We start from the raw sequence: 57671 nt of genomic DNA, 5'->3' as shown, positions 1-57671 counted from the left end.
CTCACCCCAGCCCTTGTGGGCCGCTTCAAGCGCAGTACGCATAACCCCAACATTGCCGGTCGCATCAAACGTATAGTCCGCTCCGCCCTTGGTCAGGTCGACCAGGTAAGGCACGAGATCTCCCTCGACCTCAGTCGGGTTTACGAAATCCGTCATCCCGAAGCGGGTCGCCATCTCAACCTTGGCCGGGTTGAGATCAACACCAACAATCTGATCAGCACCCGCAAGACGCAGGCCCTGGATCACGTTGAGGCCGATGCCGCCGAGACCAAAGACGATCGCGCGAGACCCCTCCTCCACCTTTGCGGTGTTGATCACGGCGCCGATACCGGTCGTCACTCCGCAACCGATGTAACAAACCTTGTCGAAGGGAGCGTCCGGCCGGATCTTCGCGAGTGCGATTTCCGGGACGACCGTGTAGTTGGCAAATGTGGACGTGCCCATGTAGTGCAGGATTGGATCGCCATCCAGCGTGGTGAAACGGGAGGAGCCGTCCGGCATCAGGCCCTGACCCTGCGTAGAGCGGATCGCCTGGCAGAGATTGGTCTTGGGATTGAGGCAATATTCGCAGTTACGGCACTCTGGCGTGTAAAGCGGAATGACATGGTCACCCGGCTTCAGCGTCGTCACACCCGGGCCGACTTCGACAACAACGCCTGCTCCCTCGTGACCGAGAATTGCGGGAAAAAGCCCCTCCGGATCGGCGCCTGACAAGGTGAACTCGTCGGTATGGCAAATACCCGTTGCCTTGACCTCAACCAGAACCTCAAAGGCCCGCGGCCCTTCAAGGTTTACGGTGGTTACTTCAAGTGGTTTTCCGGCACCTACGGCCACGGCTGCACGAACTTCCATGGAAGGCTCTCCCCTATCTGTTGTTTCATGGAGAGTTACCGGCCCTTGTTTCAATTGCAAGAAGCGAAACGACCTCTGATGTAAGGAATGCGTAAATCGTCAATAAAATTGATGTTTTTGCGCAATCGTCAGGATGTAGAACCGGGCGAAAACGCGAAAACCGAGATCAGCGCTTTGAGCGCCCAAACAGAAGCGACACCTATGTCGTATTCTGACAAACAAGCGACTGAAACCTGATACGCAAATGCATGTGCAATCGCGAATATGCGCGGCAATAGACTGGGCCAACCCGCGTCGGTATGGTCCCGTTTTGTGTCATTCAACAAATCAGGCTGAGCTTACGGTGTTTGCGCCCGGAAGTTGTCTGAAACGTGCGGAGCCGCTGCTTCATGAAGCGATATTCCTTTCTGGAACTGGCAAAGAATGCCTTTTCCGCGCACCAGAACTGGGGCCGCCAATGGCGATCGCCGGAGCCCAAGACCGAATATGACGTGGTAATCGTTGGCGCCGGCGGGCACGGTTTGGCAACGGCCTACTATCTCGCCAAGGAACACGGTGTGCGCAACGTTGCGGTGATCGAAAAAGGCTGGCTCGGCGGCGGCAATACCGGCCGGAACACGACGATCGTGCGGTCTAACTATCTTTGGGAAGAAAGCGCAGCACTTTACAACCATGCGATCGGCTTGTGGCAGGGCCTTTCGCAGGAGCTCAACTACAATGTCATGTACTCTGCACGCGGCGTGATGATGCTCGCGCACACGGTACACGACGTACAGGTCGCGCAGCGACACATTCATGCAAACCGCCTGGCTGGCGTGCAGAACGAGTGGCTGACACCGGAGAAGGCAAAGGAATATTGCCCTCCTCTCAACATTTCGAAGAACATCCGGTATCCCGTCATGGGCGCGGCCCTTCAGCGCGTCGGCGGCACTGCGCGGCACGACGCCGTGGCCTGGGGCTATGCACGTGGGGCCGATGATCTTGGCGTCGATATCATCCAGAATTGCGCGGTGACGGGCATTCGGCGCGGACAGGACGGTGCCGTTGAAGGCGTCGAAACGTCCAAAGGCTTTATCAAGGCGAAGAAAATCGGCGTTGTCGCCGCGGGTCACACTTCCACGGTCATGGACATGGCCGGTGTGCGCATGCCGCTGGAATCCTTTCCGCTTCAAGCGCTCGTGTCCGAGCCGGTGAAGCCAGCCTTTCCCTGCGTGGTCATGTCGAACACGATCCACGCCTACATTTCGCAATCCGACAAGGGCGAACTGGTTATCGGCGCCGGCACGGACCAGTTTATTTCCTATTCCCAGACGGGTGGCATCCATATCTCCAATCACACGATTGACGCGATCTGTGAGCTTTTCCCGCATTTCCGGCGCATGCGCATGCTGCGCAACTGGGGCGGTATCGTCGACGTGACCCCAGACCGCTCCCCAATCCTGTCCAAGACACCAGTCGCTGGCCTTTACGTGAATTGCGGCTGGGGAACCGGCGGCTTCAAGGCAACACCGGGCTCCGGACACGTCTTCGCGCACACGATCGCCAAGGACGAGCCGAACCCGATCAACGCCCCTTTCACCATCGACCGGTTCCGGACCGGACGCCTCATCGACGAAGCAGCTGCCGCTGCCGTCGCGCACTAGGAAAGATCTCGTCAGATGTTGCTGGTTTACTGCCCCTATTGCGGCGTCTCACGCCCGGAAACCGAGTTTTCCTGCCGCGGCGAAGCCCATATTGCAAGACCCGCCGACCCGTCGCAGACGAGCGACGAGGATTGGGTCAATTTTCTCTACATGCGGTCCAATAGCAAGGGTGTCTACGTGGAACGCTGGCGTCATATCCATGGATGCGGCCGTTTTTTCAATGCCGTGCGCAATACCGTCAGTGACGAATTCCTGAAATTCTACAAGACCGGCGAACCGATGCCTGATCTTGAAGAGCTCGCCAAGGAGGCCGGCAAATGAGCCAGCCATTTCGGACCGAAAAGGGGGGCCGGATCGATCGGTCCCAACAACTCACCTTCACTTTCGATGGCGAAGAGATGCAGGGCCACCAGGGCGATACGCTCGCCTCGGCACTTCTTGCAAACGGTGTCCATCTCGTTGGAAGGTCATTCAAGTATCATCGCCCGCGCGGGATCCTGACCGCCGGTTCAGAGGAACCGAATGCGCTTGTTGGCGTCTACCGGAACGGTGACCAGACCCCAAACCTGCGCGCGACGCAGGTCGAACTCTATCAGGGGCTGGAAGCGATTTCCCAGAACAGGTTTCCATCGCTCGGGTTCGACGTCGGTGCAGTCAATGACAGGCTGTCCATGTTCTTCCCGGCAGGTTTCTACTACAAGACCTTCATGTGGCCGAAATCCTTCTGGGACAAGGTCTATGAGCCGGTCATTCGTGCAGCTGCAGGTCTCGGGAAACCGCCCAAGAATCCGGATCACGATCACTACGGAAACCTTTACGCCCATTGCGATGTACTGGTTGCAGGTTCCGGTCCAGCCGGACTGGCCGCAGCGCTCGCAGCAGCAGAAACCGGGGCAAAGGTCCTCCTGTGTGACGAGCAGGCGGAATTCGGAGGATCCTTGCTGACAGAGGCGAACGCCACCATCGACGGCAAAGCGCCGGCAGATTGGGTTGCGGATGCTGTCGCCAAACTTCAAGCAATGGACAATGTCACACTGCTGAGCAGAACCACCGCATTCGGCTACTTTGCGCACAATTACATCGCGCTTGTCGAGCGGGTGACGGAGCACCTGCCGACACCCGATCCGAAGCTGCCGCGCGAACGCCTTTGGCAAGTCCGCGCAAAGGAAGTCGTGATCGCTGCCGGCTCGATCGAACGTCCGATGGTGTTCCCGGAAAATGACCGGCCAGGCATCCTGCTTGCCGAAGCCGGCCGCACCTATCTCAATCGATACGGCGTAAAAGTCGGTCACAAGGTCGTGGTCGCAACCGCCTGTGACACGGCATGGCAAGCAGCATTCGACCTGGCCGATCACGGCGTTGAAGTGGCGGCGATTGTCGAAATGCGCGAAACGCCGCCGGAAAGCCTGATGTCGATTGCCAAGGCGCGCGGTATCCGCGTTGAAGCCGGCTGCATCGTCACAGGAACGCTCGGCCGCAAACGGATCAAGTCCGCCCTGCTTGGACGGCTGATGACCTCCGGCCAGGTCGCCTCAGGTGGTCAGGTCGACTGCGATGCGCTCCTTATGTCCGGTGGCTGGACCCCAACCGTCAGCCTGTACTCTCAATCCCGCGGTAAAGTCGTGTGGGATGCGGACAAAGGCGCTTATGTGCCAGGCAAGTCGGTACAAAAGGAACGTTCGGTCGGTGCCGCCAAAGGCCTTTACGGCCTGCAGGCAACCCTTGAAGACGGATATGCCGCCGGTGAAGAAGCTGCAAAAGCGGCAACCGGAAAGTCCGCGACAATCACTTACGCCACGGCAACGGGCGGCGAAGCAGGAGACGGTGGAACGCTCGGCGCCCTGCCCCACGACCGCAACGCTTCACGCGTCAAGGCTTTCGTCGACTACCAGAACGATGTGACGGCCAAGGACGTGAAACTGGCCGTTCGCGAGGGCATGCAGTCGATCGAGCATATCAAGCGTTACACCACGACCGGCATGGCCACCGACCAAGGGCGCCTTTCGAACATGAATGCACTTCAGATTGCATCCGGTGCGCTTGAGCGGCCCATGACAGATGTCGGACTGACAACATTCCGCCTGCCCTATACACCGACAACTTTTGGCGTTTTTGCGGGCGTTGCCCGTGGCGACTTCTTCGACCCGGTACGCAAGACGCCGTCTCACGACTGGGTCGTCGACAACGGCGGTGTCTTTGAGGATGTCGGCCAATGGAAACGGACATGGTACTTCCCGAAAAATGGTGAAGACATGCACGCGGCTGTCGCCCGCGAATGCAAGACTGTCCGCGACAGCGTCGGTCTGTTCGACGCATCGACGCTCGGCAAGATCGAAGTTGTCGGGCCCGATTCGGCCGAGTTCCTGGAACGGATGTACACCAATCCATGGAAGAAGCTCGCCCCGGGCCGGTGCCGGTATGGTCTGCTCCTGAACGATGCCGGTTTCATTACCGATGACGGTGTCATCGGGCGACTTGCAGAAGACCGCTTCCACGTCACGACGACGACGGGCGGCGCGCCAAGCGTCTTTGCCACGATGGAAGACTACCTGCAGACAGAGTGGCCTGATCTCGATGTCTGGATTACCTCAACCACGGAGCAGTACGCCGTCGCCGCGGTTCAGGGTCCGAAGGCCCGAGAGGTGATTGCGCCGTTCATCGAAGGTGTTGATCTGTCCAACGACGCCTTCCCGCATATGAGCGTCAGGGAAGCCACTTTCTGCGGCGTCCCCTGCCGGTTGTTCCGTATCTCCTTTACCGGTGAGCTCGGGTTCGAAATCAACGTTCCACGCCGCCATGGCAAGATGATGTGGGAAACCCTGGCCAAGGAAATCGAAAAGCACAGTGGCACCACCTACGGCACGGAGACCATGCATGTTCTGCGCGCAGAAAAGGGATACATCATCGTCGGGCAGGACACCGACGGCACCGTGACGCCGCAGGATGCGGGCATGACCTGGGCCATCGGTAAGAAGAAGTTCGATTTCGTCGGAAAACGCGGGTTGGAGCGACCAGACCTTGTGGCAGACAACAGGAAGCAGTTTGTCGGCCTTCTTACCAAGGATCCGAAGGTGAAACTTGAGGAAGGTGCGCAAATCACAACTGCTGAAACACCGGCAACCGGAACGCCGGCAGAAGGGCATGTCACATCGTCGTACTATAGCCCCGCTCTTGACCGCTCAATCGCGCTTGCGGTGGTGAAGAACGGTCATGCGCTCGATGGAAAAACCCTCTACGTGCCCATGCCGGAAGGCAGCATACCGGTCGAGGTGACCGGCACGGTGTTCTATGACAAGGAAGGAGCACGGATCAATGTCTGATGGTCTGGCAAGCGATCTGATCACACCTGATGCAGGCGCAAGCCCTCTCCTGAACCAAAACGATCTCTCGATCCTCAAGGCATCCCCCTTGACGAGACTTTCGTTCCGGGCACGGGAAACCGCGCTGAACGATGCAGGGACTGCCTTCGGCGTCCCGCTGCCGGTCAAACCGCTGTCCAGTGAAACCGGTGACAAGCGCGCCGCACTCTGGATGGGTCCGGATGAATGGACGTTACTGGCACCTGAAGACGAGCTCCAGTCGGTCTTTGAGCAGATGGAAAGCGGGCTCGGCGCCCATCCTCATGCGCTCGTCGACATTTCAGAGCGGTCCGACGCGATCATCTTGAGCGGCAAAAAAGCAGTTTGGCTGCTCAACACGGGCATCTTCATCGATTTCTCGCTGGAGGCGTTTCCGGTCGGGACCGTGGCCCGGACAGTCTTTCACAAATCCCCGGTGATGGTCTGGCGCGTGGCAGAGGAAACATTTGTTGTCGAAGCCTGGGTGTCGTTCATGGACTACGTTTCAGGTCTCCTGGTGCAATCGGCACAGGAACTTGAAGCCGCCTGACGAGACTCTCCAATTCGTGACGAAAAACCCTTGTGGAGATGTTCACAAGGGTTTTTCTTTGCCACAGACACTCAATAAGCACGATTAGCCTTGGCGAACGCCAACGGCTTGTGCAGCTATTTCAAACCCTTTACTTGCAAATGAACGATAAAACCCGCCACTCTTAACGACATGCTCAAAATCGGTTCCTACAACATCCAAAAAGCCATCGGTGTCGACGCAAGACGTCGGCCGGAGCGGACGCTCAAGGTCATTGAGGAACTGAATTGCGATATTCTGGCGTTGCAGGAGGCCGACAAGCGGTTCGGGCCGCGCGAGAGCACCTTGGATCGTGACAGTATCCTGTACAAAACCGACTACCGGCCCGTGCCATTTGCCAAGGGAAGCAAAAGTCTCGGCTGGCACGGCAATGCAATCCTTGTGCGCAATTCGATCGGCATTGACGCCTATCGGCGGTTGGATTTGCCGACATTGGAACCACGCGGCGCCGTTGCTGCGGATTTAGACGTCGACGGGCACAAGATCCGGGTCGCAGCAATGCATCTGAGCCTTGTCGGCCACTTTCGGAAAAAGCAGATCGCCTCACTGATGCACCAGCTTCACGAGCATCTCGATTATCTGCCCACAGTGCTCATCGGCGATCTGAACGAATGGCGGGACACGTCCCGCAGCATGAAATTGCTCAAAGAACGCTATGAAGTGACGACGCCCGGCAAGAGTTTTCCAAGTCCCCTGCCCGTCGGGAGCCTCGACAGGATCATCACCAGCCCCGAATTCACCGTTCGCCAGGCGGGTGTGCACAAATCAAAGACGGCTCGCGTCGCGTCCGATCATCTTCCAGTCTGGGCGCACCTGTCACTTGAAGCGTCCGCTCAACTCGCTGCTCAGCCATCGATGTCCTGAGATTGCCGCTGCGCAAAGGGAATTGGGTTCAGGGTACGGACCCAGACCAGCGTGAACGGGTATTGTTATCCGATTTTTGCCCGATGACGGTGCAGGAACCGGCCAAGTGCGGGTTCGTCCACCGAAGCAATCGCCTCTGAAAGAGGCAGCCAAATCTGTTTCCGTTGACCGACTTCGGGAAATTTCTTCAACTGCTTCTCGAACTGCAGTCTGAAGACCAGGACCTTTGTCGGGAGCCTCGAACCATCATCAAGTCCCTTAAAGGACCGAAAAGTGCCTATCGGCCTGGTATCGGCTTTACCGATCACACCCGCTTCTTCGTAAGCTTCGATAACAGCGGTCTCAAAAGCCTGCTTTTTCTTTTCCGGCCAACCCTTCGGCAGAATCAATCGACCGGTGTCACGAGTCGAGACGAGCAAGATCTCGTTTTCCCGTTCACCCGGCCGAACGCACAATGCCGCAATCTGCAAACGGTTCTGCTTTAAAAACAAGCCTTTAATACCGTGCAGCCACGAGGCATCGTGTGCCTTTATTGCCTTGGCGAAACTCATCTCCACACCTTTCATAGGAATGGCACGTATAGTGATTTTTGCTGTGTCCGTCCAGTCGAAAAGTGCACATTGTGCACCATCATTTTATTTGCCGGCTCATATTTTCGTGTTCATCCGGCACGGACCGAAACATGATTGGCGGTCCATGCTCCCGGCCAGACTTCCGCTTTTCCGCTTCTCAACCGGCGAAGCTGTTCAACGGGCACATGTGCAAGCAAAAAGAGGTCATCGCCTTGAGCACCGTCTGTCGGCTCACTTTCGGCGCCGATGCCGCTGAAACCGAACTCCTCTTCACAGGGAAGATAGAGCGCCGCGCCGGAAACGTTCGAGTCGTTTTGTGTCGTGCCCTTTGAGACGCCAACGACACCGCATACTGCGACCGCGCACATCAACTCGACAGCCCTCGCCCGGGAGCATCCGTAGACCCGATGGTAGCCGGACAGTTTTTCGGTCATCGACGGGACCAGGATCAGATCCGGTTCGTGTCTGGCAAGCAGGCTGCTGAGCGCGGGCATTTCAACATCAAGGCAAATCAGGATTGCCATTTTCAGTCCGTCGAGCTCAAAAATCTGAAGATGATCGCCCGGCGTCAGAAACCACGTATCCTTGCATTGTTCGAAAGGGGTCAGGCACAGCTTGTCCTGCCGTATCTGCCGTCCATCCGGGGTGACAACAAACGCTGTATTGCTCAGTCCACCGTTGAAACGGACCGGCATCGTGCCCGCCAGCAACGAGATGCCGTGTTTTTCAGACAGCTTTGACAACAACGGTATGAGCTCGCGCCCAACTTCCCCAAGGAATGCCATTTCCTGGTCAGGACGCAATCCTTCAGGCTTGAAGGCAAGACAGCACTCGATCAGGTATTCCGGGAGCATGAGCAACTTCGCTCCTGCGGCGGCTGCACGCGCCATGCCCTTTTCAATCTCTGCAGCAAAGTCTTCCACCGAAGCCGGCGCACGGCCGAGATTGTAAGACCACATTGCAATTGAATAATCCGTCATGACGCGTCGGTGCTCCGCCTGTTGAAGCGCCGTACATAATGCCGCGTCTGCGGCAATTTCAAGTCAGGAGGGAAGACTTGCCTCAATCCAGAAAGAGGCCAGCGAAGACTGCGAGAACAATGAGAAACCCCGTTCCCGTCAAGGCACCATTGGGCTCTTTAGGCAGGCCCTTGAATTTCGCCGACCGGCGCACTTCACGAATGCCGCGCAACGCGTTGTCAGCACGCTTGTCGATTTCCGCAAAATAGGGCGATAGCTCATTCTGAGCACGCATGGCCGTTCCTCAACGATTCCTTCGTGGATTGAGGCTATGCGAGGACCCTTAGAGTTTGGTTAATGGGCGCTTTCCCAGCGCTCGTTAGTGGCGGCTTTTCTGCGGATCGGCAACATCCAAAATCCTCAACTGAACCTTGGGTGTTCCTTGCCATGTGTCGATCGAAAGACTGCCGGAAACGTGAAGGTTCCGGCCCCGGCCTTCAAGCAGCATTTTGCCGTGCGGTTTGTCATCCGCCTTGAAACAGATAGCCTTCAATGTGGAGCCGTCGCCGGCTGCCAGCGTCGCCCGGACATGCCCCTTGCCGACGACATCAGCGAACGTGACCCGGTGCGCTGGAAAGGCAAATACCGGTTCTGAATGCCCAGCCCCATATGGTCCTGCCTTTTCCAGGAGTTCCATAAGGTCCAAGGTTGCCCCGGTTGCCGTCAATGCGGCATCGACCTTGATTTCCCGATGTGCTGTTGCAGCGTCGACGTCCGCTTGCAATGTCTCGTTGAAAAACGCCTCCAGGTCCGATGCCTTGTCGCGATGGACCGTGAGACCGGCCGCCATTGCATGACCGCCTCCCTTTTCCAGGAGGCCGTCTTCGACCGCTTGCCGCACAGCCTTGCCGAGATCAACACCAGGAATCGACCGACCGGATCCCGTTCCCTTTCCCGTTTCGTCAAAAGAGATCGCGAACGCAGGGCGTCTGTGGGCTTCCTTGAGACGGGACGCGATCAGACCGACAATGCCGGGATGCCAATCCTCAGACCCTGTCAGCAGAACAGAAGGGTCGCGTTGCTCGATCGCGGCAACCGCTTCGGCACCTGCCTGTTCAAGCATCAAGGCTTCCATCGTCTGACGCTCACTGTTCAGCTGATCCAGCCTCTCTGCAAGTGCACGCGCCTCGTGCGGGTCTTCCGTCGTGAGCAATCTTGCTCCCAGTGCCGCGTCACCGATGCGTCCGCCTGCATTGATCCGCGGACCGATCAGAAATCCCAGATGATAGGGCGCCGGGCGGCCACTTACCCGCGCAACATCAGCGAGCGCCGTCAATCCGTAATTGCGCCGCTGATGCATGACCGCGAGCCCACGTGTGACATAGGCCCGGTTCAGCCCGCGAAGCGGAACAACATCGCAAACCGTTCCGAGCGCCACGAGGTCGAGCAAGCTCATCAGGTCGGGTTGTTGCCCGTTTTGAAACGCGCCTCGCCTTCTCAGTTCCCTGTTCAGACCGACCAAAAACAGGAAGGTTACACCGACCGCCGCCAGATGTTCCTGACCTGACAGATCGTCCTGACGGTTCGGGTTGACGAGCGCGACCACTTCGGGAAGGGTCTCGCCGACCTGGTGGTGATCTATGACAACCACATCCAGGTCCAGTTTCCGCGCCGTCTCGAAAGCTTCGAAAGAGGTGCTGCCGCAGTCGAGCGTGACCAAGAGCTCCGCGCCGCTCTGGTGCAAATGTTCGATCGCCGGCCCGTTGGGCCCATAACCTTCGATGATCCGGTCGGGTATATGAATGACCGGATCTTGTCCAAGCCATTGCAGGTATTTGGCAAAAATGGCCGAGGACGTGGCACCGTCGACATCGTAGTCGCCGAAAATCGCGATTTTCCTGTCACCTTGAATTGCGTCAGCAACCCGCATTACGGCGTCATCGAGATCGACAAGCCTGGAAGGATCCGGCATCAGGTTTTTGATGGAAGGCGCCAGAAAGTCCGCCGCCTGATCGGCGACGACGCCCCTGGCGGCCAGAACGCGCGCAAGAACATCCGGCAATCCGTGCATCTGCGCGATTGCCATCGCATTACGGGTATCGGTCGGGCTCAGCCTTTCGCGCCACGCATTGTCGTTCGCCGAACGCGCGACCCCCAATACAAGCCGTCTTTCTTCCTCTCCGGAATTATTGAGCATTCAGAGCCGATCTTGATCCAGGCTTCAATCCAAATGGAACTTTTCCAAATCCGTATGCTGGGCCTTGATGTAACGAACTGTGCCCGTGGAGGAGCGCATGACAACTGTATGTGTCGTGATGTGCTGTCGGCCAAAACGCACGCCTTGAAGGAAGTTTCCGTCGGTAACGCCGGTTGCTGCGAAGAGCACATCCGGCCCTGCCATTTCCTCAAGCGTATATTTCTTCTTGATATCCTCAATACCCATGCGGTGTGCGCGTTCGACCTGCTCGTCGCGCGTGATCACCAGGCGGGACTGCATCTGTCCGCCAATGCAACGAAGGGCGGCAGCAGCAAGGACCCCCTCCGGTGCGCCCCCAATACCCGCGTAAATGTCTATCCCCGTCTCGTCCGGATCCGTGGTGTGAATGACACCAGCGACATCGCCGTCACCAATGAGACGGATGGCGGCACCGGTTGCGCGGATGTCCTCGATCAGTCTGGCGTGACGCGGCCGGTCGAGCACGCAAGCGGTCACTTCATTGACCTTTACACCCTTTTCCTTTGCGACAGCGGCAATGTTGTCTGCAACGGGTGCATCGAGGTCAATCAGATTGGCCGGGTAGCCGGGCCCGATTGCGATCTTGTCCATATAGCTGTCGGGAGCATTCAGAAGATCGCCTTCAGGCGCGAGCGCTATCACCGCAAGAGAATTCGGCAGGTTCTTCGCGCAAATCGTGGTTCCTTCGAGAGGATCGAGCGCGATGTCGACTTTCGGGCCCTGCTTCGTTCCAACGTTTTCGCCGATATAAAGCATCGGGGCTTCGTCGCGCTCGCCTTCGCCAATCACCACAGTGCCATCGATCGGCAGACGGTTGAGTTCGCGCCGCATTGCGTCCACTGCCGCCTGGTCAGCCGCCATTTCGTCGCCGTGACCACGCAAACGTGCCGCCGACACGGCCGCTCTCTCGCTGACACGGGCCAGTTCAAGGGTCAGAATCCGATCCAGTCCACTCGGCGACTGATTTTCAGTATTGGACATCAACATCTCCAGTCTCTCCCCACGCGACGTCAGGTCGGGCAACTCATTCATCAATTCAGTTTTTCAATCCGGATCATTTGCGGCTGTTCGGCAACAACACCCTTGGACATGATCACGTCGAGGGCCTCTTTAATCGCGACCTCGGTCGTTTCATACGTGATCAAGATGACAGGTTGAGGCGTATCGGCGTCATAAGTTGCCGGCGCATCTTCAGTTGCGTGACGCTTTTGAACGATGGATTCCAGCGATATCCCGGCCTCGCCCATGCAACGGGCAATTTCCGCAAATGCACCCGGTCTGTCGAAAACCGAAAGACGGATATAATAACCACCCTCATGAAGGCGCATGCGCGCGCGCTCATACGCTTCAAGGTCCGCGGCCGGCATGCCGAGAACGCGGGTTTCGTCACCTCTGGCAATGTCGGCAATATCGGCAACAACCGAGGATGCTGTGGCGTTACCGCCAGCGCCTGGTCCAACCAGCACGATTTCGCCGACAAAATCACCGTCGACAGCAACGGCGTTCAAGACACCGTCAATCCTCGCGATGGCTGAGGATTTCGGCACCATGGTCGGATGCACACGCTGCTCAATACCGGTCTCCGTGCGCTGAGCCACACCAAGGAGCTTGATCCTGTAGCCCAGTTCATCCGCAGCTTGAATGTCAGCGGTCGTGATCGACGTAATGCCTTCCATGAAGATAGTGTCGCTGGAGATCTTCGTCCCGAACGCAAGGCTCGTCAGGATCGCCAGCTTGTGCGCCGTGTCATTGCCTTCAATGTCGAAGGTCGGATCGGCTTCGGCGTATCCAAGCCGCTGCGCATCCGCAAGGCATTCCTCGAACCCGATCCCGTCGGCTTCCATACGCGTCAGGATGTAGTTACAGGTGCCATTGAGAATGCCGTAGACACGGCTGATGTCATTCCCTGCCATCGATTCCCGCAAGGTCTTGACGATGGGAATTCCGCCGGCGACAGCCGCTTCATAATTCAGACAGACGTTGTTTGCTTCGGCAGCTTCCGCGAGGTCGACACCATGGCGCGCCAGCAATGCCTTGTTCGCGGTCACGACGTGAATGCCGCGCGCAAGCGCGGCCCTGACGCTGTCCTCCGCCGGCCCGCTTTCGCCGCCGATCAGTTCGACGAATATGTCGATATCCGCGTTCGCCGCCATTTCAACGGGATCCTGATACCAATCGAAAGCCGAAACATCGATGCCGCGATCCTTGGAACGATCGCGCGCGCTCACGGCTGTTACCGCGACGGCTCGACCGGATTTACGTGCGATTTGAGCGCCGTGTTTTTCCAGGAGCTGCACCATGGACGCGCCTACGGTGCCAAGGCCAGCTACGCCGACTTTCAAAGCTTCAGCCATTTACAATTCAGTCCAGTTCTTTTCAGCCAGATGTCTCGAGCGGGATGACGTTGTGCAGCTTTTGATCTGCAGTTTCAAGGAAGCGGCGGATATTTCTCGCGGCCTGGCGCAGACGTTGTTCGTTTTCCACCAATCCGATGCGCACATATTCGTCACCATGCTCGCCGAAGCCGATGCCCGGTGCGACAGCCACGTCCGCTCGCTCCAGCAGCAGCTTGGAAAATTCAAGGCTGCCCAGGCTTCGGAACCGGTCCGGAATCGGGGCCCAACAGAACATGCTCGCCTCGGGTGCGGGGATGTTCCAGCCTGCGCGACCGAAACTGTCGACGACGACATCGCGTCGTTTGCGGTAGACCTCGCGGGTCTCGACAATACAGTCTTCGGGACCGTTCAGCGCGGCAGTCGCGGCCACCTGAATGGGCGTGAATGCGCCGTAGTCGAGATAGGACTTCACACGGGCAAGTGCGGAGACAAGCCGTTCATTTCCCACTGCAAAGCCCATGCGCCACCCCGGCATGGAAAAGGTTTTCGAAAGCGAGGTGAACTCGACGGTGACGTCCATCGCACCTGGAACCTGAAGCACGGAGGGTGGAGGTGTCGCCCCGAAATAGATCTCCGAATAGGCAAGGTCCGACAGAATGAAAATGTTGTGCTTGCGGGCGAAAGCAACAACGTCCTTGTAAAAATCGAGGTCGGCGCAATAGGCCGTCGGATTTGCCGGGTAGCACAGAATAATCGCAATTGGTTTCGGTACCGAATGTATGACGGCCCGCTCCAATGCATCGAAAAACGCAGCGCCCGGCTCGGCGGGAACGTTACGGATCGATGCACCTGCCATCAGGAACCCGAACGTATGAATCGGATAGCTCGGGTTCGGGCTCAGGATCACGTCTCCAGGCGCGGATATCGCCTGAGCCATGTTCGCAAAGCCTTCCTTGGAGCCAAGTGTTGCGATGACCTGTGTATCAGGATCCAGCTTCACTCCGAAACGGCGCCCGTAATAGGCCGCCTGGGCCTTGCGAAGCCCGTGAATGCCCTTGGAGGCCGAATACCGGTGCGTCCTTGGATCCTGGACGACCTCGGTCAGCTTGTCGACAATGTGCTTGGGTGTCGGCAGGTCCGGGTTGCCCATGCCAAGATCAATGATGTCCGCCCCTGCCCCGCGCGCCCTCGCCTTCAGACGGTTGACCTGTTCGAAGACATACGGCGGCAGCCGTTTGATCTTGTGGAATTCCTCCATGGCGCGGATCCTCGCGTGTTAACGACACAGCCGTGCAAACACCAGGCGAAGTGTGCGCGGCGGGGCCCTTTTAGCAGCCTGAAACCGATTGCGCATCCGTCTTTGCGAAACTAGCCACCTAAATTTGGACTGTTTTTTAAAATGGATTTCTGAAGCGTCGAACGGACGTCCGAATTCAAACGATTAGGTCACACCTTGAAAGACCCGGTATCGATGAAATGCATGAATTCGATCGGAGATTATCGATGTTGTCGGGAGAGTTTCAAACCGTTCCGCGGACTTTCAGCCGATCATTCCGCCGCAAATTTGGGACAGGCGGACTTGCACTCCGAAGCGGTGCGCGTCCTGCTACTCCGACGCAAGCGATTCCAGATAGGCTGCAGTTTCTTTCCGGTCCTCAGGATTGATAAGCCCTCTGGACTCGCCAGGATTGACCGGTGGCCCATAGCCTTGAGGCGTCGGCACATTGCCGTTCAACTGGCTTTTATCCGCCTTCATCGCAACAATGAGTGGTGTTCCTGGTCCAACACTGCAAGCAGAGACCGCCAACAGACACACTAAGCTGAAAAGGATTGCGCCAATCCTGCCCATTTTGTTGCCGAGCTCCCTCCAACACACGCCACGTCCGCGACGCCTTCACGTCTTTCGATGCTAACAGATCGCTGGTGAGCGCGCGCGTTTTATAGGCGTTTAATCGTCATTTTGAGTGAAATCATGCCGAGATGGCTAGAGTTGAACTACATTTCAGTGTCATGAACCTCTTTTAGCCAGAGAACGTTCCATACTCCTCAATACCAATCGACGACGCTCAGCCCATGTGTCATAAATAGTCAAACGCCCGAATTACCGACGAAAATTTAACGAGATAACGCATTTCAGAATCGAAGGTTCTCTGGCCGGCAAAAGGCCGAACGGGCAACGAAATACCGGAGGGACTCCCACCCATGTCTGACGACCGCCCGCATCCGATGTTGCAGTACATTATCAACAATCCGGAAGCGTTCGCACAAAACCTGGCAAAAACCCTTGAACAGGCCGGAAAAGCGCTGGCGGCGTATATCGAGCCGCGCGAACAGGGCAAGATCAAGCACGAGTCGACCGACGAACTGACGGGTGTCGTGAAAACACTGGCGCAGGTGAGCGAGTATTGGGTGTCTGATCCCCAACGGGCGATAGAAGCACAGTCAAGGCTTTGGACCGGCTATATCGACCTTTGGAACTCGTCGCTGAAACGCATGATGGGCGAACCCTCCGAACCGGCTGTCGAAACCCCGCCGAGAGACAAACGGTTCGCCGACCCGGACTGGGAAAACAATCAATTCTTCGATTTCATCAAGCAGCTCTATTTGATCACCAGCAAGTGGGCAGAAGACATGGTTCACGAGGCACAGGGCCTCGATGAGCACACGCGCCACAAGGCTGAATTCTACGTCACCCAGATCGCCAACGCCGTCTCTCCTTCCAACTTCGTTCTGACCAATCCGGAACTGCTGCGTTTGACCATGGAAAGCAATGGCGAAAACCTGGTCAAGGGCATGCAGCATCTTGTGGAAGACCTTAAGTCCGGAGAGGGGGAACTCAAGATCCGGCAGACGGATCCGTCCAAGTTCAAACTGGGAGAAAACCTCGGCAACACCCCGGGAAAGGTCATCGCGCAAAACAATGTCTGTCAGGTAATCCAGTACACGCCGACCACTGCGGAGGTGCTGAAGCGCCCCCTCCTGATCGTGCCCCCCTGGATCAACAAATTCTATATTCTCGATCTGAACCCTGAGAAGTCCTTCATCAAATGGGCCGTCGACCAGGGACACACGGTGTTCGTAATCTCTTGGGTCAATCCTGACGAGCGGCAGGCGCAAAAGAGCTTCGAGCACTATATGAAGGAAGGGATTCTCAACACGCTCGACGTCATCAAGCGCGCAACCCGCCAGCAGGAAGTCAATGCCATCGGGTATTGCGTCGGCGGAACGCTTCTCGCGGTCACCCTCGCCTATATGGCGAAGATCGGTGACGAGCGCATCAAGACGGCAACCTTCTTCACAACACAGGTCGACTTTACATTTGCAGGCGATCTGAAGGTCTTCGTCGATGAAGAACAGATTTCAATTCTGGAAAAACGGATGGCGGAACAGGGCTACCTGGATGGTTCGAAAATGTCCTCGGCCTTCAACATGCTGCGGTCGAACGACCTGATCTGGTCCTACGTCGTCAACAACTATCTGAAGGGCCAGGAACCCTTCCCGTTCGACCTGCTTTACTGGAATTCCGATTCCACACGCATGCCCGCCGCCAACCATTCCTTCTACCTGCGTAATTGCTACCTGGACAACAAGCTCTCCAAAGGCGAGATGGAAATTGCCGGTGAAAGGTTGGACCTGTCCAAGGTGAAGGTTCCGATCTTCAACCTTGCGACGCGCGAAGATCATATTGCTCCGCCGAAGTCGGTCTTCCTTGGATCTGGCTGTTTCGGAGGTCCGGTCGAATATGTGCTGGCAGGGTCAGGACATATCGCAGGGGTCGTCAATCCGCCGGCGAAGAAGAAGTACCAGTTCTGGACCGGCGGCGAACCGAAGGGCACGCTGGAAAACTGGCTCAAGAATGCCGAAGAGCATCCCGGTTCGTGGTGGCCTTTCTGGGACGAGTGGATCCGCTCCAACGATGCGGCAACGGCCAAGGCGCGCAAGCCGGGCGCAAACCGGATAAAGATCCTGGAGGATGCGCCAGGGTCCTATGTGATGAAAAAAGTCTGAGCGCAGGCCTCTGCAACGGGTGGACGGTGCTTTCCTTGCAGCGTCACCCCACGGCCCAGTTCATTGCCAATTAGCCAAATTGCACGTTGATTGGTGTCAGCGACATGCCCAGGAGCTTGCCGAGCTTTTCTGCCGACATCGGCCGACCGAAGTGAAATCCCTGTACTGTCTCGCACTGGCAACTGGCAAGGAACGCCTGCTGCTTGGCGGTCTCAACGCCCTCAGCAACAACGTTCAATCCAAGCTCACGGCCGAGAGAAATAATCGCGCGTGCGATGCTTCGGTCGTTTTCATCGGTTTCGAGATCACGAATGAAGCTCTGATCGATCTTCAGACGAGTCAATGGAAAATTCTTCAGCGCAATCAGGCTGGAATAGCCGGTTCCAAAATCATCGATTGCGAGTTTCAGGCCGATCTTGCGGAAGTCGTCCATCAGTTGCACGGCCAGTTCGGTATTCTGCATCAGCAGGCTTTCAGTGACTTCCAGCTCCAGATACTGAGCGGCCAGTCCTGTCTTCTCGAGCGTGTCGCAGACATCCGTAATCAGCGCAGCATCCCTAAATTGGCGTGCAGACACATTCACCCCGATCGTGATCGGCGGAAGGCCTTCGACCTGCCAGGCCTTGTTCTGGCTGCAAGCCTCGTGGAGCACCCAGCGTCCCAGTGGCACAATCAAACCGCTGTCTTCAGCCAGTGAAATGAAATCCTCCGGCATCAGATCGCCGAGCGCGGGATGACGCCAGCGCACCAAAGCTTCGGCACCAACGATCCTGCCACTGAAAAGATCATATTGCGGCTGGTATTGGAGATGAAAATCGCCCCTTGAAATTCCGCTTCGCATTTCTTCAAGCAGCGTGAGGCGATTAAACGATTTCTCAGGTCGACTGTGCTCGTAAATCTTGAAGCCATCCCGCCCGAGCGACTTTGCTTCGAACATAGCCTTGTCGGCGTTCTTCAAAAGCTGTTCTGCGTCTTCAGCATCCAGCGGATGGCAGGCGGCTCCAATGCTGCAGGTCACGTGAAAGGAAAGATCGCCTATAGAGATGGTCCTGGTGATTTCATCGCGCAGTCGGATCATCAGATCGACCAGTGCCGGCTTCTGGGCATGTTCGCCTTCCACGATCAGAACGAATTCATCGCCGCCGAAGCGGATGGAATCATGCTTGCCGTCATGCACCTCAAGGATTCGCTCGGCAATGATCATCAGGACCTGATCGCCGATGGCATGGCCAAAACTGTCGTTGACGACTTTGAAGTCATCGAGGTCGACAAACAGGAGCGCTACATGCTCGCCGGTCTTGCGCCCGGTTTCAATCTTCTCCGCCAGCCGGGCCTTGAAATCGTGCCGGTTCGGCAAACCTGTAAGCACATCGTGATTGGCCAGATACCGGATTTCGCTCTCTGCGCGATCACGCTCCACCGCGATTGATGCCAGGCGAGCCGCTTCAACCGCGAGCTTTTCCTCGTGCTCGGTTGGCAGGCGCACTTCCTTGGAATAGATCCCGAAAGTTCCCAAAACCCTGGAATCCTTGCCGAAAAATGGAACCGACCAGCAGGATCGCATTTCGAATTGACTGATCAGGTCCCGGAATTCTGCCCAAAGCTCATGTTCCAGTATATCGGCGACAAAGACGCTTTCGCGCCGGTGAACAGCTGTTCCGCAAGACCCTGCCTTCGGACCGATCGATATCCCGTTGCACAAGGCGACGTAGTCATCCGGTAGATTCGGCGCGACGCCTGCCAAGAGCGCTTTCCCGGCGTCGTCAACCAGCATGACGGAAGCCATAACGCGGTCCATCTGACTTTCGATCATCAGAACCAGGGTCTCAAGAACATCGTTCAGAGGTTTGGAGGTCGCTATCTCCTGCAGAACCTTGTTCTGACCCTGTTGCAGGAATTCAGCCCGCTTGCGCTGCGTGATGTCGCGCGAAATTCCGACAATCCCGACAACCTCGTTCTTGTCGTTCAAAACGGGAAATTTTGACGATGACAGCCAGCGGCGATTGCCGTTTGCCAGGATTGACCGTTCTTCGTAGTCAATTCTTGCCTCTTTCGAGGCCATGATTTCGGCTTCGGCTGCCGCGAACTTGCCGCCTGTCTCCAGTGGATGGAGTTCCAGATCGGTTTTTCCGATAACCTGCTCCGGATCGTCGAGCCCCAGATCAAGCGCAACCTGCTGGTTGGCCATAACAAACCTGTGGCCGCGATCCTTTACGAAGACGTAGTCCGAGACGTGGTTGACAAGCGTTTGTACCCAGTCGCCGCTGAGGTGCAACTGATCATCTTTGCCAAGATGAGCGAGACGATTTATCCGCTCCAATTCCTCGGCCAGGGATTTTCCATTGGTCAGGAGACCCGCCTGGCCAGCTGTTAGGCTCCGCGTGTGAACCATGCCGCTGCCGAATTGTCCAATTATTCAATATTCTAGTACTGAGACATATTAGATACTTCGCCACTAACAAAGAATAAAGGTGTCGAAAATACTATGAATACACACTTTTTATCGACGGGCATCAGAATGAGCACTGCCGGAACAGTCCATCGAGCTACCAAACTCAAGTGCTAAGGCTCAAACGATCGTTGCGGTGCTACGTCAGTTTCTCGTTCGTGCTTGCTACATTCAAACAATCGAGCGGCATTCTTGCAATTGCCAAGCCTCCGGGTCTGGGAGTATGATCGCGCTTCGTCCGTGAGCACAGCGTCAGTCATGCAAACCAGTCACCGTTATCGTTTTCCAAACGTCCAACATCCGCAGGACAGTGCTTACCCCGCGAGTTCCAGCCTGCTGCACTTGAGATCAGGCAGCAGCGCCCCGGCATCCCCACTCACAGTATTGGCAAAAACAGCCGCTCCAGCGCTGTTGACAGCGATTTTGTGGCTGCAGGGATGGATTGGAACAACCGCTTCAATCACGATCGCCATCCTTGCCCTTGCCGCGCTGATCGCGCTGCCGCGCCTTCAAGCGGCAAGCAGCGGTCAAGAAAACTGGGCTGCCAAGATCTGTTTTGGCGAAAGGATCTTCCTGAACAGACTGCTCATTCCAATTCCTTCCACGCTCGGTGCGCGAATTACGACGCTCTATCTGGTGTTCTGGGCCGGATTGATCATTGCCCTGCTGGGCGGTGTGAGCGCCTCGGTTCTCCTATCTGTGACCGGACTGGTTGTCGCCTACAGCGCTCAACTCGTCTATTTCCAAAAGCTGATCGAACTTTTTCGGCAAATGAACGACAAGGTCCCGCTTTACAGGTTCTGGTCGTCCGTTCCGGGAAATGACAATTGACCTTCAGTACTGGGTCTAACTGATACCGCCGAGATTTCGCTGAGCCGGGTATCAGTCGAACGCTGCTATCACTTTCAGCCAGCGTTTCGCTTTTCAGCCAACAGCCCGATATAGGTCAGCGCAACGCTTGCACCGGCAATTGACGTGATATCGGCATGATCATAGGCCGGGGCAACCTCGACGACGTCTCCTCCGACAAAATCCAACGCGCCGAGCCCCCGCAATATCGAAAGCGCCTCGCGGGAGGACAGTCCTCCGGAGACAGGCGTTCCTGTCCCGGGCGCAAAAGCCGGGTCGAGACAATCGATATCGAAAGTCATGTAGGCCGGCCCCGGTCCGACGCGTTTCAGAATGCGATCGATGACGCCTCTGATGCCAAGGTCGTCCATCTCCTCGCCGAAGATAATCTCGATACCGCAGGTTTCCGGTGCGTGTGTGCGAATACCAACTTGAATGGATCTGTCGGGATCAATCAGGCCTTCCCTTACCGCCCGTCCGGTAAACGTTCCGTGGTCGATCCTGTCGCCTTCATCCGGCCAGGTATCCTGATGTGCATCGAACTGGACGAGCGCCATCGGTCCATGCTTGGCCGCATGCGCTTTCAACAGCGGGTAAGTCACGAAATGATCGCCACCGATGGAAAACAAGTGCGTGTCCGTTGCAAGAATATCGGCGGCCTGAGCTTCGATGTGACCCGGAACATCCGCGTTGCGGCCGTAGTCAAAGACACAATCGCCGTAGTCAACGCAAGCAAGCCCTTCAAACGGGTCGATATGAAACGGATATTGAGGATCCCCGTCGAAAATGGCGGATGCCCGGCGAACGCCCTGGGGCCCAAATCGTGCGCCAGGACGGTTGGACACCGAAGCGTCGAAAGGAATGCCCCAAACTGCCAGGTCGACTCCTTCCAGATCACGGCTGTACCGCCGCCGCATGAAGGACAGTGTTCCCGCATAGGTCGGCTCATGCGAACCGTGTTTGACGGATGCTCCTAGGAAGGCGTTGTCCGTCGGGCGGGGAAGATCTGCTGACATTGTGCGGGGTCCCAGTACTGCGCCAAATTGCCTGAGTTGGACGGCTGATCCGCCGCTCCGTTTCAATCTCGTTTTCATACCGGTCTTAACAGAGGAGATAACCGGCTGCCAATCGAAACGATCGCGGCGGAAATGACCACGGCCGAATGAACCAGCTGGCATCACCACCACTTTTCAACAAGGAAGAGCCAGACCATTGTCGGCAGATGCCGACAGGACTAATACTGGTCTGCTTTGTTTCCAAATCACCCAGATCGATCAAGGACGCGACGCTGTGTCAGACCAGAACACAAAAATCCTGCGCGGCAGAACGCTCACCTTCCACGACGTTCCCAACGGCCCGGACGAAAAACACACTTTCTCCTTCGAAGAAGACGGCGCGTTGTTGATAGAGGGTGGCAAGATCATAGCCAGAGGCCCATTTGCCGACATCGCCGCCGATGCGCCAGACGGAACACAGATTGTCGACCATCGGCCTCATCTGATTTTGCCGGGCTTCATCGACACGCATATCCACTTTCCGCAAGCCCAGGTGATCGCCTCATGGGCGGACCAGCTTCTGGACTGGCTAAACGACTACACGTTTCCGGCAGAGCTCAAGTTCGCCGACAAACACCATGCAGATCGTATCGCAAAAGGGTTTTATGACGCGCTGCTTGCGAACGGAACGACGACAGCGGTCGCTTATTGTTCAAGCCATCCGAATTCCGTCGACGCCTATTTCGAAGAGGCAGAGCGCCGCGGCATGATGATGCTTGGCGGCAAGACCATGATGGACCGCAATGCGCCGGCAGACCTGTGCGACACGGCCCAGAGTTCCTATGACGACAGCAAGGCCCTGCTCGAAAAATGGCACCAGAACGGGCGCGCCAGATATGTCATCACCCCGCGTTTTGCCATCACCTCTAGCCCTGAACAACTTGATGCGGCTGGCCGTCTTCTGAAAGAGCATCCCGACTGTCACCTTCAGACACATATCAACGAGAACCACAACGAAATCGCTTATACGCGCGAGCTTTATCCTGATGCCGCCCACTATCTGGGCGTCTATGAGAGCTTCGAGTTGCTTGGCCCGAAAACGCTTTTGGGTCACTGCATCCACATGACCGGACACGAGCTGCACGTCATGCGCGAGACCGGTTCGGTCGCTGTGTTCTGTCCGACATCCAATCTCTTTCTCGGAAGCGGTCTTTTCGACAAATCCGGAATTGAAGGCGCAGGCATCAAGACGGCTGTTGCAACGGATGTCGGCGGCGGCACCAATTATTCGATGCTGCGCACTTTGGACGAGGGCTACAAGATCCTGCAGCTTCAACGCCAGCGCATGCATCCGCTGACCAGTTTCTACTGGGCGACGCTCGGCAATGCCGATGCCCTGTCGCTCTCGGATCGCATTGGAACGCTCGATCCCGGAACGGACGCCGATATCGTTGTGCTGAACGCGAGGGCCACCAAACCCATGACTCTCAGAATGGAGACAATCGAGACGCTTTCCGAGGAGTTGTTCCTTTTGCAGACCCTTGGAGATGACCGCTGTGTCGACGAGACCTATGTTGCTGGGACAGCCTGTAAACCTGCCTGATATTCTCAAGTGCGATCTTTCAACATAAATTGTTGAATGCAGATCATTAGCGCTTAAATTGCAAAAGAACATTCACAAGTATTCTGCACTTTATGTCCATCCTGAGTTGGCTTTTTTCCCGGAAAAAACCCCCGCAAGTCTACCTTGGCGACGTTCACATGCGTCTTGACTGGAACATCGTCAGTTCCTTTTGCGAGCTGTTCGGTACAACTGTCGGCCGGCAACCCGATTCAGAAGACCTGAGACGCTATTTTTCATCTGCCTTGAACCTTGATGCCTTCATGCCGAATGACCCCAACATGTCCGGCGGCCATCTGTTCCATCTGGCGATCACAGATCTCAGGTATGGATATTTCGGCCCCTTCGAGGCAAACGACTATTGGGTCCCGATCATCGTGCGTCCCTCGATAACCGTTAGAGGTTTCCTGGTTGATATCGACACGGGAAGCGTACTTGCAGAACAGCAACTGACCCAAAAGCCGCCCTGGATCAGGTACAAGAATCCTGTGTTTCTAGCATGGAGCTTCTTTCTGGGGCATACGGACCCGGACGCTGCACAGCCTATGGGTGACATGGCCGCAATCAAGGTTTTGAAGAAACTAAAAACGCTTGCTGAAAAGCAGGCGAAAGTTGATCACCTTCTGGCAAAAAACAGGATCACCTGACGTGCCTGGCGCTGGAAGAGCCCGGGACCTTTCGGCTCCTCGTGGTGCAGCTCGACATCCTTGATCACGTTTCGCACCATCAAGAGTGCCAGAATGCCGAAGACGACGCCGCCCGCAGCCTGGCCGATAAGCACACCCGGGGCTCCAAAATAGGTACTGCCGAGCCAGACAAAAGGGATCGTGCCGAGCGTGTGACGGCCCCAGTTCATCCAGGTCGAATAGAAAGGACGCCCGAGATTGTTGAAAAAGGCGTTGGTGACGAAAAGCACGCCATTGAAGAAGAAGGCGAGCGCCAGCGGTCCGCAGAACAGGAAAATCAGCGTACGCGCGATGCCGTCAACCTCAAACAGCCGGACGATCGGTTCTCGCAGCAGAAAAAGGGCGAGCGCTGCGAGACCGACCACAAGCGCCGTAAAGAGCAGCGCTTCCCGCAATGTTGTGCGCACCCGGTCAAAACGCCCGGCGCCGTAGTTTTGGCCGACAATCGGTCCGACGGCACCAGAAAGGGCGAAAATCGTCGCAAAGGCCAAGGGTGACATACGGGCGACGACCGCCATGCCGGCAACTGCGTCTTCGCCATAGTCCGCCATCGAACGCGTGACCCAGGCCTGACCCACGGGCGTTGCCAACTGGGTCAGGATGGCGGGAAAGGCGATCGCCGAGATCGGCGGCAGGTCCTTGAAGAGCTGCAAAGGGCGCGGCAGGCTGAGACCGCCGTGGTAGCGGAAAATCGGAAGGAGCGCGTAAAAGGCGATGGCAAAGCGGGACGCAGCACTTGCCAGTGCCGCGCCCGTCAACTCCAGTTCCAGACCAAAGATGAGGATCGGATCGAGGACCGCATTGACCAGCCCGGCGATGATGGTCGACATCATCGCGCGCCTCGCGTCTCCGTGCGCACGCAGGATCGCGCCGCCAGCCATGCCAAGCAGAAGAAACGGCAACGTCGGCACGATGATGGCGAGGTAATGCACGGCAAGCCCGTGCGTTTCGTCCCTCGCCCCGATCAGATCGACCAGGATATCCAGGGAAAACCAGACCGCCACAGCAAAGACGGCAGCGAACATGAACCCGACGGTCAGCGCATTCGACGCTCGCTGGCGGGCCCTTTCCTTGTCCCCGGCCCCAAGCGCCTGGGCCACAAGCGCACCGGCCGCAATCGCGACCCCGATATTGAAGGACGTGGTGAAAAACAGAATTGCGCCTGCATATCCAATGGCAGCAGCCAGCTCGTCCTTGCCGAGCATGGAGATGAAAATCATGTCGACAAAGTCGACGGCAAAGATCGCCATCAGTCCGACGGAGGACGTCAACGACATCACCGTGACATGGTGGAACAGATTGCCTTGTAGAAATCGTGCCTGGGACATGGGGCCTGATTGATGTCAGCGTACCGGGACAGGCCAAAGGCTTGGGTGCGCATTGAAGATCGGGTCCAATCACCACTAGGGTAAGGAAGTCTTGTGATCAACCCGCCTAGCAATAGAGACGAAAAAGACCCGACAGAGATTATCCGGCGGGACCTTTGGATCTAGAGAAACCCCGACACGGCGATCTCGGACGGTCGCATGCAAAGATCGACAATCGATTGATCCAGCTCATCTCTTAGAGCTCACAGCGCTCCGGAAACAGTTGCATGTCATTCCCACACTCTGGGCTGACATTCGACCCCGACAGTAGCTCGGACTTCTCTTTTGAGAACAAAGCTTGTCCCCTGCCTGCAGAAACGATCGTCACTTCCTATCGGACCGCACGGTTCATACCGCCGTCGGAAAGAATACTCTGGCCGTTGATGTAGCGGGCCTCCTCGGATGCAAGAAACACGCACAACTTGCCAATCTCCTCAAAAGTCGCCGCGCGCTGAGCAGGTATCGATTTCCGCGCGAATTCGGAAAGGTTCACGTTTTCGCAGAAACCTGGCATCAGGTTGTTCATACAGATGTTGTTGCGTGCATAGCGGTCACCATAGAGCTTGGCGAAGCTGTGCAACGTGCCTCGCAGCATGCTCATCGGATAAGGTGCACGCGGCTCAACAGTGTTCATGGACGAGATATTCACGAAATTGCCGCCGCCCTGGTCGATCATGATGGGCGTGACGATGCGTGCCAGCTTGACGACGTTCAGAACGTACATATCCAGGCTCTCATGCCAAAGTGAATCTGGCAGCTCGAGCAGCGGGCCGTCGAAATCGGGATTGAAACCAACGGTCAAGATTTCTTCGGGAACCGTTCCACCGTGCCCCATGTTGCTGACAACCGCATCAATCCGGCCGTATTTGCTCATGGTGTCGTCGACCATTGCTTGCAGATCGTCGGTGTCCAGAACCGAACCGCTTCGCCCGATGCCGCCGAGTTCCTGGGCAAGCTCGATACTCCGGTTTGACGGTGACATGAGCGAGACCTTGTACCCAGCCTTCGCCATTTCGCGCGCGCAACCGGCGCCGATCCCTTGACCGGTGCCCGTCATGAGCGCGACCTTTAGGTAAGCCATCAGCCTGCTCCCTTCATATTATGAGATTTCTTATAAGAACTGAGACTTAGAACCCTAAACCGCCCCTGAAAAGCGCGTTTATTTCCGCCTGATATGAGTTATTCTCATAGCTATGTCAGAACTCAGACACCTCAGGGCCCTGCAGGTTTTTGATACTGTGGCCAGCCATTCAAGTTTGACCAGGGCAGCTCACCTTCTTGGCGTCTCGCATGGTGCCGTGAGCAAGCAGGTCGCCCAACTCGAGAAATATCTGGGTGTTCTTCTGCTTCACAGACACGTCCGCGGCGTCGAATTGACCGATGCGGGCAAGCAGTTGTTCGTGGCTACGCAACAGGGGTTTGATGCGCTCGAACTCGGAGTGCGGAATGTCAGGCGGGAACCGAACAGAAAGTCGGTCACTATTTCGCTTTCGTCGTCTCTTGCAACCAAGTGGTTGGTTCCCAGACTTCCGGCGTTTAGAACCAGATATCCCGGTGTCGCAATGTTCCTGGATACCAACGACGATATTGTCGAATTTGAAAACAGCGAAATCGATGTTGCGCTGCGCTTCGGTGTCCCTGGATGGGGCAACCTCTACCATGAGCTGTTGGCAGACGAGGAACTGATCGTCGTCGCATCGCCGAAGCTGGTTTCTGGAGCGCAGTCGCCGATGGCGCCATCCGACATCGTGCGCTTGCCGCTGCTTCACGATCTCTTCAATCCGACATGGGGAGAATGGGCCAAGCAGGTTGAATTGGCTCCATCACACCTTGGGTCCGAAGAACTGATGTTCACGGACACTGCCGTGCTGATCGCAGCGGCCATTGACCGTCAGGGCGTGGCGCTTGCACGCAGGCTGCTTGTCGCGGACGATCTGGCGGCCAATCGGCTCGTCAGGCTGGACGAAACCATCGTTTCGACGGAAAGGTCGCTCTATTTCGTTTGCCGCCAGGGCGACCAGGACCGGGTCCCCATCCGGTCGTTCCGGAACTGGCTGCATGAGGTACAGCGCCCCCCGCAAGAATGATGGGAACCTTCCAGGAACCGTCGTCCCAGGAAAGGACTCTGGGAGCAGCTCCAGTCGAGACAAATAAATACGGCGTCCCCAACGATGAGAACGCCGTACAGATTGTTGTTTTGTGTGTTCTTCGCTTAGCGCTTGGAGAACTGGAACGAACGACGTGCCTTGCGCTTACCGAATTTCTTACGCTCGACAACGCGGCTGTCGCGGGTGAGGAAGCCGTTCTTCTTCAGAACGCCGCGCAGCTCCGGCTCGTAATGTGTCAGAGCCTTGGACAGGCCGTGGCGGACAGCGCCAGCCTGACCGGAGAGACCACCGCCGGTGACCGTTGCAACAACGTCATACTGGCCGTCGCGATCGGTCAGCATGATCGGCTGACGCAGGATCATCTGCAGAACCGGGCGAGCGAAATACTCGGTGAAGTCCTTGCCGTTGACGGAAATCTTGCCGGTACCCGGTTTGATCCAGACGCGTGCAATCGCATCCTTACGTTTGCCGGTTGCGTAGGCGCGGCCCTGTGCGTCCAGTTTCTGGACGTGGACCGGTGCTTCGGGGGCTGCGGTTTCGACCGCGCCGCCCAGTTCTTCCAGGGATTGCAGCTCAGCCATTGTTAAGCCCTCTTGCCGTCATTTTTTGCGTTGAGGCCCTTCACGTCGACCAGTTCAGGCGACTGAGCTTCATGCGGGTGGTTCGGACCAGCGTAAACCTTCAGGTTCTTGAGCTGTTTGTTGGACAGCGGGCCGCCCGGCATCATGCGCTGAACAGCTTTTTCCAGAACACGCTCGGGGAAACGGCCTTCCAGAATGCCGCGCGCAGTGCGCTCCTTGATGCCGCCCGGGTGACCGGTGTGCCAGTAGTATATCTTGTTGTCGTACTTGCGGCCGGTAAGAACCACTTTGTCGGCATTGATGACAACGATGTTGTCGCCGGTGTCGACATGAGGCGTGTAGGTCGGCAGATGCTTGCCGCGCAGATGGTTGGCGATGTAGGCGGCAAGACGGCCGACAACCATGCCTTCTGCGTCGATCAAGATCCACTTTTTCTCGACCTCAGCCGGCTTGGCAGAGAAGGTCTTCATGTGATTGATCCAACTTGGTCGGTTAAAGAAAGGGCCCGCGCGGCTGCAGGTGAGCCAGCGAACGGACCCTGAATTCGTTCGAGGCAGCTTATACGCCGCGTCAAAAATGACGTCAAGATCGAATTTTCACATAGCTTCTTATTTTTCTCAATACTTTCAATAAGTTATAAAAACGGTATTCTGTTACCGTATAATTCTGATGTTAAACTCGTGGTTCTTTCGATTTATGAAACTGTCCAAACCCGTTCCCCTCAGCGCGGCGGTACCGAATAGGTCGCAGTTGCATGCGCTACCAGTTCCTCTTCCCCCTCCCCGGCAATCCCGCATTCAACAACGGCCAGCCTTTTGCCGAGCTTTAAAAGCCGGCATGTGCCCAGGAGATCACCCGGCTGTGGTTTGCGCAGGAAATTGATGTTGAAGTTGGTTGTAACCGCAAGTGCCACCGGGCCGATATGGGCGAGGATAACGACGTAGGCTGCCAGGTCCGCAAGTGCCATCATGGAAGGTCCGGAAATCGTGCCGCCTGGACGCAGGTGCACATCCGTTGCCGTAAGGCGCATGACGGCTTCGCCTTCCGAAACACTTTCAACGGAATAGGCGCGGCCACCGGCGTGGATCTGGGGAAACTCCTTGTCGAGAAATCTGACGATCTCCGTCGCTGTCATCACTTGCTGCATCGCCACCCCCTACTCCATTCTAAACGCATCCGTTATTTGGCTTGCTTTTACGTAAACGTCAAAAGGAACTGAATGCAAGAGCAGCTTTTCGAGAAATGACTATTCAGCCGGTTTTCTCACTCGTCCGTGGCCATTCTTCAAAGCCAACGTACTTCTTAGTGCGTAGATGCCGCCAGCGACGATAAGCAGACTGCCGATGATCGTGGTGGTCGAGGGAACCGAATTCCAGAAGAGCCAGCCCCAAAGAACTGCAAAGGGAAGCGAACTGTATTCGAATGGGGCAACAATACTTGCCTTGGCCAGCCGGTAGGCCTGGCTGATACACAAGAACCCAACCGTGGCGATGATGCCGAGACCGAAAATCAGCAGCGCCTGTTTGGCTGTCGGCACCGTCCAGGCCCGAAAAAGATACTGGAAACTGGGGTGGTCAAAAGCGTCCATCCAGCCGGACCCGAACAAAACGGCCGTTGTCCCGCTCAAGGCCACGAAGGCAATCTGGGAATAAAATGTCATTGTCAGCGCGCTTTCCGTCGCTCCCAGCCTCCGTGCCAGAAGACTTTGCGCGCTGTAGGCGAGCGCGGCGCCCAGCGCCAGCAGCATCGCCGGGTCAAGACCTTCAAAACCTGGTCTTGCAACAAACAGAACGCCGCTGAAACCGACCAGGATGGCAGCCCATGTCTTTTTACCAACAGCCTCTCCCAACAGGGGAGCGGCGAGCGCTACGACAAACAGCGGGCTCGTGTAATAAAGGGGCATCGCGTCGGCGAGAGACAAAACGGCAAGCGCCATCGAAAAAGTCGTGAAGCAGGTGAACCCGGCAATCCCACGCAGCAGGCACAAGACCGGCTGCCGTGTTGCAAATGCCCTCCATCCGCCTGCCCGTGACAGCAGCATCGCGACAATCGCGAGCGTTACCAGACCGCGGAAAAAAATGACCTCCTGCAACGCGATCTGACTGCTGAACAGTTTCATGATCACGTCCTGCAGCGAGAACACGCTGAGCCCGAGGATCAGGAAGAGAATGCCCTGAACAGTCGTGAAATCGGTTTCGATTGTTGCTGAGGTTCGAGACATTGTGACATTGCGATCGTGCTAAGCGGCTTCTTGCGATTGTGTGAGACCTCAAAGGTCAAATCGGCTACGACCGTACTTACTCTTAGTGGTTACGAGCCGCTCGCGTGATAACGACCTTATTTGTCGGGACTGAACCGTCGCCTCCTGCCGATGTGCTTCTAAAGGTGTTCCAAGACCGATAAGTTGCGAGCATGAAAGGGTGTCTTCGGTAGCAAACACGAAGCCCAGTCGCCAGGATATGGAGGATTGAGTGGTAATGAGAACCAGAGCAGCGTCTTCCCTCGCCGCAACCGCATTGCTCGGTGCGACTTTGTCTGTCAGCGCGACGGCTGCCGACTGGACCTACATGGACGACCGGTCGAGCCCGCAGAAGCTGGTTGAAAGCTACTACTATGCGATCAGCAACCGCTACTACGTTCAGGCTTACAGCTATTTCCGGCAAAGCGCGGCACCGCAGGACTTTGAAAGCTGGGCCAAAGGCTACGCGGACACAAAGTCCGTTTCCGTCAAATTCGGTTCGACCGCGCCGGATCCGGGAGCCGGACAAATCTACTGGGCACTGCCGGTTGTTATCGAGGCCATTCAGACCGACGGCAAATCCAAGGTCTATATCGGCTGCTACAAGATACACATGACCAATCTCGGCATGCAGACCGACCCGCCCTACGAGCCCATGGGGATCGATTCGGCCTCTCTGAAGGAAACGACGCAGTCTTTCAAGGATGCCCAGCCTGGGAGTTGCTGATTAATGTGACCGGAAAAACGAGCCCTCGCCCAGCGCATTCGCGCCATTTGCCTCGATACGCCTCATACTGAAGAACCGCGCCAACGGCGTTTCGAAGGATGGGCCGCTTGCGCTGCTGTCTGCCGCCTATCCTTCGAGACAGCGCTGTGCGCTTCCTCAGGATGAAGTTGAGGAGGCTTCCAAATCGTGGCCACTCATCATTATTCGTGATTCCAGACAAGTGCCGCAATGCTGCGCGTTGATCCGGAATAATTGATAAAGTCCGGGGAGTCACGCGTGCTGAAACAAAATCCTCATCCTGAGGAGCCGTGCCAGCGGCGTCTCGAAGGATAGGCTGCTTGCGCCTGAGACAACCGCGCACCGTGCAAGAGAGACCTGCCGGTCCTTCTAAGGATGAAGTTTAGTAAATTCTGTATTGTCCGCAATTTCCAGCATCGGCAGTCAGCTCAGCCTCGGCGGCGACCTCGGCGGCGGCCGGACCCGGCAGAGGCTTCGCTCTCGGCGCGGGCAGCGTCGGCTGCCTTGTTGGGAGGCGAAACAAGCGGACCGATTTCGTTCACGACTTCGTCGAGTGTCGGTCGTTCACCGGGCTCATGCGTGTCCAGTGCACGCCGCATGGCCTCGAGATGAACCTGCGTTGTTCCGCAACATCCACCGATAATGCGTGCACCAGCGTCAAGCGCCATATGCGTGTATTTGGCCATCAGCTCCGGCGTGCCGGTGTAGACAACTTCGTCGCCGCGGATCTGCGGAATGCCACAATTGGCTTTCGCCACCACGATTGCATCCGGGTACGCCTCGGTGATTTCCATGATCGACGCCAGCAGATCAGATGCTCCAACCCCGCAATTTGAGCCAAAGGCAACAGGAGTAGCCGCAAATTCCGACTGCAGGTCACCCAGACCCTTGGGAGGAACGCCCATCATGGTTTTGCCCGCGGTATCGAAACTTGCCGTGATCACCAGCGGCAGATCGAATTCCTGAGCCGCTTCGGCGACCGCCTTCATCTCTTCCACAGCGGACATCGTCTCTGCCCACAAGAGATCAGCACCGCCTTCGACGAGGCCCTCGATCTGCTCGCGAAAAGCTGCGACACCGTCCTCGTAGCTGAGAGCACCCAGCGGTTGAAACAATTCGCCGGTCGGTCCGATCGAGCCGGCGATCAGAACCTCTTGCTCAACGGTCGCGGTAATTTCCGCTGCCAGTTTCACACCGGCGATGTTGAGCTCTTTCACCCTGGCTTCGGCATTGTGCAGCTTCAAACGGTGACGGTTGCATCCGAATGTATTGGTCAAGAGGATGTCTGCACCTGCGTCGACAAAGGATTGGTGCAGCGCCCGGATCTTGTCCGGCTCATCCGTGTTCCAGAGCTCCGGTGCATCACCGGAAAGGAGACCCATTTCGAAGAGATTTGTCCCCGTTGCTCCGTCAGCAAGCAGTGCCCCCTTGCGGGCAAGGAGCTCTTCCAGTTTGGACATTTGGCAGTCTTTCAGATTTGACGTTCTTTGGAGCCTGCAATAGCAGAACCCGCGTGGAAGTCCACGCGGGTTTTCACTGTTTCCATCGAGATTTTCCACCAGCCACAGGTACGCGACAACCGCTTACCCGATCTGCCCCAGCGGCATCAGCTTCTTGGCTTCAGGTTCTCCGGATCGTAGAGCGGTTGGTATCCGACACCGGCGACTTCCACCGGATAGGTCTCCGACATGTATTCGACTGTCAGCATGCGGCCGACCTGGCAGTAATCCTGCGGCAGATAAGCAAGCGCGATGTTCTTGCCGATCGTCGGCCCAAAGGCGACCGAAGTCGTGTAGGAAATACGCCCCAGGCTGTCGACCAGCGTCTTGCCGGTTTCCGGATCCATGACGGGCATGGCGCCGACCGGATAACGCTTGACCCCATTTGAGTCCGTGTTCTCCGTCATGACCAGGGTGCACAGCATGGCAGGCTGTTGCTCCCGCGCACGATATTCGAGATGCTTTGCCTTGCCGCGGAAGTCGGCTTCCTTCACTTTCGGACGGGCAAGATCCGCCTCGTAAAGATTATACTGGGTCAAGAGGTCTGCATTCTGCAGGCGCAAGCTCTTTTCCATGCGCCGCGAGTTGGCATATGTTTCAACACCGACAGCCATGATGCCGGCACCGCGCAAAGCATCCCAGACCGCGAGGCCGTCCTCAAACTTCATGTGCAGTTCCCAGCCCTGTTCGCCGACATAGGACAGACGAAGCGCCGAAACGGGTTTGCCGGCAATTTCGATCTGGCGGATTGCGGCAAAGGGGAAGTTCTCCGGATCAAGCGCGGCCGGATCAGACACGACCTTTTTCAGGTTTTCACGAGCATTGGGACCCCAGATACCGATCGTCGTGAACTGTTCGCTCACGTCAGTCACCTTAACATCCAGGCCCTTGTCCTCAGCGACGCGCTTTACGTAACGGTAGTCGCGAGGTCCGGCGTCAGCGCCATCGACGATACGGCAGCGGTCTTCCATGCGGAACACGGTAAGGTCCGCACGGACATTGCCTTCGTCATCAAGAAAATGGGTGTAGATGCCTTTACCGATATTGTTGTCACCGCCTATCTTCGCGGCGCAAAGCCACTCCAGCAACTCGACATGATCGGGACCTTCAACGTCGAACATATAAAAGTGCGACAGGTTGATAATGCCGCAGTCGTCGCTCAGCGCGAGCTGTTCGGCATTGGAAACACGCCAGAAGTGGCGGTTGTCCCATTCCGCCTCGCGGACAGGCACCTTGTTACCGTATTTCTCCAGAAGGTGTTCGTTGGCCGCATAACCGTGCGCGCGCTCCCAACCGCCGAGTTCCATGAAATGTCCGCCGAGTTCGACTTCGCGTTCATAGAACGGTGAGCGCTTGACGCCCCGACCGCTTGCATAGGGTTCACGCGGGTGAATCGCCGGGAAGTAGATCTTCTGGGCGGCTTCGTAGCACCGGCCCTCGATGAACTCTTCGGTGAGCTGGTGGGAATAAAAACGCGAATAGTCGATTGTTGCGTGGTCGATTTCCGTACGGCCGTCCGTAATCCAGTCCGCGATCAGTTTGCCGTAGCCCGGACCGTCCTTGACCCAGATGGCAATGCAGTACCAAAGACCGCGCACTTTCTGGCTTTCACCGCAGGAGGGTCCGCCGGCGGCCGAAACCTGCAAGAGACCATTGTAGGAGTGACTTTCGTTATATCCGATCTCGCCCAGGATCGGCGTCAGCTCCATGGCCCGCTCAAGCGGCTCCATGACCTGTTCCATCTCAAGGTCGCGTTGCGAGGGCGACAGGCGGGCCTGATCCTTTTCCAGAATGTCGCGCGGATGGCAGAGACGCGGATGAGTCGGTTCGTAATAGCCCCACTCGATCTGACCGCCTTCAGACGTCTTCGGATCTCCTGTGTCGCGCATATAGGCAGAGTTGCCCTGGTCGCGCAGCAGCGGATACCCGATGTCCTTGCCCGTTCCCTCGAACTCGTTATAGGGACCGAAAAATGTGAGCGGGTGGTCGACCGGCATGACCGGGAGGTCTTCGCCGACCATGTTGGCGATCAAACGGCCCCACAGACCGGCGCAGACAATGACATGATCCGCCAGGATCGTGCCGCGATGTGTCACCACCCCCTTGATGCGTCCGTCTTCAACGAGAAGAGACTGAGCGGGCGTATTGGCGAATGCCTTCAGCTTGCCGCTTTTTTCCGCCTGATCGACAAGTTTTCCGGCAACCGTCTGGGACCGAGGGATAACCAGACCCGCGTCGGGATCCCACATACCGCCCTGGACCATGTCTTCTTCTATGAGCGGAAACTTTTCTTTGATCTCGGCAGGAGTGACCAGACGCACATTGGTTCCGAAAGCCTTGCCGGAAGTCACCTTTCGCTTGATTTCCTCCATCCAGGTGTCGTCGCCCGCGCGAGCGACCTCAAGGCCACCGACGCGCGCGTAGTGGCCCATCTTTTCGAAGAAGTCGATGGAATACTGGGTTGTCCAAACTGACAGGTAATCGTGGCTTGTCGTGTAACAGAAATCGGATGCGTGCGCCGTTGACCCGATGTCTGTCGGGATGCCGGACTTGTCGATGCCAACGATATCGTTCCAGCCGCGCTCGATCAGGTGATGCGCAACGGATGCGCCAACGATGCCGCCCAGACCGACGATGACGATTTGTGCCCTGTCAGGAAATGCTGACATCTTCCATTCCTTTTCCATAAAGCGGGAGCGTGTGCCAATATCACGCTTCCTGCAGCTTAAGACATCCACGACGGAATTCCCGGAACAAATTCCGGTCCATCTGACGGCGAGCCCGCACCGGGTCTCGATCTTTGGCGCGCAGTATCGCGACAGATCAAATGAGGAAATAGCGCGAATGCGTCATGGCGGCATTATCACCACGACACGCGCCGGCAAAAACCGGATGCTGATTGTCAGCACCGCCTTCCGCGCCGCCAACGCGATCCTTGCTCCTCTTTCCCATTTCCAGCATTTCGAGATGCGAAACGAAGGCCCGGATACGGCTTTGGCCGGCATTTCTGTCTTTTGAGACAAGGAATATCTGCGAAAAGCGATTCAAAGTGGCGACGAACGGACTTGCGGGATAAAATCAATCAAGTAAGTGACATGACGCATTTATGGCAATGTGCGACGCATCTAGAGCCGGGTCGCACAAGCACCTGAACAAGACTACGCCAAACCAAAAAAACACCTTTGGAGCTGAATAATGTCAGACGCCGCACCGTCAGGCCGCCGAGGACGATCCGCACGCCGTGAACGCCGGCAGTCGGGTCCCACCGGTCAGGCCGTACCCTATATTTCCAGAAACATTCCGGTCTATGACGTTCTCAGCGAAGAAGGCGTTGAGAAGATCGAAGCCAATGCGGATCGCATACTTGCGGAAATCGGCCTTGAGTTCCGTGAAGATCCAGAGGTCCTGGCAATCTGGAAAAATGCAGGTGCGGATGTTGACGGCGAGCGTGTGCGGTTTCCGAAGGGAATGCTCCGCGAGATCCTGAAAACGGCTCCTTCGCAATTCACGCAACATGCGCGCAACCCTGCTCGCAACGTCGAGATCGGCGGCAACAATCTGGTCTTCGCACCGGTCTATGGCCCTCCCTTCGTTACCGACCTGGATCAGGGCCGACGCTATGGGACGATCGAGGACTTCCGCAATTTCGTGAAACTGGCCTACATGTCGCCCTGGCTCCATCATTCGGGAGGTACCGTTTGTGAGCCGGTCGATTTGCCGGTGAACAAACGCCACTTCGATATGGTCTATTCCCATATCAAGTATTCCGACAAACCGTTCATGGGCTCTGTCACAGCGCCGGAACGCGCGGAGGATTCGGTCAAAATGGCGCAGATCACGTTCGGCGAGGATTTCGTCGATCAGAACTGCGTCATGATCCAGCTGATCAACGCGAATTCGCCGCTCGTATTCGATGCGACCATGCTGGGTGCCCTGAAGGTTTATTCCCGCAGCAATCAGGCCTGCATCGTGTCGCCCTTTATTCTGGCAGGCGCGATGAGCCCGGTCACTGTTGCCGGTACGCTGTCGCAGGTTCTGGCGGAAGCCATGGCCGGCTGTGCACTGACCCAGCTTGTCCGTCCGGGGGCGCCGGTTGTCTTCGGTGCCTTTGTCAGCTCCATCTCCATGCAGTCAGGCGCACCGACCTTCGGCAGCCCCGAAGGCTCGTTGCTGCTCAATGGTGCCGCGAAACTCGCCCGGCGCCTCAATCTGCCCTTCCGTTCCGGCGGATCCTTCACGGCATCAAAACTGCCGGATGCGCAGTCGGCGCAGGAATCTGCTCAAACGATCCTTGCCACGACGCAATCGGGTGTGAACTTTGCACTGCACTCCGCCGGTTGGCTGGAGGGTGGCCTGTGTTCATCCTACGAGAAATTCGTTATGGACGCCGATCAGCTCGGCATGATGCACGTTCTGGCAAAGGGCATTGAGATCTCGGACGAGGCGCTTGCAATGGATGCATTGCAGGAAGTCGGTCCCGGCGGGCACTTCCTCGGCGCAGCGCATACGCAGCGCAACTTCGAGGCGGCCTTCTTCCGCTCAGCCATCGCCGACAACAACTCCTTCGAACAGTGGCTCGCCGATGGTGAACTCGATGCGGCACGCAGAGCCAATTCCAAGTGGAAGGAAATGCTCCGGTCATATCAGGGGCCGGAACTTGATCCGGCCATCGACGATGCTCTTCTGGCCTATATGGCGGAACGCAAGGCGTCCTTCCCGGACAGCAACGTCTGACCGATCGTCATGAGGTGCCCCACACGGAGCGGGGCACCTCATTCTGCCGCCGTCTATCCATAAACCTTCGCATCCTGCCGGCGTTTACGCATGGTCATGTTCTCTGATCAGTCCTGACACAAAGTGTGCCTGCGCTGCGCAATCGTCTTTTGAACACCAAGGATTTCTGTTACCGGTTCCCTCTCACGTATTCGAGGAACCCGATGGCACATCCGAACCAGACTTCCGGCACAGAGCCACTGCGTCCGTTCTCGGCGGAATTGACCCGTTGGCTTACGCAAAAGGCGCTTCCCATCTGGCTTGACCGCGGTGTTGACCTGTCCAGGGGCGAGTGCTTTGAGGCGATCGACCTCATCGACCGGACCGCGACCAAGGATCCGCGGCGCGCTCGCGTCGTTCCGCGTCAGATCTATTCGTTCCTTGAAGGCGCGCGCCTTGGGTGGGATGGCCCTGCGGAAAAGGTGGCGAGTGCCCTATTCGACTGGTTTCTCGAAAGGTATCTGACCAAGGCCGGTTATATCGCGTCAGCGGTCGACCTTGAAAACAGCATCTGTGACGACACTTTCGATCTTTACAATCAGTCCTTCGCGCTGTTTGGGTTTTCTCAGATCGCTGCTTGCATCCCTGAGAAGAAACAGGAGGCGGTCGATCAAGCGGCCAACCTGGTGAACTTCCTGTTCGAGAACTACAAACACAAGGAAGCCGGTTTCCGGGAAGCCAATCCGGACCGCGCCCCGCTCTGCTCCAATCCACACATGCACATGTTTGAAGCCTGTCTTGCCTGGGAGGAGACCTCTGACGATCCCGTCTGGACCGAACTTGCCGACGAAATCGCGGAACTGGCGCTGAACCGTTTCATTGACCCGGTCAGTGGCGGCCTCAGGGAATTTTTCGACCTGGACTGGACTCCGCTTCCCGGGGACAAGGGCCGAACGACGGAGCCTGGGCACCAGTTCGAATGGGCGTGGCTGCTCGCGAGGTGGGGCCGATCACGAAGCGATGCCGGCGCGCTGATCGCTGCCCGCCGCCTTTATGACATCGGCTGGACCTATGGCATTGACGAAAGCCGCGGTGTCACTTTCATGGCGCTGAACGATGATTTTTCGGTGAAGGACCCGATAGCCCGCCTGTGGGGGCAAACCGAATGGATCAAGGCCGCAATCGCGCTGACAGAAATGTCGAGCGGCGCGGAAAGAGACGCATATCTGACAGATATCCCGGCCGCCGTCAGTGCACTGCGCGTCTATCTCGACAAGGCGCCTGACGGTTTGTATCTGGACAAGATGGGGCCGGATGGAACGTTTGCCGACGAACCGGCACCGGCCAGTTCGCTCTACCACATCGTTTGTGCTGTTTCGGAACTGGACCGGTTTGCCGGCGGTTCCTGAGGTTCACCCCTCGGCGAACATGTCACAATGGCGAAACCAGAGTAGGAAACGACGCAATCTGCCTTTTTCATTTGCAACTTGCACCTTATAGCTTGTCGCCGAATTCGATCGAAATACCCCTACCAGCGACAAGGAGGCTGAATGCCCCAGGCCCAAATCATCGATGGCAAGGCCATTGCAGAATCTGTTCGGGATGAAATCACGCGACGCGCGGCCAAACTGCTCGAAACCAGTGGCAAACGCCCCGGCCTGGCTGTTGTCCTGGTGGGTGAAGACCCCGCTAGCCAGGTCTATGTCCGCAACAAGGACCGTGCTGCGGAGGCATGCGGCTTTCACTCCGTAAAGCACACGCTTTCAGCAGATGCGAGCGAAGCAGAAGTCCTCGCGCTTGTCGAACAGCTCAACAATGATCCCGACATTCACGGCATCCTTGTGCAGCTGCCACTTCCCGATCATATCGACGAAAGCAAGGTCCTGCGCCTGATCCGCCCAGAAAAGGACGTCGACGGTTTCCATCCGGTCAATGTCGGCCTCCTGACTGCCGGTGAACGCGACAGTGCGCTCGTGCCTTGCACGCCTGCCGGTAGCCTTGTCCTGCTGAAGCGCACGCTCGGCGACAGTCTTTCCGGCAAGACCGCCGTCGTTGTCGGGCGGTCGAACATTGTCGGCAAGCCAATGGCCAGCCTGTTGTTGCAGGAGAGCTGCACGGTCACGATCGCACACAGCCGGACCAGGGATCTTCCCGACGTTGTCCGTGCCGCGGATATCGTGGTGGCAGCTGTCGGGCGTCCGGAAATGGTCAAGGGTGACTGGATCAAGGACGGCGCAACGGTGATTGACGTCGGCATCAACCGGATCCCCGCGCCAGAGCGCGGCGAAGGCAAATCGCGGCTTGTTGGTGACGTTGCCTTCGACGAAGCGGTCGGCCATGCCGGTGCCATTACTCCGGTTCCCGGCGGCGTCGGCCCCATGACGATCGCAATGCTCATGGTCAACACGTTGACGGCGGCCCAACGGCTCATGGGCCTTCCGGAAGACGAGCCGCTTTTTTAGCCTTCGCAGGCACGTCTTGCATCTGCGCGCCGGCCAGTCCGGCGCGTTTGCTTTTGGTCGACAGAAGCGTGACCTCGGCGCATCACCGCTGCAGCATCAAGAGTTTCCGGCAAGCCCTTGACCCACCTTGGCTCTTGCTTTCAGCCCGGTGTCATGGTCTATCGAGATTCAGCAAGATTTAACCATGGCAGCCTAGTTTGGCTTACGTAGGGGCTGCGTAGCACTCTGACTGGCGCGCAAACACTATTAATGTGCACCAGTTGGACCAACCCGTCAGGCGGCAGTGAGTGAAGGGTCTACCGTCTTGCAAATCCGGCTTGTGCCGGACACCGCGCTTGCGCGTGAGGAGGAAGCTGGCTGGCCTTTTGGCGACCGGCCTTTTTGCTGTTTTTACTTTTCCCTTTGCCATCGGTTTCACAATCCTGTCGGTCACGACACTCACTTCACCCGCGAACGCGTTCGAAATTTTTGGCTGGCGTCCGTTCGGCGGGGAAGAAGAAGAGCAAGGCGAAGCTGTTCCCGATCCCCTGCCCTATGAGGCGGACCTTGCGGTTTCCACCGGCAACGAAGAACTGACCGGCGACATGAAGAGCGCGTCTCTTCTGATCCAGCAGCAAGACAAGCCACCGTCGGGTGAAGCGGGCCTGATCGCGCGCGCACTTTCCGACCGGGAACGCCTTGTGGCCAAGCTTTACGCGGACGGGCGCTATGGCGGCACCGTCTCGATCACCCTGGCAGGACTGCCGCTTGAGACGGCTCTGGAACAAAGCGACCTTCCGGATGCAAGGCCCGTCAAGGTATCCATCCTGATCAATCCGGGACCTTTGTTCACGTTCGGCAACGTTTCGGTTTCCTCAAGTGGTGGCGATCTGTCAACCGATCCATCCTTCTGGGGCCTTGCCCCGGGTGAAGCTGCAGAGTCAGGCAAGATCCTGTCTGCTGAAGGCAGGATGGTGTCGGTTTTGCGCGGCCGGGGTTATCCGAAGGCGAGGATCGCCGAACGCCGCATCACAGCCGATCACAGCACAAAAACGCTGGACGTTGCCCTGATTGCGGATGCCGGGCCGCAGGCGCGGTTCGGAACGGTCGCCGTCAGCGGCACAGAGGTCACCGATCCGGAATTCGTCAAACGGCAGGCCATGCTGCCGCAAGGTGGCATCTATTCTCCGGAAGACATTGCACGCGCCCGCAAGCGTCTCAACGACCTCGGGATCTTCTCATCTATTCGCTTCGTGGAAGGTGACATTGCCGGTCCCGACGGTTCCTTGCCGATCACGATCGAGGTCAGCGAGCGCAAGCGTCATGTCATCGGCGCCGGCGCATCCTGGTCCAGCACCGAAGGTTTCGGGGTCGAAGCTTATTGGCGGCGGCGAAACCTGTTCGGCCGCGGAGAGCTTTTGTCCGTCGAGGGCTCGATCGGGCGCATTGGAACCGAGAGCTTCGAGAACCAGGAATACTCCGCTAGGATCGCTTTTGAGAAGCCGGGCGTGTTTGGTCCATTGACGAGTTTTTCCACCAGCCTTGAAGCCCGTCAGGAAAACCCGGACGCTTATAAGAGCAGAACCATCACTTACAACGCGTTTTTGAACCGTGAATTCTCCGACACACTCAAAGGCCGTGCCGGTGCCGAGGTGTTTTTCGCGGACGAGGAAGACGCCTTTGGCGATGACCAGTATTTGCTGGTCGGGTTGCCAGCGGATCTCACATTCGACAACCGCGACGACAAGCTTGACCCGTCCAAGGGTGTGTTTGCAGCCCTGTTCGCCGAACCGGCCTACGATACGCTCAATTCGAATGCCATGGGTTTCGTGAAGGGAACGGTCTCAAGCTACTACGCTCTCGACGAGGCGAAGCGCTTCATTCTCGCTGGCAGGGTTTCCGCCGGCTCGATCTTTGCTCCCTCAGTTGAATCTGTCCCGGCCAGCAGACGCTTTATCGCCGGCGGTGGCGGATCGATCCGCGGCTACGCCTATCGCAATGTCGGGCCGCGAGTGAACGGGGAAGTTGTCGGCGGGCGCTCGCTTGTCGAGTTGTCGGGCGAAGTTCGCGTCCGGGTGACAGAGTCGATCGGAATTGTCGGTTTCGTGGATGCAGGCAATGCCTACGAGGACAGCATCCCGGACTTTTCCGAGGAACTCAAAATCGGTGTTGGAGCAGGTCTCAGGTATTTCACGCCGATTGGACCTCTACGTGTCGATGCTGCTATCCCGCTCGATCCGGGCCAGGATGATCCGGACTTTGCGCTTTATGTTGGCTTGAGCCAGGCATTTTGACGAAACCTGCAGTCTGTATCAGCATGCGAACGGCCTGAGCCTGCGGGTTTGGTCGACCAAAGGACGTCCAACTGAGGTCAAAATACGCTGTTAAGAACAAGCAATCACACGCGTTTCGAGTTGCCCTTATACCGGAATCTTGCACACGTAATTAAATGCGCTTTTTAAGTCTCGCCCTTCGGATCTTTGGATTCCTGATCGTAATAGCGATCGCAATTCCAGTGCTGATCATTGCAGCGCTGCAAGTTCCGTCCGGGCGAAACCTTGTTTCCAGCGTCGCCAGTTCGTTTGCGTCAAGCGATGCCCAGACGATCAAGATTGAAGGCCTTTACCTCAGTTTCGGTCTGAACGCAGCTGTTGAAAGCGTCACTTTGTCCGACAAGGAAGGCGAATGGTTCGAAGCCGAACAGATCGCCCTGGATTGGCACCCGCTGCATTTGTTGTCCGGCGATCTGGACCTTTCATCCTTCACCGCAGAACGCATAGACCTCAACCGGCTGCCGGCGCAGGACACGACAACAGACGCCACTGCTGAAGCGGAAGTGGAGACAACAGAAAGCTCAGGTGGGTTGTCGCTGCCGTTGAACGTTTCACTGCAAAGCCTGAAGCTGGACGAAATCAATCTCGGCGAGGCCCTTCTCGGCGAGCCGGTGTCGGTCACGGTCTCCGGTTCCGGCGCATTTGCGCTTGATCCAGCGCTTGTGACCGCTGCGCTGGATGTCCGGCGCGTTGACGGCATTGACGCACAACTTGCGGCGAACGCTGAATTTGAACCTGCGGCAGAAACGCTCGCCTTTGATCTTGCCTTGAACGAACCGCGCGGGGGACTGGCCGCGCGTTTGCTCGATGTTCCCGATCTGCCCGCGGTCAATCTGGACCTGAAAGGCAGCGGTCCGTTGACGGACTGGGCGGCCAACTTAAGTCTCGCCCTTGATGGCCGCACCACCGTGACTGGCTCCGCGAAACTCAAGGAAGAAGCTGCGGAACGCCAGCTTACCTTCGACCTCGACGGCGACCTGGAACCCCTTGCCCCACCCGAAGCGAAAGCCTTCCTGCTGGGCACCACGAACGCCTCGGGCACTGCAAGGTTTTCAACCGACTTTGCGCCACGGTCCGCCGACATCGTGCTGAACACACAGACCGTATCGCTCAACGCAAATGCAAGCCTTGCGGACGGCCCGATCAACGCCGCCGGTTCGCTGTCGGTCAGCGCAGGTGAAAATTCGCTCATCGCCGTCGATCTGACGGATCGGCGGATCGCCTTCGGACCGTTGAAGGCAGACTTTTCAGTCAGCGGCGACCGAAGTTCAGCCAACTGGTCTACAAAGCTCGATTTGGCGAGTTTGCAGACAACGGAGGCCAGGACCGGACAGATCGCACTAGAGGCGTCCGGACAAGGTGCCGACCTGACACCTGATGTTCTTACAACTCCCTTCAATCTGTCGCTTTCCGTTGCCGCTCTAGACGGCTTGACACCGCAGACCAAGCCGCTCTCCGGTGCTCTTTCACTGAAAGCGACAGGAAGCGCCGACGGAACAAGCAAGTCCGCAACAATCAATGATCTGGCGTTCAATTCGACTGCAGCAGCGCTGACATTGACAGATACGCTCGTCGCCACGGACAAGGTTTCAGGGCAAGGCCGGCTCTCGCTTTCAGATCTCAGCCAGTTTTCCGAACTGGCCCAACGGGACCTCGGCGGCAGCCTGTCGACGTCCTTTTCGACTGATCTCGATCCCTCCAGTCTCAACGGCACGGCAACGGCTGCGGTGTCGCTCCGCGATGTAAAGTCAGGCGTGGCGCAGGCCGACGCAATGCTGGCGGGAGACACGCAACTTGACGCCGTTGTTGAACTGGACGGTGCCGACGATATCACTTTGAAGAGCCTTTCCGTCAAAAGTGCCGCGCTCGAGGTAACCGGCAACGCGCATTTTCAATCTGCGTCGCTGCAATCCGACATCTCCGCAAGCCTTGCTGACCTCAGCAATCTGGACCCGCAGCTCGCCGGCGCGCTTACCCTGATCGCCAAGACATCAGGTCCGGTCGACGCCCTGGAAGTTGAAGCCGATGCCTCCTCCAAGCAGATCCTGCTTGCCGGTACGCCACTTGATGATCTTTCCTTTTCGGCCAAGGCGACAGCCGATGTTGAAGCCCCGAGTGCAATGATCAAGACCGCGGCGACGCTGAACGGCCAGCCGATTGCGGTTGACGTTGAACTGAAAAGCAAGGACGGCGGCGCCGATATCAACCCGCTGTCGGTCAAGCTCGCCGGAAACACGGTCACCGGTGCCCTTTTCCTTGCGGACCTGAACAACCCGATCGAGACGCTGAAAGGCGATCTCAAGATCGACGCGCCTGATCTTGCTTCGCTCTCACCACTGCTCCTGACCGAAATCGGCGGGCAGCTCCAGGGAACCATTCTGGCTGATCCGGACGCCAAGAAACTGGCCGTTGACGTGACCGGATCGAACATCGATGTGCCGTCTCTCAGCATAGGCAGCGTCAAACTGAAGGCCGATGTTGCCGCCCCTTTCACCCCGCAGACCGCTTCGGCTGACATCGAGCTCTCTGATCTCATTACCGACGCGACGCCGGTGCATGCCGTGAAGGTTCTGGCGAAACCCGACAATGGCGGCACAGCCGTCACCGCAGACGTCAAGATTGATCAGGGCAGTGAAGACGGATTGTCACTTGCAGCGCGAATTTCGCAGCCTGCCGCAGATGCTTACGACATCGATCTGTCTGCGCTTTCGATGCGTTACCAGGGGCTGTCAAGCCAGTTGCTCCAGCCGACAACCGTCTCGTATGCCGGTGGCGACGCCAGGATTGAGCCGCTTGAGCTCAAGCTCGGCAACGGATCGCTCGCGCTTTCCGGAACGGCCGGGCAGACTCTCGACCTTTCCGCCGATCTGAAATCCATCCCGCTAAATCTTGCGAATGCCTTTGTGCCTTCGCTTGGCCTTGGAGGCACCCTATCGGGGTCCATCAAGGCGCAGGGAAGTTCGTCGGCCCCCGAAGCAAGCTGGTCGATTTCCGGATCGGGGCTCACGGCGACCGAGCTCAAGAACAACGGTCTTTCGTCGCTCAGCTTACAGAGTTCGGGTACTTTGAAAGACAATCAGATAACGCAGACAACGTCGGCGAGCGATCCCAACGGCTTGAAGCTGACGGCCTCGGGCAACGTTGGTCTTGCCCAACCCAATCCGCTGTCAATCACCCTCGACGGTACCGTGCCGATTGCTGCCTTGAAACGCCCCCTGCTGGAGGCCGGCATTCGCGGCGAAGGCGCAATAGGCCTGAAAGGCAACGTCAGCGGTTCGGCGGCATCACCCGCTTACCAGATCACGGCCACACCGGCGGGGCTGAAAATCACTAGCCTGTCCACCGGCTTGACCATCCAGAATATCGCGGGCTCTGCTGCGGTGACCCAGGAACGCGCATCGCTCAATGCAATAACAGGCGAACTGGCGACCGGTGGCTCCCTGTCTGCAGCGGGAAGCGTCGGCATGAACGATGGCTTTCCTGCTGACCTTTCCCTGAAACTGAACCGAGGCCGCTATGTCGACCCCGGGCTGGTGACTGCCGAGGTGGACGCCGATATCAAGATCACCGGGCCCTTGGCTTCGACCTCCAGTTCCGCGCTGATTGGCGGCACCATCACGATCAACAAGGCGGATATTTCCATTCCGGAATATCTGCCGGGCGCAATTCCCCCTGTCGAAGTCCAGCATGTCAATGCCTCTCAAGCAATCCGTCAGCAGATCGCGGAACTCGGCGGTGAACCCAAGCAGTCGCAGGCCGAGCAAAAGTCGGTGCCTCCGCGGCTCGATATCCTGTTATCCGCCCCTGGCCGCATATTCATTCGCGGTCGCGGCCTTGATGCTGAACTTCAGGGAAATCTGAAAGTCGTCGGCACTACGGCTGATCCTCAGGCCATCGGCGCCTTTTCCCTCAAACGGGGCCAGTTGGACATCCTGACCCGGCGGCTGGTTTTTTCGCGCGGCAGCGCGACGTTCGACGGTTCGCTCACGCCGCTGATCGATTTTGCCGCCAATACGACGGTAAACGATACCACGATCACCGTGACCGTGAGCGGCTCAGCTGACGATCCGGAAATCGCCTTCAGCTCCTCCCCTGATTTGCCTCAGGACGAGGTTCTGGCCCTGCTTCTGTTCGGAAAAAGCGTCGGCAATCTGTCTGCAACACAGATCGCCAGCCTGGCCGCGGCAATCGCGACGCTGACCGGCGGCAGCGACAGCGGACCGCTGGCAACACTCCGCAAGTCGCTCGGACTGGATGCGATCGATATCAATACCGACGGTGAAGACGGTCCCTCCGTCGCCGTCGGAAAATACATCAACGACAATATCTATCTTGGTGTCGAACAAGGGACCGGTTCCGGCTCAAGCCGCGTCAAGGTCGACATCGATCTGGACAGGGGTTTGAAGGTCCGTGGCGAGGTCGGTGCCGACGGGTCCTCGAAAGCCGGTATCTTCTTCGAACGGGAATACTGAGCCGTCAAACAACGGCGTCATTTTTACCGAACGATTGGCTCATTTCCGCCGCGGTACACTCTCAATGCGACAAATTGCCCGGCGGCTGTTGCACTGCACAGGCGGATCATGCAAGTGTGCGCGCCATGACCCACTCATTCAGAAGATATGCACCGTCGCTACCGGCAGAAACCGTTCATTTGGTGACGGAAAGAGCCGGTCGAGACGGGAGTTCAATCATGTCGACGCGCAGCAGCGAATACACCCTTGGTGAGCGTATCTGCAAGGCGCGCGACGCGTCCGGCTTGTCGACCGCGCAGCTTGCGCGCCGGCTCGGAATCAAGACCGCGACCCTGCAAAGCTGGGAGAGCGACCGTTCGGAACCGCGTTCCAACAAGCTGGTTCTGCTTGCCGGTGTCCTGAATGTAAGCCCGACCTGGTTGCTTGTCGGACGCGGCACCCCGCCTGTTGCCGAAGAGAACCTCTCGGCCGATCTCGACAGCATGAAGGTCGCACTTGACCGTATCCAACGGCAGGCTCAGGCCTTGGCCGACGAAATCGAACAGCTTCAGGAACGGCTCAGCTAACAGCCAAGAGCTATCAACGAAGAGGCCATCGAACACAGCATTGTTCGATGGCCTCTTTCGTTTCTCTGTGCCCTCACCGCCTTTCCTGCAACTTCCGAATTGCGGTCAGCCAGCGACACCTTGGATCCCAGATGTGTCGGTGCGCACTTCTTGTGCAAAAGCGCTTGCCAGACCCTTTAGAGGCACTCTATCTCTTGTGGCAACGGTCCGGTTGTTTCTTCGGCCGCCTCTTTCACCCGACACTTCAGGGAGTGCTCCATGTCATTGAACACAGCGCTTATCAAGCAACAGGTTTACATCAACGGCGCCTGGGCTGACGCAGACAACGGCCAGACAATCGCAGTGGTCAATCCGGCAACCGGCGAGAGCGTGGGAACCGTCCCCTATTGCGGACGTCCTGAAACCGCGCGGGCGATTGCCGCCGCCGAAGCCGCCTTTCCGGCATGGAAGGCGCTGACCGCCGATGCCCGCGCCGACTACATGCACAAGCTTTGCGATGCCATCATGGACCAGGTGGACGATCTGGCCGTGTTGCTGACAACCGAAATGGGCAAGCCGCTTGCCGAGGCCAAGGGTGAAATCACGCTCGGCGTCAAATACATCAGGTTCTTTGCCGAGGAAGGCAAACGGATCTATGGCGACACAATACCCTCCCCCTGGGCCGACCGCCGCCTGCTCGTGACGAAGGAACCGGTTGGCGTCGTTGCCTCCATCACGCCCTGGAACTTCCCAAATTCCATGATCGCGCGAAAGCTTGGTGCCGCTCTTGCGACCGGCTGCACGATGGTGATGAAACCGGCCGAGTTCACACCTTACTCTGCCCTGATCTTCGGCATCATGGCGGACAAGGTTGGTCTTCCGGCTGGCGTGATCAACATCCTCACGGGTGATGCGCCGGCAATTGGTGAGGAGATGTGCGAAAACCCGACCGTGCGCAAGATCACCTTCACGGGTTCAACGCGCGTCGGCAAGCTGCTGGCTGCAAATGCAGGCAAGAACATGAAGAAAGTCTCGATGGAACTGGGCGGCAACGCCCCCTTCATCGTCTTCGACGACGCCGATCTCGACCGCGCTGTTACCGGCGCCATTGCCAGCAAGTTCCGGAACTCCGGCCAGACCTGTGTCTGCGCCAACAGGATCTATGTCCAGGCCGGTGTCTACGACGCGTTTGCCGAAAAGCTGAAGGCCGCCATGGCGGAGCAGCTCAACGTCGGCAACGGGCTGGAGTCCGGCGTCACGCAGGGCCCGCTGATCAACGAGGCAGCGGTGGAGAAAGTCGCAGCGCACGTGCAGGATGCCCTTTCCAAAGGTGGTGCTCTTGTGACAGGCGGCAGCCGGCCGGACGGCGCCGGGACCTTTTACGAGCCGACTCTCATCACGGGAGCCAGCCCTGAAATGAAGGTCGCGCACGAGGAAACCTTTGGACCGCTCGCTGCTCTCTTCAGGTTCGAGACCGAAGACGAGGCAATCCAACTCGCAAACGACACCGAATACGGTCTTGCCTGTTATTTCTATGCGCAGGATCTTGGCCGTTGTTTCCGGGTCATGGAAGCACTTCAATATGGCCTTGTCGGTGTCAACGAAGGTGTCATCACCACCGAAGTCGCGCCTTTCGGCGGCTTCAAGGAAAGCGGCATTGGCAACGAGGGCTCCAAATACGGCCTCGATGACTATCTGAACATCAAATACAGCTGCCTGGGCGGTCTGGGTATGTAAATCAATCACTGGAAGTGGGCGGTCGGCGACAAGAGCCGCCCGCTATTCCGGATGACTTTTAGGCTGCCTTGGCAAGCATGGCCGCAATTCCGGCCGCGCTGGTCGGGCGGCCGAAGTAGTATCCCTGGCCGTGGCGGCACCCAAGCGCCTGCAGCCTTTGTGATTGCTCGAAGGTTTCTATGCCTTCCACAATCACCGACATGCCATAACCTTCCGCCAAAAGAAGCACTGCCTCAACCACGGCGGTATCCTCTTCCCGTTCGAGGCTCTCCCGGACGAAAGACTTGTCCAGCTTGATCTTCGAAAACGGATACTTGGTGATGTATCCAAGCGAGGAATAGCCTGTGCCGAAATCGTCCATGGAGAAGCTGCAGCCGAGCGCTCTGAGTTCCTCCATCCGGAATTTCAGATCCTGGTTTTCGTCAATGAAGAGGGATTCGGTCACTTCCAGATCCAGCCTGTCGGCGGGGAACTTTGACCGCTCCAAAGCTTCCGACACCGTTTGAACCAGATTTCCCCGGTAGAACTGAACCGCGGAGACGTTGACGGAAAGCCTTAGCGTGGCGTCCAAAGCCAGCACTTCCTTCATGCCGCGGTTCAGCGCCCATGCCCCGAGTTCAAGAATGTAGCCGGTCTCTTCCGCGATCGGGATGAATTCAACCGGCGAGACGGCACCGAATTCCCGGCTGTCCCATCTCAGCAAGGCTTCGACACCGAAGACCGAGCCATCCATAAGGTTGACCAGAGGCTGATAATCCAGCCGCAATTCGTCGCGCACGATTGCTTTCAGAAGTTCGGTTTCAAGTCTCCTGCGCCGCTGCAACGCCGTGTCCATTTCAGACTGAAAACGCACGACCGGATTCTGGCTGTCCCGGCGGGCCGTAGACAAGGCATTGCCGGCTTTTTTCAAGAGTGTGTCCGGAGAGGCCTCGCCCTCCGACAGCACATAGCCGAAGGTCAATTGCACAGAAATCCGGGCACCGTCGATTGCGTAGTCCTCACCGATAATGCGCTGAATCTCCTCAATGATGCCAAGTTCAGCGTCATCTCCGGAGTTCAAAACGCAAACCCCGGCAAAAACATCCGCCGTGATCGCCGACCAGGATATATTCTCCGACAGATGGCTCTTCAGCCGCGAGGCGATCGATTGGCGTACCCGATCTCCATAGGAAAATCCGAGCGTCGCGACGATCTGATCGAGATTCGTCACCGCAAACTGAAAAACGCAAACTGTTTCGCTTTTCGAGCATGCTTTCTTGGTCTGCTTCTTGAGTTGGCGCTCGAAACCGCTGCGATTCATAAGATCCGTGATCGGGTCGAAACGCGCCAGATACTCCAGCCTTGCCGCCGATTCCCGTTCGTCCGTGACGTCCCTGCACGTCAGACAGGCCAATGCGCGGGTCTCATCCCTGTTCTGATTGTGAGTGCCCGTCAGCGTTTTTTCCGCTTTCGTAACGACATATTCGATGAAGCGGCGCTTCGTCCCTTCCTGTGCCAGGACCAGTATCTGCGGCACGGGCATCCGGCTTTCCGGGGACTGCAGCACGGCGATGGATTCTTCAACGAGGGCACTTGGCAAAACGGTGCGCGCGGGGCTGCCGGTCAGTGTCTCGCTTGAAAACAGTGATCTGGCAGTCCGATTTGCCGCTGTTATCACGCAGTCGGTATCGAGCACGATGATTGCGTCGAAGCTGTCGTCAAAGACCTGTCCGAGCATACGTTCACTGTTGCGCTGCTTGATGTCTGCGATATGCGCAAGCAGTTTGTGAAGGCCCAGCTCGCGCAACACAATGATAGCGGCGGCCATGGCAAACAGAATGTAGGCGCTAGCAGTCGGCACAAGAACGGGAAAAGACTTTTGGAAGCTGACGGCAACGACTTCAGTCGCCAGTGCGGAGAGGACAAGAATGCCGAGCTTGATCGGCCAGCCCTGCACCTTTGTCAGCAACAACAGCACGAGAACGAAGATAGCTGCCGCCAGAGCATAAAATTCGCCCTGCGGTATGAGCGCCCGATCCTGGAGCAATGTCTCCGCACCAAGTGCCTGCACCATCGCACCCGGTAGGATCCCGTAGACCGGGACCGCGAACAGATCCCGAAGTTCCAGCGCACTCGCGCCGATGATGACTTTCTTGCCCGAAAACTCGGTCAGGTCCGCAGTGCCGTTCAGAACATCGGCGAGTGGCACACGCTTGATGTCGTCGATGGATATCCCGTAGTCGAGAAAGAACGAGCCGGCCGTATCCCCGGTGTGCTCGCCAAGCAGCGCGGCTGCCGAGACTTCGGTGATCCCGTCGATTTCGTAGCCATAGAGATTGCGCCAGATGCGGCTGTCGGCTTCCATCGGAACCATCACGACAACCGGCCAGGCATTTTCCAAGAAAGCCTGCTGAGGCAGATTGATGATCTCGGCTTCCCCGGAGCCGGCAGAGGCCGCTTGCCGGAATGCGGCAAGGCTGACATTTCCGGCGCGTTCGATCGCGTCCGCAAAGAGTGCGTCGTCTTCCGGATTGGATGCGGCGCTGAAGTCCACGTCGAACACAATGTCCTGTGCACCTGCCCTCGCGAGCGTGTCTGTCAGGTCTGCATAGATGCGGCGCGGAAACGGCCAGACCCCGATTTCATCCAAGCTCTTCGCATCGACATCGACGAAGACGATTTGGTCTGAGACGGGTCGCGTATCGAAACTGTATCTTTGTTCCCAGAGAAACCGGTCAATCGTTGCTGGAAAACCGGACAGGCGCAGGATGAGAATGGTCGCGGTCAGAAGTGCCGCGACCAGGATTGCGTTTGCGAGACGCCCTCCGAGTTTCTCAATCAGAATCTTCACCCTACTCACCTGGTTAGGTCGGCATTCTCTGGAGTTTACGCTGGCATCTGTTCACCGATGCTTACTTGCCGCTGTTACCGTTCGAATTGCCATTGCCGTTGCCATTCGAGTTACCGTTCGAATTGCCGTTGCTGTTACCGTTCGAATTGCCGTTGCTGTTGCCATTCGAATTGCCGTTGCTGTTGCCGTTCGAATTGCCGTTGCTGTTGCCGTTCGAATTGCCATTGCTGTTGCCATTCGAGTTGCCGTTGCCATTCCCATTCGAATTGCCGTTGCTGTTGCCACTCGAACTGCTTCCGCTGCTACCGCTGCTGCCGCTACTTGAACTGCTGCTGTTCGAACTTGTGCCGCTGCCGTTGTTTGAGTTGCTGTTGCCGCCGAACAGTGCGCCGAACAAACCGCCACGGCTTTCAGGCACTTGAGCGACGCCGCCGGGCAATTTCACCTTGGGTGCGCGTTTCCGGCCTTTACGAACTACAGGTTTGGTGCGACCGCCGACTTTCAAGCCCGATGCGCCCGAACGATCGCTTGCTGCGTTCTGGCCAGACGTCAGGTCTGCGCGTTCGCCTGATGCAAAGTCCTGGACTTCGACGACGCCTCGAGAAACGGAAACGCGGGTCCGCCTGTTATTGACCGAGACATCAAACTTGGTTCCCTTGACGACTGCTGCGAGAAACGGCGTTTCAACGAAAAAATGCGGCCGCGACCGCTTTGTTACGTCAACCGTGACCTTGCCCTTGCGCTGCAACAGTGTCGTCTTCGACCGATTGCTTTGATATTTTGAAATCGCGAAGGTCGTGTTTGGACCCACGGTAATCGTCTCTTTACCGCGCGCGATGAGAGCTCTTGCCCCGGCCCTTGTGCCGATCGTGTAGCCCTTTTTGAAGACCATCCCCTTTTTTGCGCGAAACGCTTCGGTTCCAGGCGCAACAAAATAGACCATGCCCGACACACGTTTGACGACCCACTCAGCAGCAGCAACAGAACTAACGGTGCCTGACAGAACAAGCGGCGCAAGAAAGACAGCTACAAAAAGATGTATCCATATCTTCCTGGGGAGATTCGAAAACAGTTCAGAACTGCTGTGATTTACTATCTTTGAGTTGTATTTAAATAGATCCGCAATCATCGCCAAGCCGCCCAACAGGTATAACTTGGTATTAGTCTTACATCGCGCGAATTAACTCAGGGTGAAGCAATAAGTATAGGGAGAACTTTAAATAAACAGGGTTTCCGAGGTGTAAACACGCATTACGAACTAGTGTATCAGCGCAAATCCGGTGCCCGCACCTTTTTGGACAGGCAAGCACCTTCGGGCTTGGCGTCATGTTGAAGCTGGGGATTGTACTCGCAAATTCATGGAAACGATCGCTTTGCGCAGCGGCGCTTTGACCTATCCCAACGGCTCTTTGCAAACAGCGCGACGTGCTGCCCGTGCCAAATCGTGACAATTCGGAAATTGGATACCCAGCGCACTTGCCACCTCTTCAGGGCGCGCCAAATTGTTCAGTCATGCCGAACAGTCAGTCAAATTGCACTGCCGGACTTCTTACCTATTTTCGCAGTGCAGCGTTCATGAGCGAACGCTCTCCGATATCACCAAACGAGGTTTGATCATGATCCGTCTTGCAGCTTCCGCACTGGCTCTTTCCCTTCTGGCAGCTCCGGCAATCGCCGAGCCAGTCGCCTACGATTTCGACAAATCGCACGCCAATCTGTCCTTCACCTACAACCACCTCGGTTATTCGACCACTGACGGACGATTCGGTAACTGGGACGGTACGCTTCTTATCGACAAGGACACGCCGGCCAATTCCTCTGTTGAATTCACCATCGACATCGACAGCCTGGACACGTTCTGGGGCGAGCGCGACACGCACCTGAAGAGCCCGGACTTTTTCGATGCCGCCAAATACCCGCAGGCAACCTTTAAAAGCACCCGGGTGGAACAGACCGGCGAAAACCAGCTTGAAGTGACCGGCGATCTTACCCTGAAGGGCATCACCAAACCGGTCACGCTGACTGTCGACGTCACCGCGATGGGCGAACACCCGATGGCGAAGAAGGCTGCTGCCGGATTCGCAGTGACCACCGTTCTGAAGCGCTCCGAATTCGGCATGGACATGTTCGTGCCCTATGTTGGCGATGAAGTGACTGTCACGTTCCACGCGGAAACGCTGAAATCCGACGCGACGAACTAACGTAAGTAAAGGGAGGCCGGTTGATCCGGTCTCCACATTCCAGGGAGCCGGCCATGCTGCGCAACTCTTCGACAGGCTACGGGCGGATCGCCATCGCGTTCCACTGGACAATGGCCGTGCTGATCATCGCCATGCTTGCCTTCGGGCTCTACATGACGACCTTGCCGCAGACGGACCCGGAAACGTTCCAGTTGTTTCAGCTTCACAAATCGATCGGGTTCGTGGTGCTGACACTTGCGGTGCTGCGCCTTGCCTGGAGATTGGTCAATCCATCTCCGAAGCTACCCCAAGGCATGCATCCGCTTGAAAAACTGGCGGCGCATCTTGGCCATATCGGCCTGTATGCACTCATCTTTGCAATGCCAATCACCGGCTGGTTCATGGTGTCCGCATCACCCTGGGGCATCCCCACGGTGCTGTTCAACATACAGCCCATCCCGCATCTGCCGGTGCCGGAAGCGCTCGGAACCAAGGAACAGGCAGAAAGCTTCTTCAAGATGCTTCACGAATATGGCGCCTACCTGCTCATCGCGTTGATCGTGGTTCATGTGGCCGCTGCCCTGAAGCATCATTTCATCGCCCGGGACGACACGCTCAAGCGCATGGTCTCGACTGAACCTGCGAAAGCCGACTCTTAATTAAATACATCAGGACTTCTCTTCATGACGATGAAAAATATAATTCTTTCCCTGTTCACGACCTCTGCTTTCGCGGTCTCCGCAGCAGCAAATGCAGAGACATGGTCTGTCGACCCGGCGCAGAGCCAACTTGGGTTTGAGGTTCAGCAGGGTGAAGGAACACTCAAGGGTTCCTTTGCCGACTGGCAGGCAAGCATCGATTTTGACGTCAACGCCCCTGAGGCTGCCAAGATCACCGCGCAAATCAAACCGGCAAGCGCGACGACCGGCAATGCCCAATTCGACACGACCATGCCGGCCAAGGACTGGTTCGATGTCGCCGACTTCCCGGTAGCGGAATTCAGCGCAGACGGTGCTTCCCTGGTCGAGGGCAACACCTATCAGGCCGACGGCACGCTGACGATCAAGGGCGTCTCGCATCCGGTAAAGCTGGATTTCACATTGGATATTGAAGGCGACACTGCCAAAGCGGTCGGTACGGCCAAAGTCAACCGGCTCGACTATTCGCTCGGGGCTGGCGTCGGTAAAGACACGATCAATGACGTTGTTACCGTGACCCTGGATCTCACCGCGTCGCGCTGATCCGCTCAAAGCGAATGCAACAAATTGTGCAGGCCGCGGGACTTGGCGCTCGCGGTCCTTTTGCCGTAAGAGAACAGCACGAATTGTTCCAGCGCCGTCGGCGGCCAGGCTGCCGGCACAGCCAGATCAGGAAAAACGTCTCATGAACGCTCCCGTCACGCCTCCCGAATACCATCACAGCGCACTTTTCCCGCAGGGTGAAGACCAAACGCCCTACCGCAAGCTCACGTCAGATCATGTCAGCACTGCAGAGTTCCAGGGAGAAGAGGTTCTGGTGGTTGAACCGGAAGGCATGAGGCTGCTTGCCGAGGAGGCCTTCAGGGACATCAATCACTATCTGCGTCCGGGACACCTGGAGCAGCTCACCAAGATCCTCGACGATCCGGAAGCAACGGCAAACGACAAGTTCGTCGCTTTCGATCTGCTCAAGAACGCCAACATCGCATCCCACGGGGTGCTGCCGATGTGTCAGGACACCGGTACGGCAATCATAATGGGCAAGAAGGGACGCCGCGTCTGGACAGATGGGTCTGACGAAGCCGCGCTCGGAGAAGGCGCCCGCGACGCTTATTACAAGAACAACCTTCGATATTCGCAGCTTGCGCCGCTTTCCATGTTCGAAGAGACGAACACCAAGAGCAACATGCCGGCACAGATTGAACTCTATGCGGACGGCGATGAGGCCTACAAGTTTCTGTTCATGGCGAAAGGCGGCGGGTCGGCGAACAAGAGCTTCCTCTTCCAGGGAACGCCGTCTCTGTTGACGCATGACCGCATGATCGAGTTCCTCAAGGAAAAGATCCTGACGCTCGGCACCGCTGCCTGCCCTCCCTATCACCTTGCAATTGTCATTGGCGGCACCTCCGCCGAGATGACGCTGAAGACGGCGAAATTGGCGTCCGCCCGGTATCTCGACGGCTTGCCAACGGAAGGATCGGAACTCGGCCATGCCTTTCGGGACACAGAAATGGAGCGGGAGATCCACGAGCTGACCTATTCGACCGGTGTCGGCGCCCAGTTTGGCGGCAAGTATTTCTGTCACGACGTTCGCGTCATTCGTCTGCCGCGGCATGGCGCTTCCCTTCCGATCGGGCTGGCCGTTTCCTGTTCGGCTGATCGCCAGGCGCTCGGGAAGATCACCAAGGACGGTATCTTTCTGGAGGAACTCGAAAAGAACCCGTCCAAGTATATGCCGGAGGTCACGGATGAGAATCTGTCCGACGATGTCGTCAAGATCGACCTCACACGGCCGATGCCGGAGATCCTTGGCGAACTCACGAAACACCCGATCAAGACACGCCTTTCCCTCACCGGACCGCTGATCGTTGCGAGGGACCTGGCCCATTCCAAGTTGCGCGACCGCCTCGAAAGTGGCGAGCCCCTGCCGGACTATTTCAAGAACCACCCGATCTATTATGCAGGTCCGGCCAAAACGCCGGACGGCATGCCGTCCGGATCTTTCGGCCCGACCACCGCCGGGCGGATGGATGCTTATGTCGACCAGTTCCAGGCCGCTGGTGGCTCCATGGTGATGCTGGCGAAGGGCAACCGTTCGGCCCAGGTCCGGCGCGCCTGTCAGGCACATGGCGGCTTCTATCTGGGATCCATCGGGGGGCCCGCCGCCCGGCTTGCCCAGGACTGTATCAAGAAGGTTGAAGTGGTCGAATTCGAGGAACTCGGCATGGAAGCCATCTGGAGGATCGAAGTGGAGGACTTCCCCGCCTTTATCGTTGTCGATGACAAGGGCAATGATTTCTTCAAGGAATTGAACCTCGGCTAAACTGCCGAGGCAATGACAGCAAAAGGCGGCTCCGGCCGCCTTTTTTTGTACCGATCCTTAGGTATTTGCCCAAAAAACTTTACCTGATCTTTATTCCATACAGGCAAGAAAGACGTACGGATACGAAACTCGCAGATGTCTTGATGATCAAATTCGCGCTTTATCTTCTTGTCCTTGTCATTCTTGCCTATGGCAGCCGTCTGCTTGGCTATTCCAGTCTATATTTTCTGTTTTTGGTAGTAATTCTGGGAAGCGTTGCCTGCATGGCACTGCTGCCGCTGTTTCGGCCCGTGTTCAGCTCAATTGCGTCGGCTCTTCCAACAAAGGCCAATCGCGAAAAGGATGCACTGCCTCAGGACATCAACGAGGAACGCTTTCAGCAGGTCCTGACCAAGGACGCAACGAAGGTCGAAGCCGAGGAAGTGGACCCAACACAGGACGCAGCGACAAAAGCCGCTCCGGCTCCTGTTTCCGTTCCCGGTCCCAGCGCCGACCCGGATGCACCATTTGAAAGCCTGCGAGAGCAGTTTGCCCAGACCGCGGTTATCGCCTTTCGCCCTTACCCGCCGCACCGCTCGGATCATGGCCGGAGCAAGATCGGCGGCATTCCGGATCTGCCCAAGGGCCATCCCTGGCCCAAGGCACCCGGGCACACCGATCACGTGAAGGCGAATCTGCCGCTGCACTTTCTGGCGCAAATCGATCTGGCCGACCTGCCCTGGCGCCCGAAAGGTTTCCCGGTTTCCGGAATGCTGCTCTTTTTCGGCCGATTTGACGAAGAACTGCTTTGGGGCGAAGCCGAAGTTGCACCTGAAAACGATATGCGGGTCGTGTTCGATCCGGACTATTCGGGAACGCCGACA

44 protein-coding genes (2 of these 44 running past the window's edge) are annotated in these 57671 nt (G+C 57.3%); 24 read left to right on the top strand and 20 right to left on the bottom strand.

Annotation, left to right across the window (positions count from 1 at the left end):
- Positions 1-852, bottom strand: the 5' portion of a protein-coding gene (locus tag RBB47_RS17645; RefSeq protein ID WP_305987175.1) for an S-(hydroxymethyl)glutathione dehydrogenase/class III alcohol dehydrogenase. 261 nt of this gene lie to the left of the window's left edge; only the first 852 of its 1113 coding nucleotides appear in the window; it begins with the start codon at positions 850-852; the stop codon falls past the left edge of the window.
- A 389-nt stretch (positions 853-1241) separates the two neighbouring features.
- Between RBB47_RS17645 and RBB47_RS17640 the strand changes: the two genes are divergently transcribed.
- From RBB47_RS17640 to RBB47_RS17620, 5 genes are all read left to right on the top strand, one after another.
- Positions 1242-2495, top strand: a complete 1254-nt coding sequence (locus RBB47_RS17640) for a sarcosine oxidase subunit beta family protein (RefSeq protein ID WP_305987174.1) — start codon at positions 1242-1244, stop codon at positions 2493-2495.
- A 15-nt stretch (positions 2496-2510) separates the two neighbouring features.
- Entirely contained in the window at positions 2511-2816 is a 306-nt protein-coding gene (locus RBB47_RS17635; protein WP_305987173.1) for a sarcosine oxidase subunit delta, read from the top strand.
- Positions 2813-5815, top strand: coding sequence for a sarcosine oxidase subunit alpha family protein (locus tag RBB47_RS17630; protein ID WP_305987172.1), 3003 nt, complete (start codon positions 2813-2815; stop codon positions 5813-5815). The genes RBB47_RS17635 and RBB47_RS17630 overlap by 4 nt, the downstream gene beginning before the upstream one ends.
- Positions 5808-6383 carry a sarcosine oxidase subunit gamma gene (locus tag RBB47_RS17625; RefSeq protein WP_305987171.1) on the top strand — a complete coding sequence of 192 codons (576 nt, stop codon included), beginning with the start codon at positions 5808-5810 and terminating at the stop codon, positions 6381-6383. The genes RBB47_RS17630 and RBB47_RS17625 overlap by 8 nt, the downstream gene beginning before the upstream one ends.
- 171 nt (positions 6384-6554) lie before the next feature.
- Positions 6555-7286: an endonuclease/exonuclease/phosphatase family protein gene (locus RBB47_RS17620; protein ID WP_305987170.1), complete on the top strand. Its 732-nt coding sequence runs from the start codon at positions 6555-6557 to the stop codon at positions 7284-7286.
- Between the two features lie 65 nt (positions 7287-7351).
- On the opposite strand, the gene RBB47_RS17615 is transcribed toward RBB47_RS17620, so the two are convergent.
- From RBB47_RS17615 to RBB47_RS17585, 7 genes are all read right to left on the bottom strand, one after another.
- A complete protein-coding gene (locus RBB47_RS17615; protein ID WP_305987169.1) occupies positions 7352-7837 on the bottom strand; it encodes an NUDIX hydrolase in 486 nt (161 codons plus the stop codon).
- 110 nt (positions 7838-7947) lie between these two features.
- Positions 7948-8838 carry a nitrilase-related carbon-nitrogen hydrolase gene (locus tag RBB47_RS17610; protein WP_305987168.1) on the bottom strand — a complete coding sequence of 297 codons (891 nt, stop codon included), beginning with the start codon at positions 8836-8838 and terminating at the stop codon, positions 7948-7950.
- Positions 8839-8920: 82 nt separating this feature from the next.
- Positions 8921-9112 (bottom strand): hypothetical protein, encoded by a 192-nt coding sequence (locus RBB47_RS17605; protein WP_305987167.1) that lies wholly within the window; start codon positions 9110-9112, stop codon positions 8921-8923.
- 84 nt (positions 9113-9196) lie between these two features.
- A complete protein-coding gene (gene recJ, locus RBB47_RS17600) occupies positions 9197-11014 on the bottom strand; it encodes a single-stranded-DNA-specific exonuclease RecJ (protein ID WP_305987166.1) in 1818 nt (605 codons plus the stop codon).
- Positions 11015-11038: 24 nt separating this feature from the next.
- Positions 11039-12040 carry a class II fructose-bisphosphatase gene (gene glpX / locus RBB47_RS17595; protein ID WP_371932810.1) on the bottom strand — a complete coding sequence of 334 codons (1002 nt, stop codon included), beginning with the start codon at positions 12038-12040 and terminating at the stop codon, positions 11039-11041.
- A 44-nt stretch (positions 12041-12084) separates the two neighbouring features.
- Positions 12085-13407: a homoserine dehydrogenase gene (locus RBB47_RS17590; RefSeq protein WP_305987164.1), complete on the bottom strand. Its 1323-nt coding sequence runs from the start codon at positions 13405-13407 to the stop codon at positions 12085-12087.
- 22 nt (positions 13408-13429) lie between these two features.
- Entirely contained in the window at positions 13430-14647 is a 1218-nt protein-coding gene (locus RBB47_RS17585; protein ID WP_305987163.1) for an LL-diaminopimelate aminotransferase, read from the bottom strand.
- A 944-nt stretch (positions 14648-15591) separates the two neighbouring features.
- On the opposite strand from RBB47_RS17585, the gene RBB47_RS17580 reads away from it, so the two are divergent.
- Complete coding sequence (locus RBB47_RS17580; protein WP_305987162.1) at positions 15592-17397, top strand: alpha/beta hydrolase; 1806 nt, start codon at positions 15592-15594, stop codon at positions 17395-17397.
- Positions 17398-17467: 70 nt separating this feature from the next.
- Here the strand turns inward: RBB47_RS17580 and RBB47_RS17575 are convergent, their stop codons facing one another.
- Positions 17468-19789 carry an EAL domain-containing protein gene (locus RBB47_RS17575; RefSeq protein WP_305987161.1) on the bottom strand — a complete coding sequence of 774 codons (2322 nt, stop codon included), beginning with the start codon at positions 19787-19789 and terminating at the stop codon, positions 17468-17470.
- 315 nt (positions 19790-20104) lie between these two features.
- Between RBB47_RS17575 and RBB47_RS17570 the strand changes: the two genes are divergently transcribed.
- A complete protein-coding gene (locus RBB47_RS17570) occupies positions 20105-20677 on the top strand; it encodes a DUF6653 family protein (protein ID WP_371932809.1) in 573 nt (190 codons plus the stop codon).
- A 74-nt stretch (positions 20678-20751) separates the two neighbouring features.
- Here RBB47_RS17570 and speB read toward each other — a convergent pair whose 3' ends face one another.
- Positions 20752-21711, bottom strand: a complete 960-nt coding sequence (gene speB, locus RBB47_RS17565) for an agmatinase (RefSeq protein WP_305987159.1) — start codon at positions 21709-21711, stop codon at positions 20752-20754.
- A 274-nt stretch (positions 21712-21985) separates the two neighbouring features.
- On the opposite strand from speB, the gene guaD reads away from it, so the two are divergent.
- Positions 21986-23293 carry a guanine deaminase gene (guaD, locus tag RBB47_RS17560; protein ID WP_305987158.1) on the top strand — a complete coding sequence of 436 codons (1308 nt, stop codon included), beginning with the start codon at positions 21986-21988 and terminating at the stop codon, positions 23291-23293.
- 158 nt (positions 23294-23451) lie between these two features.
- Positions 23452-23958 (top strand): hypothetical protein, encoded by a 507-nt coding sequence (locus tag RBB47_RS17555; RefSeq protein WP_305987157.1) that lies wholly within the window; start codon positions 23452-23454, stop codon positions 23956-23958.
- Here the strand turns inward: RBB47_RS17555 and RBB47_RS17550 are convergent.
- Both RBB47_RS17550 and RBB47_RS17545 read right to left on the bottom strand, forming a co-directional pair.
- Positions 23928-25325, bottom strand: a complete 1398-nt coding sequence (locus tag RBB47_RS17550; RefSeq protein ID WP_305987156.1) for an MATE family efflux transporter — start codon at positions 25323-25325, stop codon at positions 23928-23930. The two genes, RBB47_RS17555 and RBB47_RS17550, sit on opposite strands and share 31 nt — an antisense overlap.
- A 370-nt stretch (positions 25326-25695) precedes the next feature.
- Positions 25696-26445: an SDR family oxidoreductase gene (locus tag RBB47_RS17545; protein WP_305987155.1), complete on the bottom strand. Its 750-nt coding sequence runs from the start codon at positions 26443-26445 to the stop codon at positions 25696-25698.
- A 112-nt stretch (positions 26446-26557) separates the two neighbouring features.
- Here RBB47_RS17545 and RBB47_RS17540 point away from each other — a divergent pair, with 112 nt between their 5' ends.
- Entirely contained in the window at positions 26558-27451 is an 894-nt protein-coding gene (locus RBB47_RS17540) for a LysR substrate-binding domain-containing protein (protein WP_305987154.1), read from the top strand.
- 125 nt (positions 27452-27576) lie between these two features.
- Here RBB47_RS17540 and rpsI read toward each other — a convergent pair whose 3' ends face one another.
- From rpsI to RBB47_RS17520, 4 genes are all read right to left on the bottom strand, one after another.
- Complete coding sequence (gene rpsI, locus RBB47_RS17535; protein ID WP_305987153.1) at positions 27577-28053, bottom strand: 30S ribosomal protein S9; 477 nt, start codon at positions 28051-28053, stop codon at positions 27577-27579.
- 2 nt (positions 28054-28055) lie between these two features.
- Positions 28056-28523 carry a 50S ribosomal protein L13 gene (gene rplM / locus RBB47_RS17530; protein ID WP_305987152.1) on the bottom strand — a complete coding sequence of 156 codons (468 nt, stop codon included), beginning with the start codon at positions 28521-28523 and terminating at the stop codon, positions 28056-28058.
- A 251-nt stretch (positions 28524-28774) separates the two neighbouring features.
- Positions 28775-29206 (bottom strand): PaaI family thioesterase, encoded by a 432-nt coding sequence (locus tag RBB47_RS17525; RefSeq protein ID WP_305987151.1) that lies wholly within the window; start codon positions 29204-29206, stop codon positions 28775-28777.
- A 93-nt stretch (positions 29207-29299) separates the two neighbouring features.
- Positions 29300-30274: a DMT family transporter gene (locus RBB47_RS17520; protein WP_305987150.1), complete on the bottom strand. Its 975-nt coding sequence runs from the start codon at positions 30272-30274 to the stop codon at positions 29300-29302.
- Between the two features lie 256 nt (positions 30275-30530).
- Here RBB47_RS17520 and RBB47_RS17515 point away from each other — a divergent pair, with 256 nt between their 5' ends.
- Positions 30531-31019 carry a hypothetical protein gene (locus RBB47_RS17515; protein ID WP_305987149.1) on the top strand — a complete coding sequence of 163 codons (489 nt, stop codon included), beginning with the start codon at positions 30531-30533 and terminating at the stop codon, positions 31017-31019.
- A gap of 446 nt (positions 31020-31465) precedes the next feature.
- Here RBB47_RS17515 and bmt read toward each other — a convergent pair whose 3' ends face one another.
- Together bmt and RBB47_RS17505 are read right to left on the bottom strand one after the other, a co-directional pair.
- Positions 31466-32497, bottom strand: coding sequence for a betaine--homocysteine S-methyltransferase (gene bmt / locus RBB47_RS17510; RefSeq protein WP_305987148.1), 1032 nt, complete (start codon positions 32495-32497; stop codon positions 31466-31468).
- Between the two features lie 146 nt (positions 32498-32643).
- The gene (locus tag RBB47_RS17505; RefSeq protein WP_305987147.1) at positions 32644-35205 is read right to left on the bottom strand and encodes an FAD-dependent oxidoreductase; all 2562 of its coding nucleotides are present in this window, start codon (positions 35203-35205) and stop codon (positions 32644-32646) included.
- 31 nt (positions 35206-35236) lie between these two features.
- Between RBB47_RS17505 and RBB47_RS17500 the strand changes: the two genes are divergently transcribed.
- The 8 genes from RBB47_RS17500 (at position 35237) to RBB47_RS17465 (ending at position 48777) form a co-directional block, all read left to right on the top strand.
- Complete coding sequence (locus RBB47_RS17500) at positions 35237-35554, top strand: hypothetical protein (protein ID WP_305987146.1); 318 nt, start codon at positions 35237-35239, stop codon at positions 35552-35554.
- Between the two features lie 177 nt (positions 35555-35731).
- Entirely contained in the window at positions 35732-37270 is a 1539-nt protein-coding gene (locus tag RBB47_RS17495) for a trimethylamine methyltransferase family protein (RefSeq protein WP_305987145.1), read from the top strand.
- Between the two features lie 203 nt (positions 37271-37473).
- Positions 37474-38658: an AGE family epimerase/isomerase gene (locus tag RBB47_RS17490; RefSeq protein ID WP_305987144.1), complete on the top strand. Its 1185-nt coding sequence runs from the start codon at positions 37474-37476 to the stop codon at positions 38656-38658.
- A gap of 141 nt (positions 38659-38799) precedes the next feature.
- The gene (gene folD / locus RBB47_RS17485) at positions 38800-39711 is read left to right on the top strand and encodes a bifunctional methylenetetrahydrofolate dehydrogenase/methenyltetrahydrofolate cyclohydrolase FolD (RefSeq protein WP_305987143.1); all 912 of its coding nucleotides are present in this window, start codon (positions 38800-38802) and stop codon (positions 39709-39711) included.
- Positions 39712-40052: 341 nt separating this feature from the next.
- Positions 40053-41984, top strand: a complete 1932-nt coding sequence (locus RBB47_RS17480; RefSeq protein ID WP_305987198.1) for an autotransporter assembly complex family protein — start codon at positions 40053-40055, stop codon at positions 41982-41984.
- Between the two features lie 155 nt (positions 41985-42139).
- Positions 42140-46495, top strand: a complete 4356-nt coding sequence (locus RBB47_RS17475; protein WP_305987142.1) for a translocation/assembly module TamB domain-containing protein — start codon at positions 42140-42142, stop codon at positions 46493-46495.
- A gap of 218 nt (positions 46496-46713) precedes the next feature.
- Complete coding sequence (locus RBB47_RS17470; RefSeq protein WP_305987141.1) at positions 46714-47061, top strand: helix-turn-helix domain-containing protein; 348 nt, start codon at positions 46714-46716, stop codon at positions 47059-47061.
- A 258-nt stretch (positions 47062-47319) separates the two neighbouring features.
- Positions 47320-48777: an NAD-dependent succinate-semialdehyde dehydrogenase gene (locus RBB47_RS17465; protein WP_305987140.1), complete on the top strand. Its 1458-nt coding sequence runs from the start codon at positions 47320-47322 to the stop codon at positions 48775-48777.
- A 58-nt stretch (positions 48778-48835) separates the two neighbouring features.
- Here the strand turns inward: RBB47_RS17465 and RBB47_RS17460 are convergent, their stop codons facing one another.
- Together RBB47_RS17460 and RBB47_RS17455 are read right to left on the bottom strand one after the other, a co-directional pair.
- On the bottom strand, positions 48836-51607 hold the full coding sequence (locus RBB47_RS17460; RefSeq protein WP_305987139.1) for an EAL domain-containing protein: 2772 nt from the start codon (positions 51605-51607) through the stop codon (positions 48836-48838).
- 61 nt (positions 51608-51668) lie between these two features.
- The gene (locus RBB47_RS17455) at positions 51669-52550 is read right to left on the bottom strand and encodes a FecR family protein (protein ID WP_305987138.1); all 882 of its coding nucleotides are present in this window, start codon (positions 52548-52550) and stop codon (positions 51669-51671) included.
- Between the two features lie 673 nt (positions 52551-53223).
- Between RBB47_RS17455 and RBB47_RS17450 the strand changes: the two genes are divergently transcribed.
- The 5 genes from RBB47_RS17450 to RBB47_RS17430 all read left to right on the top strand — a co-directional run.
- The gene (locus RBB47_RS17450; protein ID WP_305987137.1) at positions 53224-53808 is read left to right on the top strand and encodes a YceI family protein; all 585 of its coding nucleotides are present in this window, start codon (positions 53224-53226) and stop codon (positions 53806-53808) included.
- A 53-nt stretch (positions 53809-53861) separates the two neighbouring features.
- Complete coding sequence (locus RBB47_RS17445) at positions 53862-54446, top strand: cytochrome b (RefSeq protein ID WP_305987136.1); 585 nt, start codon at positions 53862-53864, stop codon at positions 54444-54446.
- Between the two features lie 24 nt (positions 54447-54470).
- Positions 54471-55028, top strand: coding sequence for a YceI family protein (locus RBB47_RS17440; RefSeq protein ID WP_305987135.1), 558 nt, complete (start codon positions 54471-54473; stop codon positions 55026-55028).
- A 142-nt stretch (positions 55029-55170) separates the two neighbouring features.
- Complete coding sequence (locus RBB47_RS17435; protein WP_305987134.1) at positions 55171-56808, top strand: fumarate hydratase; 1638 nt, start codon at positions 55171-55173, stop codon at positions 56806-56808.
- A gap of 143 nt (positions 56809-56951) precedes the next feature.
- Positions 56952-57671 carry the start of a DUF1963 domain-containing protein gene (locus RBB47_RS17430; protein WP_305987133.1) on the top strand. Its footprint extends 948 nt past the window's final position, so 720 of the gene's 1668 nt are visible here — the first part of the coding sequence; the start codon lies at positions 56952-56954; the stop codon falls past the right edge of the window.

Origin of the sequence: Roseibium sp. MMSF_3544 (assembly GCF_030732845.1) — a bacterium.
Taxonomy (GTDB): Bacteria; Pseudomonadota; Alphaproteobacteria; order Rhizobiales; family Stappiaceae; genus Roseibium.
The sequence above is the reverse complement of the archived record's forward strand: the minus strand, read 5'-3'. Positions and strand labels throughout refer to the sequence as shown.

Excerpts from the sequence above, each read along its gene's own strand:
- RBB47_RS17475 (WP_305987142.1), top strand. The coding sequence starts at position 42,140 with ATGCGCTTTTTAAGTCTCGCCCTTCGGATCTTTGGATTCCTGATCGTA.
- speB (WP_305987159.1), bottom strand. The coding sequence starts at position 21,711 with ATGTCAGCAGATCTTCCCCGCCCGACGGACAACGCCTTCCTAGGAGCA.
- RBB47_RS17575 (WP_305987161.1), bottom strand. The coding sequence starts at position 19,789 with ATGGTTCACACGCGGAGCCTAACAGCTGGCCAGGCGGGTCTCCTGACC.
- RBB47_RS17465 (WP_305987140.1), top strand. The coding sequence starts at position 47,320 with ATGTCATTGAACACAGCGCTTATCAAGCAACAGGTTTACATCAACGGC.
- RBB47_RS17490 (WP_305987144.1), top strand. The coding sequence starts at position 37,474 with ATGGCACATCCGAACCAGACTTCCGGCACAGAGCCACTGCGTCCGTTC.
- rplM (WP_305987152.1), bottom strand. The coding sequence starts at position 28,523 with ATGAAGACCTTCTCTGCCAAGCCGGCTGAGGTCGAGAAAAAGTGGATC.
- RBB47_RS17640 (WP_305987174.1), top strand. The coding sequence starts at position 1,242 with ATGAAGCGATATTCCTTTCTGGAACTGGCAAAGAATGCCTTTTCCGCG.
- RBB47_RS17435 (WP_305987134.1), top strand. The coding sequence starts at position 55,171 with ATGAACGCTCCCGTCACGCCTCCCGAATACCATCACAGCGCACTTTTC.
- folD (WP_305987143.1), top strand. The coding sequence starts at position 38,800 with ATGCCCCAGGCCCAAATCATCGATGGCAAGGCCATTGCAGAATCTGTT.
- RBB47_RS17590 (WP_305987164.1), bottom strand. The coding sequence starts at position 13,407 with ATGGCTGAAGCTTTGAAAGTCGGCGTAGCTGGCCTTGGCACCGTAGGC.
- glpX (WP_371932810.1), bottom strand. The coding sequence starts at position 12,040 with ATGTTGATGTCCAATACTGAAAATCAGTCGCCGAGTGGACTGGATCGG.
- RBB47_RS17570 (WP_371932809.1), top strand. The coding sequence starts at position 20,105 with ATGCAAACCAGTCACCGTTATCGTTTTCCAAACGTCCAACATCCGCAG.
- RBB47_RS17610 (WP_305987168.1), bottom strand. The coding sequence starts at position 8,838 with ATGACGGATTATTCAATTGCAATGTGGTCTTACAATCTCGGCCGTGCG.
- RBB47_RS17620 (WP_305987170.1), top strand. The coding sequence starts at position 6,555 with ATGCTCAAAATCGGTTCCTACAACATCCAAAAAGCCATCGGTGTCGAC.
- RBB47_RS17630 (WP_305987172.1), top strand. The coding sequence starts at position 2,813 with ATGAGCCAGCCATTTCGGACCGAAAAGGGGGGCCGGATCGATCGGTCC.
- RBB47_RS17505 (WP_305987147.1), bottom strand. The coding sequence starts at position 35,205 with ATGTCAGCATTTCCTGACAGGGCACAAATCGTCATCGTCGGTCTGGGC.
- RBB47_RS17445 (WP_305987136.1), top strand. The coding sequence starts at position 53,862 with ATGCTGCGCAACTCTTCGACAGGCTACGGGCGGATCGCCATCGCGTTC.
- RBB47_RS17450 (WP_305987137.1), top strand. The coding sequence starts at position 53,224 with ATGATCCGTCTTGCAGCTTCCGCACTGGCTCTTTCCCTTCTGGCAGCT.
- RBB47_RS17520 (WP_305987150.1), bottom strand. The coding sequence starts at position 30,274 with ATGTCTCGAACCTCAGCAACAATCGAAACCGATTTCACGACTGTTCAG.
- RBB47_RS17605 (WP_305987167.1), bottom strand. The coding sequence starts at position 9,112 with ATGCGTGCTCAGAATGAGCTATCGCCCTATTTTGCGGAAATCGACAAG.
- RBB47_RS17625 (WP_305987171.1), top strand. The coding sequence starts at position 5,808 with ATGTCTGATGGTCTGGCAAGCGATCTGATCACACCTGATGCAGGCGCA.
- RBB47_RS17515 (WP_305987149.1), top strand. The coding sequence starts at position 30,531 with ATGAGAACCAGAGCAGCGTCTTCCCTCGCCGCAACCGCATTGCTCGGT.
- RBB47_RS17495 (WP_305987145.1), top strand. The coding sequence starts at position 35,732 with ATGTCAGACGCCGCACCGTCAGGCCGCCGAGGACGATCCGCACGCCGT.
- RBB47_RS17615 (WP_305987169.1), bottom strand. The coding sequence starts at position 7,837 with ATGAGTTTCGCCAAGGCAATAAAGGCACACGATGCCTCGTGGCTGCAC.
- RBB47_RS17580 (WP_305987162.1), top strand. The coding sequence starts at position 15,592 with ATGTCTGACGACCGCCCGCATCCGATGTTGCAGTACATTATCAACAAT.
- RBB47_RS17555 (WP_305987157.1), top strand. The coding sequence starts at position 23,452 with ATGCGTCTTGACTGGAACATCGTCAGTTCCTTTTGCGAGCTGTTCGGT.
- RBB47_RS17470 (WP_305987141.1), top strand. The coding sequence starts at position 46,714 with ATGTCGACGCGCAGCAGCGAATACACCCTTGGTGAGCGTATCTGCAAG.
- RBB47_RS17545 (WP_305987155.1), bottom strand. The coding sequence starts at position 26,445 with ATGGCTTACCTAAAGGTCGCGCTCATGACGGGCACCGGTCAAGGGATC.
- RBB47_RS17540 (WP_305987154.1), top strand. The coding sequence starts at position 26,558 with ATGTCAGAACTCAGACACCTCAGGGCCCTGCAGGTTTTTGATACTGTG.
- RBB47_RS17550 (WP_305987156.1), bottom strand. The coding sequence starts at position 25,325 with ATGTCCCAGGCACGATTTCTACAAGGCAATCTGTTCCACCATGTCACG.
- RBB47_RS17585 (WP_305987163.1), bottom strand. The coding sequence starts at position 14,647 with ATGGAGGAATTCCACAAGATCAAACGGCTGCCGCCGTATGTCTTCGAA.
- recJ (WP_305987166.1), bottom strand. The coding sequence starts at position 11,014 with ATGCTCAATAATTCCGGAGAGGAAGAAAGACGGCTTGTATTGGGGGTC.
- RBB47_RS17440 (WP_305987135.1), top strand. The coding sequence starts at position 54,471 with ATGACGATGAAAAATATAATTCTTTCCCTGTTCACGACCTCTGCTTTC.
- RBB47_RS17455 (WP_305987138.1), bottom strand. The coding sequence starts at position 52,550 with ATGGTCTATTTTGTTGCGCCTGGAACCGAAGCGTTTCGCGCAAAAAAG.
- RBB47_RS17635 (WP_305987173.1), top strand. The coding sequence starts at position 2,511 with ATGTTGCTGGTTTACTGCCCCTATTGCGGCGTCTCACGCCCGGAAACC.
- rpsI (WP_305987153.1), bottom strand. The coding sequence starts at position 28,053 with ATGGCTGAGCTGCAATCCCTGGAAGAACTGGGCGGCGCGGTCGAAACC.
- bmt (WP_305987148.1), bottom strand. The coding sequence starts at position 32,497 with ATGTCCAAACTGGAAGAGCTCCTTGCCCGCAAGGGGGCACTGCTTGCT.